This is a genomic window from Ferrimicrobium sp., from assembly GCA_022690815.1.
In the GTDB taxonomy this organism is placed as follows: Bacteria; Actinomycetota; Acidimicrobiia; order Acidimicrobiales; family Acidimicrobiaceae; genus Ferrimicrobium.
In genome coordinates, this window is record JALCZJ010000020.1 from 1 (window position 1) to 49143 (window position 49143).

Annotated in this window: 47 protein-coding genes; 12 read left to right on the top strand and 35 right to left on the bottom strand. The window is 58.5% G+C overall.

The window, feature by feature from the left end:
* Window positions 1-316: 316 nt before the first annotated feature.
* The 5 genes from MP439_07265 to MP439_07285 all read right to left on the bottom strand — a co-directional run bounded on the left by MP439_07265 (window position 317) and on the right by MP439_07285 (window position 4695).
* Complete coding sequence (locus MP439_07265) at window positions 317-1426, bottom strand: amidase (protein ID MCI2975861.1); 1110 nt, start codon at window positions 1424-1426, stop codon at window positions 317-319.
* A 23-nt stretch (window positions 1427-1449) separates the two neighbouring features.
* Window positions 1450-2553, bottom strand: coding sequence for an alpha/beta hydrolase (locus MP439_07270; protein ID MCI2975862.1), 1104 nt, complete (start codon window positions 2551-2553; stop codon window positions 1450-1452).
* A complete protein-coding gene (locus MP439_07275; protein MCI2975863.1) occupies window positions 2540-3028 on the bottom strand; it encodes an RpiB/LacA/LacB family sugar-phosphate isomerase in 489 nt (162 codons plus the stop codon). The genes MP439_07270 and MP439_07275 overlap by 14 nt, the downstream gene beginning before the upstream one ends.
* On the bottom strand, window positions 3025-3492 hold the full coding sequence (locus tag MP439_07280) for a bacterial proteasome activator family protein (GenBank protein MCI2975864.1): 468 nt from the start codon (window positions 3490-3492) through the stop codon (window positions 3025-3027). Before MP439_07280 ends, MP439_07275 begins: the two co-directional genes overlap by 4 nt.
* Window positions 3493-3555: 63 nt before the next feature.
* Complete coding sequence (locus tag MP439_07285; GenBank protein MCI2975865.1) at window positions 3556-4695, bottom strand: alkaline phosphatase family protein; 1140 nt, start codon at window positions 4693-4695, stop codon at window positions 3556-3558.
* 83 nt (window positions 4696-4778) lie between these two features.
* Between MP439_07285 and MP439_07290 the strand changes: the two genes are divergently transcribed.
* Both MP439_07290 and MP439_07295 read left to right on the top strand, forming a co-directional pair.
* Window positions 4779-5234, top strand: coding sequence for an Rrf2 family transcriptional regulator (locus tag MP439_07290; protein MCI2975866.1), 456 nt, complete (start codon window positions 4779-4781; stop codon window positions 5232-5234).
* Window positions 5234-7792 (top strand): GNAT family N-acetyltransferase, encoded by a 2559-nt coding sequence (locus MP439_07295; protein MCI2975867.1) that lies wholly within the window; start codon window positions 5234-5236, stop codon window positions 7790-7792. Before MP439_07290 ends, MP439_07295 begins: the two co-directional genes overlap by 1 nt.
* A gap of 220 nt (window positions 7793-8012) precedes the next feature.
* Here MP439_07295 and MP439_07300 read toward each other — a convergent pair whose 3' ends face one another.
* The 6 genes from MP439_07300 to MP439_07325 all read right to left on the bottom strand — a co-directional run bounded on the left by MP439_07300 (window position 8013) and on the right by MP439_07325 (window position 14018).
* Window positions 8013-8480 carry a glutathione peroxidase gene (locus MP439_07300; GenBank protein ID MCI2975868.1) on the bottom strand — a complete coding sequence of 156 codons (468 nt, stop codon included), beginning with the start codon at window positions 8478-8480 and terminating at the stop codon, window positions 8013-8015.
* A 388-nt stretch (window positions 8481-8868) separates the two neighbouring features.
* Window positions 8869-10338, bottom strand: coding sequence for an NAD-dependent succinate-semialdehyde dehydrogenase (locus MP439_07305; protein ID MCI2975869.1), 1470 nt, complete (start codon window positions 10336-10338; stop codon window positions 8869-8871).
* Between the two features lie 591 nt (window positions 10339-10929).
* Window positions 10930-11115 carry a hypothetical protein gene (locus tag MP439_07310; protein ID MCI2975870.1) on the bottom strand — a complete coding sequence of 62 codons (186 nt, stop codon included), beginning with the start codon at window positions 11113-11115 and terminating at the stop codon, window positions 10930-10932.
* 109 nt (window positions 11116-11224) lie between these two features.
* Window positions 11225-12028: an ABC transporter permease gene (locus MP439_07315; protein ID MCI2975871.1), complete on the bottom strand. Its 804-nt coding sequence runs from the start codon at window positions 12026-12028 to the stop codon at window positions 11225-11227.
* On the bottom strand, window positions 12018-12929 hold the full coding sequence (locus MP439_07320) for an ABC transporter ATP-binding protein (GenBank protein ID MCI2975872.1): 912 nt from the start codon (window positions 12927-12929) through the stop codon (window positions 12018-12020). Before MP439_07320 ends, MP439_07315 begins: the two co-directional genes overlap by 11 nt.
* A gap of 15 nt (window positions 12930-12944) precedes the next feature.
* Window positions 12945-14018, bottom strand: coding sequence for a hypothetical protein (locus MP439_07325; protein ID MCI2975873.1), 1074 nt, complete (start codon window positions 14016-14018; stop codon window positions 12945-12947).
* 793 nt (window positions 14019-14811) lie between these two features.
* Here MP439_07325 and MP439_07330 point away from each other — a divergent pair.
* Window positions 14812-15723, top strand: a complete 912-nt coding sequence (locus tag MP439_07330; GenBank protein MCI2975874.1) for a sigma-70 family RNA polymerase sigma factor — start codon at window positions 14812-14814, stop codon at window positions 15721-15723.
* A 474-nt stretch (window positions 15724-16197) separates the two neighbouring features.
* Here MP439_07330 and MP439_07335 read toward each other — a convergent pair whose 3' ends face one another.
* Genes MP439_07335 through MP439_07345 form a run of 3 tightly spaced genes read right to left on the bottom strand, consistent with a single transcriptional unit; the run spans window position 16198 to window position 18021 of the window.
* Window positions 16198-17121 carry an RluA family pseudouridine synthase gene (locus MP439_07335; protein MCI2975875.1) on the bottom strand — a complete coding sequence of 308 codons (924 nt, stop codon included), beginning with the start codon at window positions 17119-17121 and terminating at the stop codon, window positions 16198-16200.
* Window positions 17093-17566, bottom strand: a complete 474-nt coding sequence (gene lspA, locus MP439_07340) for a signal peptidase II (protein MCI2975876.1) — start codon at window positions 17564-17566, stop codon at window positions 17093-17095. Before lspA ends, MP439_07335 begins: the two co-directional genes overlap by 29 nt.
* On the bottom strand, window positions 17563-18021 hold the full coding sequence (locus MP439_07345; GenBank protein ID MCI2975877.1) for a TraR/DksA family transcriptional regulator: 459 nt from the start codon (window positions 18019-18021) through the stop codon (window positions 17563-17565). Before MP439_07345 ends, lspA begins: the two co-directional genes overlap by 4 nt.
* A 181-nt stretch (window positions 18022-18202) precedes the next feature.
* On the opposite strand from MP439_07345, the gene ileS reads away from it, so the two are divergent.
* The 3 genes from ileS to MP439_07360 all read left to right on the top strand — a co-directional run bounded on the left by ileS (window position 18203) and on the right by MP439_07360 (window position 24176).
* Window positions 18203-21403, top strand: coding sequence for an isoleucine--tRNA ligase (gene ileS, locus MP439_07350; GenBank protein MCI2975878.1), 3201 nt, complete (start codon window positions 18203-18205; stop codon window positions 21401-21403).
* Between the two features lie 170 nt (window positions 21404-21573).
* A complete protein-coding gene (locus MP439_07355; protein MCI2975879.1) occupies window positions 21574-23187 on the top strand; it encodes a Gfo/Idh/MocA family oxidoreductase in 1614 nt (537 codons plus the stop codon).
* Entirely contained in the window at window positions 23184-24176 is a 993-nt protein-coding gene (locus MP439_07360; protein MCI2975880.1) for a Gfo/Idh/MocA family oxidoreductase, read from the top strand. The genes MP439_07355 and MP439_07360 overlap by 4 nt, the downstream gene beginning before the upstream one ends.
* A gap of 107 nt (window positions 24177-24283) precedes the next feature.
* On the opposite strand, the gene MP439_07365 is transcribed toward MP439_07360, so the two are convergent.
* From MP439_07365 to MP439_07460, 20 genes are all read right to left on the bottom strand, one after another.
* Entirely contained in the window at window positions 24284-25228 is a 945-nt protein-coding gene (locus tag MP439_07365; GenBank protein MCI2975881.1) for a DivIVA domain-containing protein, read from the bottom strand.
* Between the two features lie 96 nt (window positions 25229-25324).
* Window positions 25325-25597: a YggT family protein gene (locus tag MP439_07370; GenBank protein MCI2975882.1), complete on the bottom strand. Its 273-nt coding sequence runs from the start codon at window positions 25595-25597 to the stop codon at window positions 25325-25327.
* Window positions 25587-26111, bottom strand: coding sequence for a cell division protein SepF (locus MP439_07375; protein MCI2975883.1), 525 nt, complete (start codon window positions 26109-26111; stop codon window positions 25587-25589). The genes MP439_07370 and MP439_07375 overlap by 11 nt, the downstream gene beginning before the upstream one ends.
* A gap of 44 nt (window positions 26112-26155) precedes the next feature.
* Window positions 26156-26809 carry an alanine racemase gene (locus MP439_07380; GenBank protein MCI2975884.1) on the bottom strand — a complete coding sequence of 218 codons (654 nt, stop codon included), beginning with the start codon at window positions 26807-26809 and terminating at the stop codon, window positions 26156-26158.
* Window positions 26809-27399, bottom strand: coding sequence for a polyphenol oxidase family protein (locus tag MP439_07385; protein MCI2975885.1), 591 nt, complete (start codon window positions 27397-27399; stop codon window positions 26809-26811). Before MP439_07385 ends, MP439_07380 begins: the two co-directional genes overlap by 1 nt.
* 29 nt (window positions 27400-27428) lie before the next feature.
* The gene (gene ftsZ, locus MP439_07390; protein MCI2975886.1) at window positions 27429-28529 is read right to left on the bottom strand and encodes a cell division protein FtsZ; all 1101 of its coding nucleotides are present in this window, start codon (window positions 28527-28529) and stop codon (window positions 27429-27431) included.
* A gap of 96 nt (window positions 28530-28625) precedes the next feature.
* The gene (locus tag MP439_07395; GenBank protein ID MCI2975887.1) at window positions 28626-29495 is read right to left on the bottom strand and encodes a hypothetical protein; all 870 of its coding nucleotides are present in this window, start codon (window positions 29493-29495) and stop codon (window positions 28626-28628) included.
* A gap of 12 nt (window positions 29496-29507) precedes the next feature.
* Window positions 29508-30443: a UDP-N-acetylmuramate dehydrogenase gene (murB, locus tag MP439_07400; protein ID MCI2975888.1), complete on the bottom strand. Its 936-nt coding sequence runs from the start codon at window positions 30441-30443 to the stop codon at window positions 29508-29510.
* On the bottom strand, window positions 30433-31791 hold the full coding sequence (gene murC, locus MP439_07405) for a UDP-N-acetylmuramate--L-alanine ligase (protein MCI2975889.1): 1359 nt from the start codon (window positions 31789-31791) through the stop codon (window positions 30433-30435). Before murC ends, murB begins: the two co-directional genes overlap by 11 nt.
* Entirely contained in the window at window positions 31788-32873 is a 1086-nt protein-coding gene (locus MP439_07410; protein ID MCI2975890.1) for a UDP-N-acetylglucosamine--N-acetylmuramyl-(pentapeptide) pyrophosphoryl-undecaprenol N-acetylglucosamine transferase, read from the bottom strand. Before MP439_07410 ends, murC begins: the two co-directional genes overlap by 4 nt.
* On the bottom strand, window positions 32870-33991 hold the full coding sequence (locus tag MP439_07415) for an FtsW/RodA/SpoVE family cell cycle protein (protein MCI2975891.1): 1122 nt from the start codon (window positions 33989-33991) through the stop codon (window positions 32870-32872). Before MP439_07415 ends, MP439_07410 begins: the two co-directional genes overlap by 4 nt.
* A 39-nt stretch (window positions 33992-34030) precedes the next feature.
* On the bottom strand, window positions 34031-35401 hold the full coding sequence (gene murD / locus MP439_07420) for a UDP-N-acetylmuramoyl-L-alanine--D-glutamate ligase (GenBank protein ID MCI2975892.1): 1371 nt from the start codon (window positions 35399-35401) through the stop codon (window positions 34031-34033).
* Window positions 35398-36435 (bottom strand): phospho-N-acetylmuramoyl-pentapeptide-transferase, encoded by a 1038-nt coding sequence (mraY, locus tag MP439_07425; GenBank protein MCI2975893.1) that lies wholly within the window; start codon window positions 36433-36435, stop codon window positions 35398-35400. The genes murD and mraY overlap by 4 nt, the downstream gene beginning before the upstream one ends.
* Window positions 36432-37835, bottom strand: a complete 1404-nt coding sequence (locus MP439_07430; protein MCI2975894.1) for a UDP-N-acetylmuramoyl-L-alanyl-D-glutamate--2,6-diaminopimelate ligase — start codon at window positions 37833-37835, stop codon at window positions 36432-36434. The genes mraY and MP439_07430 overlap by 4 nt, the downstream gene beginning before the upstream one ends.
* A gap of 101 nt (window positions 37836-37936) precedes the next feature.
* Window positions 37937-39733 (bottom strand): penicillin-binding protein 2, encoded by a 1797-nt coding sequence (locus MP439_07435; protein ID MCI2975895.1) that lies wholly within the window; start codon window positions 39731-39733, stop codon window positions 37937-37939.
* Window positions 39723-40172: a hypothetical protein gene (locus MP439_07440; GenBank protein MCI2975896.1), complete on the bottom strand. Its 450-nt coding sequence runs from the start codon at window positions 40170-40172 to the stop codon at window positions 39723-39725. The genes MP439_07435 and MP439_07440 overlap by 11 nt, the downstream gene beginning before the upstream one ends.
* Complete coding sequence (gene rsmH / locus MP439_07445) at window positions 40160-41293, bottom strand: 16S rRNA (cytosine(1402)-N(4))-methyltransferase RsmH (GenBank protein MCI2975897.1); 1134 nt, start codon at window positions 41291-41293, stop codon at window positions 40160-40162. Before rsmH ends, MP439_07440 begins: the two co-directional genes overlap by 13 nt.
* A complete protein-coding gene (locus MP439_07450) occupies window positions 41220-41663 on the bottom strand; it encodes a hypothetical protein (protein MCI2975898.1) in 444 nt (147 codons plus the stop codon). Before MP439_07450 ends, rsmH begins: the two co-directional genes overlap by 74 nt.
* Before the next feature lie 122 nt (window positions 41664-41785).
* Window positions 41786-42466, bottom strand: a complete 681-nt coding sequence (locus tag MP439_07455; GenBank protein ID MCI2975899.1) for a hypothetical protein — start codon at window positions 42464-42466, stop codon at window positions 41786-41788.
* Window positions 42463-42741, bottom strand: coding sequence for a DUF5522 domain-containing protein (locus MP439_07460; GenBank protein ID MCI2975900.1), 279 nt, complete (start codon window positions 42739-42741; stop codon window positions 42463-42465). The genes MP439_07455 and MP439_07460 overlap by 4 nt, the downstream gene beginning before the upstream one ends.
* A gap of 226 nt (window positions 42742-42967) precedes the next feature.
* On the opposite strand from MP439_07460, the gene MP439_07465 reads away from it, so the two are divergent.
* The gene (locus MP439_07465; GenBank protein ID MCI2975901.1) at window positions 42968-43231 is read left to right on the top strand and encodes an Lrp/AsnC family transcriptional regulator; all 264 of its coding nucleotides are present in this window, start codon (window positions 42968-42970) and stop codon (window positions 43229-43231) included.
* A gap of 513 nt (window positions 43232-43744) precedes the next feature.
* Here the strand turns inward: MP439_07465 and MP439_07470 are convergent.
* Window positions 43745-44377 carry a hypothetical protein gene (locus tag MP439_07470; GenBank protein MCI2975902.1) on the bottom strand — a complete coding sequence of 211 codons (633 nt, stop codon included), beginning with the start codon at window positions 44375-44377 and terminating at the stop codon, window positions 43745-43747.
* Window positions 44378-44657: 280 nt separating this feature from the next.
* Here MP439_07470 and MP439_07475 point away from each other — a divergent pair, with 280 nt between their 5' ends.
* The 5 genes from MP439_07475 (at window position 44658) to MP439_07495 (ending at window position 48887) form a co-directional block, all read left to right on the top strand.
* Window positions 44658-45350, top strand: coding sequence for a GNAT family N-acetyltransferase (locus tag MP439_07475; GenBank protein MCI2975903.1), 693 nt, complete (start codon window positions 44658-44660; stop codon window positions 45348-45350).
* Between the two features lie 119 nt (window positions 45351-45469).
* Window positions 45470-46213, top strand: coding sequence for an SDR family oxidoreductase (locus tag MP439_07480; GenBank protein MCI2975904.1), 744 nt, complete (start codon window positions 45470-45472; stop codon window positions 46211-46213).
* A gap of 425 nt (window positions 46214-46638) precedes the next feature.
* Complete coding sequence (locus MP439_07485) at window positions 46639-47277, top strand: phosphatase PAP2 family protein (protein ID MCI2975905.1); 639 nt, start codon at window positions 46639-46641, stop codon at window positions 47275-47277.
* 470 nt (window positions 47278-47747) lie between these two features.
* Window positions 47748-47972 (top strand): DUF2892 domain-containing protein, encoded by a 225-nt coding sequence (locus tag MP439_07490; GenBank protein ID MCI2975906.1) that lies wholly within the window; start codon window positions 47748-47750, stop codon window positions 47970-47972.
* A gap of 111 nt (window positions 47973-48083) precedes the next feature.
* Window positions 48084-48887 carry a sigma-70 family RNA polymerase sigma factor gene (locus tag MP439_07495; protein MCI2975907.1) on the top strand — a complete coding sequence of 268 codons (804 nt, stop codon included), beginning with the start codon at window positions 48084-48086 and terminating at the stop codon, window positions 48885-48887.
* The last annotated feature ends 256 nt before the right edge of the window (window positions 48888-49143 follow it).

Sequence of the window (49143 nt, forward strand, 5' to 3'; positions counted from 1 at the left end):
GCCGCTTGGGTTGCTTTGGATATCTGCTTGGCCACTGTCATTGCCTCTTGCCCCAAGAGAGTAGATGTACAATGGGTTCAACAAGGGCCAAATATTGAAAATTCCCGTTTCACAGCGACACTTTGATAAGGGACACTAGGCGACCCGCTCGGTTACGGTGACGTCAAACCCGAGAGCTTCAATCCGCTTGCCCAGTCGCTTTACCTGAACCGTTGGATCGTCGTGGCTCTCGAAGTAATTGGCGCCTGATTCTCCAGACGCACAAAGGATAGCACAAGCATGACCTGCATCTGCGGTGTACGCTCGTTCATCGCGACTAAGACCCAAGAACAGCGTCGATCTCAGCGGCTACCTGCAGGAGCTGGGCCTCGCGTCGATCCACAGCCACGAGCTGTAGCGCAAAAGGAACCTGGCCACCAGAACCTTGGCCCTGAAGGCCAGGTGGTCCAGCGTTAACTGGGATCGTCAAGGCAGGAAAGCCGAGGTAGTTAAACGGCAACGTCAGTCGATTCAAGGAACCGACATCGAAGGCACCTCGGCGTGGAACGCCACCGGCAATCGTCGGCAACGCAAGTATCCCCTCCCCCATATCCAAAAGCGCAAGCCATTCTTCGCGGGCCACCGCCCTGCGTTCACAGGAACCGCGATAGGAATCACCACTAATCTCACTGGCTGAGCGTAAACGAGTAACTCCGCGAGGATCGAGACGATGTGCCTCATCGAGGTAACCGCCCAGCTGCATCAAGGCCTCAAACAATAACACCGTTGTCCCGTCATGGAATAAACGGTCGATATCTGAGCAGGGCAGCGTCTCGACAGACAGCTCGATACGAGCCAAAATCTCGCCGACCACCGCATCAAAACGGGAATCTCCCGATGGCACCTGCGCGATCCAGGTTGCTTGCTGACCCTCGAGTACACCACCAATGCCTCGAAATCCAGCCTCGAGATCACCTAAATTGTTCGCGAGCACGCCGATCGTGTCGAGGCTCGGAGCAAGGGGGGCGCACCCTTGGTCGTCGATGACGCCATGCGTGGGCTTCAATCCAAAGACCCCACAACAGGCGGCAGGGATGCGTATCGAGCCTCCAGTATCGGTCCCGATACCGACCTCCGCCTCCCCCAACGCGACAGCGACCGCTGACCCTGAGGAGGAACCACCCGGGATTAAGTCGATCGAGCAGGGGTTCGTCGGCGTGCCAAACCAAGGATTGACGCCATGAGTTCCAAAGGCGAACTCGACCAGATTGGCCTTCCCGCGTACGTGTGCTCCACTGGCTCTAAGACGAGCGACAGCCGAGCTGTCGCGAAGCGCAGGCTGAGCTCGGTGTGCGACGAGGCGAGAACCACATGACGTCACCGAACCCTCGATATCGAGCAGATCCTTGATTACCACGTTGAGGGACCCAGGCTCATAGGTCGCCACCTCCCCTATCATCCACGGGTTGTTCACGATAGATCAGCCTGTTCAGTAGAGACCCCAGAAACGTTGCCCACCGATGCTACATGCGTCGCCGAGGCCGGCGATCCCTGCAAATAAGTGGCGAGGAAGGCCAGCGATGTTCGCAACACCGAGGTCTCGTAGGCGTTCGTCTGCGTGTACGCCTCAAGATGATCCGCCCCGAGCAGCTGGAGATAGATCTTTGGGCTAGGTGCCTGGTCGTAGATCGTGGTTGAGAGCTGGGGTGGGTTCACGGTGTCAGCGGTGCCCTGGACCACCATCAACGGCATCGGAGGCGAGGGGAAGTACTGGCCACCATAGGGGGAGAACTCGGCACCCGAGAGGACGATGGCTGCCTTCACGGCACTATCTCGACAACAGGTGTTGTCGGTGAAGGCGAGTGTGGTATCCCCTCCATCGCTTTGTCCTGCTGCCGCGATCTCATTCATATTGACCAGCGTTGAGATCGGAGTCGAGGGGTTACTATTGAGCAAACCCACATCAGCGATCGCAGCACGCATGTCACCAGGCTGATTCAACATGTCGGACTCAAACTCGTCGGAGAGCTCGGTATTGGCCAAGTTGACGCCGTAGTGGCTGATCGCCCAGGCTGACGAGAGTGGGAATCGAGGAGCGGCAACCACGTAGCCTTTGCGCACCCAACCGCTGATCAGCGGAAGATAGTTCGACGGATCCACGTCAAAACCAGCCGCAAACACGATCAGGGGATACGGAGCATCGGTGGTTGCTGGCGCACCGTTGAGCGCGGGTGTCCCCGAAGTGACGGCCGTTGACGGGTAGTAGACATGCAAGAGATAGCTACGGGTACTGCAGGCGCCAGTGGACGGTATGCAAAGGACTCGACCCTCCTCCGTCACGGTCGTGGAGTACTCGCCAACACCACGGATGGTGGAACCACGGGTTTGGGTCTCACTCGGAAACGGTGGCACAGTCTCGGAGGGTGATCCAGGCACTGTGGTCGCAGTTGGCACCGTCGATCGCGACGCTACCACGCTGTTGCCGTTCGCGATCAAGAGCGCAGCAACCAAAACAACGGCCGCGCCGATGCTAGCGACGACAACAGTAGGACGAGAGGGTCTAGGCAACGACATGAGGAATGAACGATACTCCCTTCTCCACCTGAGCGATCTGCGCAACGTGCCGGGCGTAGGCTCCGCCGTCAAAGCTCGCTCGCAAGAACGCATTAATGATACTTAGGCCCTCATCATCGTCGACGAGCAGGGCTCCAAGCACCGCCACATTGGCATCAAGGCGAGCACGCCCGATCCTAGCCGAGGCCTCATCAACACACAGTATGGCACGCACCCCCGGCACCTTGTTGGCCACAATCAGCCCACCATGTCCCGATTCATCGATCACCACCCCTACGTCCGCTGCCCCTCTGGCAACAGCTTGGGCGACAGGCTCACAAAACAACGGGTAGTCGACTGGATCGTGAGAGCCGGTCCCAAAATCCAGCACCACGGCACCTTGATCCGCCAGATCGTCACTGACTCGCCTCCTGAGTCCGTAACCCGCGTGATCACTGCCGATGGCGATGACGACCGCGTTGAGCGCTGTTGTCACAGATAGTTGCCCGGTTGCTGGGTGGCCTGCGGCAACCCACGGTTTCGAAGCTCCTGAAGTTGGGTCCGCGAGTCCATCTGTTGGGCCATCAGTGTCGCCTGGATGCCGTGGAAGAGACCCTCGAGCCAACCGACCAGCTGTGCCTGGGCAATCCGCAGCTCGGCCTCCGAGGGCACCTCTCCACCGTGGAAAGCTGGTGCGAATCCGCGTAGCTCTTCAGTTAAGTCCTCCGACATCACGCCACCTAACTCAGCGACGGAGGTGTCGTAGATTTCAGCAAGGCGAGTGCGCGAATTGACATCGAGAGGAGCTGACTTGACCTCCTCGAGGAGCGCACGAATCATGGAACCGATCCGTAGCACCTTGGCCGGCGACATCACCAGCTCGGAGCGTGTCTCCTGGTCATCTGCTTCGGCTCCACCATCGGAAGACAGCACTTGCGATCCGTCATGTACCTCTGACATCTGTATCCTTTCGATCTGGGGTGCCAGCATGCACGATAGTGGCACGCGACCTGTATTGACAGCCTACCTGACAAAGGTGAGGATTGGAATGATCATCTCAGCAGCGGTTAAACCGCCGTGTCGACAGACGAGTTGGAGCGCACCAGTGTCGTCAGGATCAAAGAAGCTGACTGGCTCGGTCGGGATCAGCGCCACATCCCCAACGCGCGCCTGGACCCCCCGAGTCGGCGTTCCCCCAAAGATCCCCTGCGCCAAGACCTCGGATCGCACCATGACCTTCGCGACATCGCAATAATAGGCCGACGCCATCTCAGCGACTCGTTCAGTCGCACCCGGGTGACAATGCAGCCATCGGAAACGGCCCTCACCCGACAACGACTTGACCAGCGCCATCACATTCTCATCGATCCGTAGAGGAGACGAAGGGATCTCTACCTGGCCGTGATCGGAGGTGATGATTAAAGCCGTCCCGGCAGGTAGCTCATCGAGCAACATTCCTACAAAGACATCAACCATCCGCAGCTCACGCTCGTACGGCTCACCGAGACCAAACTCGTGGGCAACCGTATCGATACCGTCATAGTAAGCAAAGATAAGCTTCTCTCCGTCAGCAATGCTCCCAAGCACCTTCGACACGAGGCTGGACATCGTATGCCAATATCTAAGTCGGCCACCGCGCAAATGCACCTGCGTAAAACCCGTCTTCGCGAACAGATACTTGGTCACCACCACCGGAGTCTCGCCACAGAAGGGAGGAACTGGTTGAAAATCCATCGGCAACGGTGGCGCAACATCATAGGCCGATGAACTCCATCGCAGGGTGTTTAAGATCGCATGGGTTCCAAGCCGGACTCGATACCCAAGCACGCCATGCTCGGCTGGTGTCGCCCCGGTGGTCAACGACGTTAGTGCGGTCGCCGTGGTGGTCGGTCCCACAGAGTAGCCACGCTGTACAACGCCACGTCGCAAGTTCCTCAACTCGCCAAGCCGTGGTTCAAGCTGGAAGAATCCCAAACCGTCGAGCGCAAGCACCACCACGCGGTCAACCCCGCCAAGACTTGCACCGAAGAACGCACTCGCGGCATCGTTCCTACCGCGCACGACATCGACCACCGTGGGCATCAGGGTGGCAAGACCAGGTGCAGTGTAGTCAGGTAGCACAAATGTGTCCGTTGGACTAATCGCATCCAGTGTTGTGCCCATGAATCCTCTCTCACGCACAAGGCTAACCTACTTTAGCATGGGGGCTGTCAGGTTATCGATTCCAGGAACCGGCTACGCTGACAATGGTGAAGGTGTCAACGCGCGGAGACTACGCATCGAGGGCGCTGCTCTCGCTTGCCCTACACCAAGGTTCTGACCGACCGACCTCGGTAGCCGAGCTCTCTCGACGCACCGGGTTACCACAGCCCTACTTGGAACAGATTCTCTTGACACTCAAGGGTGCGGGCCTGGTGCTATCGCGCCGAGGAGCGAGCGGCGGCTATGTCCTCTCACGAGATCCGTCACAGATCACCCTGGCCCAAATCGTCGCTGCGGTCGATGGTCCACTGACCATGGGAGACTTTGGAGCACCACACGAAAATGGTGCTTGCGACCACGAGGGCCAGTGCGTTCTCCGTGACGTCTGGGCCCAGGTTGGCAACCACATGCGCGAGCACCTGCGCTCGTACACCTTGGCCGATATGGTCGACCGTGCTCGCGGCATGACCCCGAATACGACCCAAGCGGTGGGGCGCTGATGCCAACAGACCGTTACCCTACCAACTGGGAATCGGACACGATCCTCTCTGACGGTCGCACCGTCCACCTCCGTCCGATTGCGCCAAGCGACGCTGACGGCATCCTTGAACTCCACGCACGGCTCTCGCCTGCCACGGTGTATTACCGCTTCTTCACACCAATGCCCCAACTCAGCGAAGCTATGCTCAAGCGCTTTGTCAACGTCGACTATCAAGATCGAATGGCGTTTGTGGCGGAGTATCGTGGCCACCTGATTGCTGTTGCACGATACGATCGCATCCCAGGGAACCCGGTCGCGGAGGTCGCATTCTTGGTCGACGACGCGCACCAAGGACGAGGGCTGGGCTCCATCATGCTCGAACAGCTGGCCGCCTTTGCGAAGACCAATGGTATCACGCGCTTTGTCGCCGACACCTTGGCGGACAATACCCGCATGCTCAAAGTGTTTCGTGATGCCGGCTACCAATTGATTCGCCACCAAGAGGAGGGGGTCGTGCAAGTTCGCTTCGACCTGACCCCAACCCAACAGTCGCGTGCAGCGATGGCCGCCCGTGAGCACCGTGCTACCGCACGATCGATCGAGGCCATCTTGCGGCCGTCGTCGGTGGCGCTTGTTGGTGCAAGTCGCGTTGCTGGCAGCGTCGGTGATCTCGTCTTCGCCAACCTCCTCGCCGGTAACTTTTCCGGCACCATCTATCCGGTCAACAGCGAGGCAGCCGCAATCCGCGGCGTCCGTGCCTACCCAACGCTATCGTCGTTGCCAGAGCCAGTCGACCTCGTCATCATCGCGGTAAACGCCTCCGAGGTCCCCAGCGTCTTAGAGGAGGCCATTACCATCAGCGCCAAGGGCGTCGTGATCATCTCCGCTGGCTTCTCGGATACCTCCCGAGAAGGCGCCGAGGCTGAGCGTCAACTGGTGGCACTAGCCCGTCGCAACGGTGTCAGAGTGATCGGCCCGAACTCGATGGGGCTTGCAACGCCTGCCCTCGGACTTCAGGCGACGCTTGCGCCGATCAACATCGGTCACGGCGGAGCCGGAGTGCACGCTCAATCCGGACCCTTGTCACTAGCAATTCTTGCCGAGCTTCAACGCGCCGAGATTGGAGTCTCTGGCTTCGTTAGCTCCGGCAACAAAGCAGACATCTCCGGCAATGACCTGCTTGCTTACTGGGAGGATGACGCGATCACCAAGGTCGTTCTCCTCTACATGGAGGGCTTTGGCAATCCACGAAGCTTCGCCCGCATCGCTCGACGTGTCTCGCGCAACAAGCCGGTTCTTGCCGTGAAGTCTCGCCGACGACGCGAAGCGAGTGGCCCCCTCGCATTCGGGGAGCTCGACGACGATCGCGCCGTCGAAGCGCTCATGCACCAAACCGGTGTTGTTCGCCTCGACACCTTGGAACAACTCATCCAGCTGGCTCGGGCAATCCTCGATCAACCGCTCCCTCTTGGCAACCGCGTTGCGATCTTGACAAACACGGGAGGCACCGGACCCTTAGTGGCTGACGCGCTCGGACCCGCCGGCCTCGAGCTGGCGACGCTAACAACCTCTGCAACGATGGCTGAGGGGACGAACCCCATCGAGCTACTTCCTTCGGCGCCACCCGAGCAGTGGGGGAACTGTCTTCGCGCGGTCCTTGACGATCCAGGGGTCGACGCCGTCATCGTCTGTTATATCCCGACGGTCGTCGGAAGCACGGAAGAACCACGAACCCTGGCGCCGCCAACCGCGCGCGGCCTCAGCGGGAGCCCCAACCCTGCTCTCGACGCCGCCGCACAAGTTGCCGATGCGATCGCTCAAGCTAGCGCCGAACAAACCAGCAAACCAGTGCTGGCCAATTTCCTTGCATTGCCTGGTGTTCCAGATGCCTTGTCTGGCTACGGACATCGCATCCCGTCCTACTCATTCCCTGAAAGCGCGGCGATGGTACTTGGACGAATGGCAGAATATGCACGATGGACAGCTCGCCCCATCGGAGATCCACTGACCCTTGATATACTCCCAATGCCGGACAGTCTCGCTGTCCACGAGGACACCGACCGTCATCTGATCGCGGGTGAAGAGGCAAAGGCGATGGTTGAAGAACTCGGCTTCCCAGTCACTCCGGCCCCAGGGGTTCGGCGCGAAGAGATCGAAGGACGCACGGCGCTCTTTCGGATCGAGCTCATCCACGACGGACGGTTTGGACCATTCCTACGCGGAAGTCTCTCCGGCGTAGCGTTCGATCTCTTTGGCGCTGCGACGGTGCATGCCCTGCCCCAGACTGACGATGATGTGCTTGACTTCATCGACGCGATACCCGGTATCACCATCACTGACGGATATGCAAAGCTACCACCCACCGACCGAACGCTCCTTATCTCACTGGTTACCAGACTGGTCGCGGTCGCCGAGCAGATGTATTCAATCCGTGCGCTCCTACTCGATCCAATATCGCTGACATCGAGGGGCATGTACGTTCGAGGTGCCCGGCTGCTCACACGAAACACACCGCTCGACCCGCAGATGGTCACCAGGAGCCTACGTACACCTGGCATGGTTCACCAGTCAGACTAAGTACCTTGTCGCGATCCGGAAACACCCCTCGTTGAGGGTCTAGCTCGTGACCTGCCAATAAACTGCGCCACGGAAGCGCGACCACCCCTTGGCCCAGAACCGACAGCACGGTGACCCGTTACAGAGACGCCACCATCGAACCTGTGAGGTCACACGCCCGGTCGCCTACGGGCCCTCGCCGAGAACCCTTACCTAGCGAAGCCCGTAGAGACCGGGCCAACTACTGAGAGAGCATGTCCTCGATGGCACCGACCAGCGCCGGATCCTCCGGGGTCACCAACGGTCGAAAGCGGGTGATCGTAGCGCCGTCACGAGATACGAGAAACTTCTCAAAGTTCCATTGAATATCTCCAGCCTCTCCTTCGCCATCGGAGACCTTCGTCAGCTCCTGATAGAGAGGATGGCGACCGTCTCCATTAACCTCGAGCTTTTCAAACAACGGGAAATCGACACCGTAGGTGGTAGAGCAGAAGGTGGCGATCTCTTCAGCCGACCCTGGTTCTTGCTCACCAAACTGGTTGCATGGGAAGCCAAGAACACTGAATCCTTGATCTTGATATTTGCGATGGAGCGCTACCAAGCCTTCATACTGTGGAGTAAGACCACACTTTGAGGCAACATTGACGAGAAGCAACACGTCACCTCGATGCTGACCCAAAGACTCCGGGGTACCATCAAGACGCTTCATCTCAAGATCGTATGGAAACACTATTACCTCCTCTATAGGACTAGTAGGAACAACTCGACTTGGCAACTGATTAGTCCCGAAGCTAGGCATTTTTCTCAGTTTCAGCCACCCTCACCCATGGCAGAACCGACAAACACGACACACCTGCGAGCAGTGCAACGCGTTCGAAGTACCTCCTCGATTGAAGCGTATCGCGCATCAGCCCCTTCGTGACATCGAAGGCTTCGTCGTGGCGACAGCTACCTGTTCGATCGGGCGCTACCAGCGCCCACAACACCAGGTTGGGGCTCCTGATGTCTGGCAGCGACTACCCTACACCAGCACCCCGATGCGCTATAGACGAACGCTCAGTCCAACTCTTCAACTTGGGATGTCCACTCGACCGAGACTAGCTCAAATTGAGCGCCGCATACTTGACGTCGAGATACTCGTTGATACCCTCAAAGCCACCTTCACGGCCAAATCCCGAGTGTTTGACCCCACCAAAGGGCGCCGCCGCGTTCGAGACAAGTCCCTGATTCACGCCGACCATACCAGACTGCAGGGCATCGATGGCCTGATGGACACGCTTAAACGACTCCGTGAAGATGTACGAGACCAGGCCATAGTTCGTATCGTTTGCTACGGCGTACGCCTCGTCATCATCATCAAACGCATAAATTGGCGCGACCGGACCAAAGATCTCCTCACGGAATATACGCGCATTCCGAGGGACCCCCGCGAGCACCGTCGGTGCATAGAAATACCCGTGATCGCCCACACGACTACCACCAGTCAACACCCTGCCACCGAGCGCCGTAGCATCATCAAGCAGGCCGGCCACCTTTACGAGGGCATCTTGGTCGATCAGTGGACCAACCTGGGCGCCTGGGGTTGTGCCACGAGCGACCTTCATCTTCGACAGCTCCTCAGCCAGACGCTCAGAGAATGCCTGGGCCAAATCCTTGTGGACGAGGATGCGGTTCGCGCTGGTACAGGCCTCGCCCCCGTTGCGCATCTTTGCGAAAATTGCACCCGGTATGGCCTTATCAAGGTCAGCGTCCGAGAAGACGATCAGCGGCGCATTGCCACCGAGCTCCATCGAAAGGCGAAGGAGGTTAGAAGACGCCTTTCGCATCAACATCTTGCCGACCTCAGTCGATCCAGTGAACGAGAGCTTACGCAGCCGATGATCGTCGATCAATCGGTCGGTCACCTCTCCTGGTTGGGAGGTATTGACGATGTTGAGCACCCCCGCAGGCAACCCTGCCTCAAGCAAGATCTGGCCAAGGGCGAGCGAGCACAATGGCGTCTGCTCGGCTGGCTTGAGAATCACGGTGCAGCCAGCCGCCAGCGCTGGACCAATCTTGCGGGTACCCATTGCCAGTGGAAAGTTCCACGGTGTGATCATGTAACTTGGCCCTACGGGTGATCGCGATGTCAACACCTTCGTTAGGCCGTCAGGAGACCGGTAGTACTCACCCTTCACCCGAACCGCTTCTTCTGAGAACCAGCGGAAAAACTCGGCCGCATAGGCCACCTCACCCTTGGACTCTGCCAACGGCTTACCCATCTCAAGCGTCATCAAAAGGGCAAGGTCATCCTGCTTGGCCATGATGGCCTCAAATGCGGAGCGAAGTATCTCTGCGCGATAACGTGGCGCTGTGGCCGCCCAGCTCGCCTGGGCATGCACCGCAGCATCAAGAGCGTCGAGCGCATCATCCGTACCGCCATCTGCAACACTGACGAGAACCTCTCCGGTGGCAGGATCCTCAACGTCGAGCTCCTTTCCAGATCGTGCGTGCCTCCATTCGCCACCAATCAAAAGTCCGGTAGCTACACCGGCTAGTACTCGCTGTTCCTCTGTACTGATCGCCATCTCTACTCCTTTATCAGGGCCGACCGCAGACTTAGATTAAGACCCCATGACTGCTTGACATATCATTGCATCGCCAGTACCGTCAAGGTGATCGTCTCGCTACCGTGATACTCTATACCCTACCGAGTCTGACAGCTCGCCAACAACATCACGGCCACTCCACCCCACCCCTTAAGGCCTCGCCAATGTCTGCCTCGATGGGCTAGAGGCCCCGAGCAATGCATTACTACCGGCGTACGCGTATCGGCGCTGAGGATTGATTCGTGTGTTGACTTTGGCAACGACAACAGACCAGGCGCCGGCCGTAGACCGAAAGCATGCGGCATAATAGCTGCGTCCTTTGCACCTCATTCTGCGCAACAACGCCTCGACGACAACACGCTGGGATTCGAGGCCGGGTCCCGAAGTGGCGGCTACCTGGCAAGTTGCTCCGAGCGCCGCTACCCAGCAGCCACACGCGTCAGCAACCCGAGAGCCTACCTGATCATGCCACGCCCAGCCATGACGACCGGACAACCCATGAACGAAAAACGACTATGGTCCGCGCCGCCTATCTGCGCTAGCGGGAAATGCTCGCTCTTGGGCGTGTCCTTAGGCGCTGGCGTCCTTCTTGTGCTTTGACCGCCCACGACGCACTAGGCCTACCACCACGGCAATGACGACCACCACGATCACGATGGTGGAGATCGTCGAGATCAACTTCAGGACAAAGGAGATCAAGGCAAATGCAATGATCACCCCTAGCACCCCTAGGACTACCTTGATGATGCTGCTCATAGCAACCTCCTCTCAATAGGACTATCCTAGCCCAATCGACGTCGGGACCCCAAGGCGACTACTTCGTCAATCGTTGGGTTTCGAGCTCGTCAATCGGCGGATCTGCTCCCTACGCGGTAATGTCACGCTGCGAAAAGTTAAAGACGGCCAAGAGATAGAACACTGCCATCCATCCGAGCTGCTCTAACAAGTCTTTATAGATCGGCCCAGCCAGGATCGGCGACCGAAAGATATTGATGAACGCCGACCAATAGTTCGATAGCAAGATCGGACGAATCTTGTCGAGTTGAGGTATGGCATCGAGAACTTCCGAGGCAATCGCGACGGTCACCGCAATCGATGTTGCCGCCAATGACGACGACGTAAAAGTTGATACCGCAATCCCAACCATGGTCACAGAAAATATCGATGCCCCAACGACCAGGGCGGCCAGCAGCGCCTCGAGCACGCCATGAACAAACGAGATCGTTAAGCCCGAGAGGGTAACCACCTGATGGTGGGGGAAGAGTATGGCACCTGCCACCAATCCCACGATGGCGATCACGAGGCCCAATGCCAACGTGTAGACAAGGGCCGCGACCATCTTTGCATGAATGATCCTGGATCGTGGAACTCGACGGACCAGCAAGTAACGCAACGAACCATTGGCCGCATCACCAGCGACCGAATCCCCCGCGATGATTGTGGCAGCAAGTGGAAGGATCAGGGTCTCCATCGAGGCAAGGGCTGCGAGCGGCAAGAACACGGCATTCTGGGTGATCTCAGCGAAAAATGCTGGACCGCCGCCTCGTGGACCACCATGGCTGGCAAACCTCACCACCACCCCAAGTAGGATCGGGACGAGTGCAATGAGGCCCAGAATGATAATGTTGCGAGGGCGACGAAAGACCCGCTTGAGCTCCTCAGCGAACATCAAAGCCCTCCCCAACTTCAGCAATGAAGATCTCCTCCAGACTCGGAGTCATCCAGGAGAACTCCATGACCTCAACGCCCTCGCCGACCAGCGACGCAAGGAGACGAGGCGCATCACTAGGGTCTAGATCGACCAGGACCGCGGATTTCGCAATCGTAGCAGACGAGCCAGCCAGAGAGACGATATGCTCAAGGGGCGTACCAACAATGCGTAATTGTTGGGGGTAATCGCTACGGAGCTCCCCCAGCGCACCAGCTTTGATTAGACGACCCTGTGACATGAACGCCACGTGCGAACAGATCTGCTCAGCCTCTGACAAGAGATGTGTCGAGATAAAAATCGTCTTACCCAGAGCTGCAAGCTCGCCAATAAGGCGACGAACCTCGCGCATCCCGCTAGGGTCAAGACCATTAGTCGGCTCATCAAGGATATAGAGATCACGATCGCCAAGCAGCGCCTGAGCCAGGCCAAGACGTTGACGCATCCCGAGAGAGTACTTCCCGACAGGCTTATCAACCACCATCTCAAGGCCCACGGCCTCAAGCGCATGGGCGATAAGGGGCCCCCGCTTCGCGTGGCGAACACCCTCGGCCGCCAGGAACCGATCGAGGTTTTGACGAGCACTCAAGTACGGCACGTATCCGGGGCCTTCGATGAAGGATCCGACACGAGGCAACACACGGTGCAGACGAGAAACCTTGCGTTCCCCAAGCAACGAGAAGGAACCCGAGTCTGGATAGATCAGTCCGAGAACCATGCGAATGGTGGTGGTCTTTCCGGCGCCATTGGGACCGAGAAAGCCGAAGACAGAGCCCTCCTCGACCGAAAAGGTTACGTCGTCGACGGCGACCTGGCCCCCAAAACGCTTCGTAAGGTCCTCGACCTCAATGACGTGGCTCACCGAGCAAAATCTGGGTTAGAGCCCAAGTGCATTCGCATCGGTCTCTAAGACAGCTGGCTCAACGGCTCCCACAAGGGTGGAACCATTCGGCAACACCAACAGATTCACCAGTTCGGTATGGATCAAGTTGGCCGTGTTGCCATTTGCAAGCGTGACCGGTGTCTCGAGCTCCGCCAAGGTCTTGGACCCAATGGACTTCGTCATCTGGGTGAATGTTTCCTTGGGCAATTCCACAACGCTCTGCCAGCCAGCACCGAACACGGTCGGCTTGGACAGACTACCTGCGTTCATTGGGTCAAACATCGTCTGAAGCTGGCTTTGTGTCACCGTCTTCACCGAGGCCCCAACCGGCGGGGTAAATGAGAAGTTCGCACTCGAAGGATCCGTAAAGCTAATCGACTGATAGCCCATGGCCAACACCGGCGCTGAGGAGTCGACCGAGTACACCGAGACGTTGAGAACGTGATAGTTCTTAGCATCAATAAAGACCCGAATCGAGGAGATGGAAGATCCTGATTGTCGAGGAGTCAGAGTCAGCGTGTAAGCGGCATGACCAGCGACGTAGGTGTTGGCACCGACGACCAGCTGCGACGTGGGTGCAAGCCGACCGACCAACGCGTCAGCGATCTCAGTCGGGTTGGTACTCTGCGCAAAGGCGCTGGAGGTGTTGCTCATGGGTTGGCTGAAGGTGACGTGGTCCGCGCTAGAGGTGGAGGAGTTCCACAACCACGCTCCATTACTCGTTACGTAGAGATCGCGCTCGGACTGTGCATCGACCATCTGTAGTCTCAGATCTGGTCCGGAGCCTCGATAGACAACGACCTGTGACGTCCCCTCCGGGAGGGCAACGCCCTGACCCACACTCGAGAGAAGCGACGCATCTGAACCAAGGATATTGGACGTGATCTGCAACTGCCCACTGTACTGGACCGGAGCAGCACCGATTACCGCGGCAACAAGCTGCGATGCCGACATCGGCTGCAGAAGTGGAGTCTGGGCATTCGTAAGTGCCGGCGTAAGCGAAGCCGCGCCGAGCGCGACCGCAGCACCAACCAAAGGAATTCCGAATCTGTACTTCCAACGAGCCATAACAATCTCCTTACCGTACGCCAACGTGGTCAGGCACAACCCAACCCAGCTCAACCCTGAGACCAGCCCGGCCACCGAATCGCTGACGAAGCCATTCCAATCGACGGCCACACCCAAACCGAACGGCCGATGGACTATCGATGAAAACCCAGCCTAACAAAGCCTAACCAATAGAGGCCCATTGCTCAAAGCCGAGTCAACAGCTACTAGACGATGGTAGCGCAGGTACCTTATGAATACCACAACGTGGGCTGAGAGCCCGATATTCCGTTGAAGGCATCGTGGCTCTTGTCGGTTCGACGTCTACGGGCATCGAAGAGTCGCCATTGCAGCACCTCAATCTTCAATCTTCCCAAGGTTCCCAGGCACCTGCCTCTCTCACACGTCGAAGCTGTTACGAAGTCAGCACCCACCAACAGCCCGTATCCTCACACGCAGCACACAGGACTCTTGCGACCATCACGAAGGACTTTGGCCCAACCAACCCCAGACAGGGCGAAACCTTACTGACGCGGTTGGAGCTCCACCCGACATCGAACCACGCGGCGGTTCAGTTATACCTCGCTATAATGTTGAGCAAGAATGTTCGATTCTCGCTCAACCGCAAGCATCTCCGATGCCGATGGTCGTTTGTGCCAATTTTTCTGTACAGCATTGACCAAAGGTTCAAATTTTGATACACTGGTTGCGTGAAGGGCACCGGGCGAGTTCGACGAACGTTGAGCGATTATCAACCCCCCTACAGTTCCTACAAGTTTTGAAAACGGCAACACATGAATGAGAAGAGATAACAATGGTTAACAAGCAAAGCGCAAACCCATCAACGGAAGCAAAGGGCCGCCGGCGCTCCGCTCAGGCTGAAGTCGACACGGCTCTCGCGGCTGCTGGTCTTGGAGCGGACTCGATTCGTCTGTTCCTAGACGATCTGGCTAAACATCCTCTTCCATCCTCAGCCGAACAGGTAGAGCTTGCCAAGCGTGTACGCGATGGCGATGAGGATGCCAAGGTCGAGATGGTTGCTGCCAACTTGCGGCTTGTTGTCCACTGGGCTCGTCGTTATCAAGATCGTGGGGTCGAGCTTTCTGACCTCATCCAAGAAGGTACCTTTGGGCTGATTCGCGCCGTCGAGAAGTTCGACTGGAGACGCGGGTTCAAATTTTCGACGTACGCCACCTGGTGGGTGCGTCAGTCGCTCCAGCGAGCCGTTCACAACCATGGCCAGTCCATTCGGCTGCCGATGGAGGCCGCCGAACGATCTCGCAGAGTCGACAACGTCTCGCGAGAACTGGCTGCCGATCTTGGTCGTCCTCCAACTGAGGACGAGATCGCCATCGCATCCAACCTCTCGCACTCCCAACTCGCCGACGTCCGCCACGCCGCGCGCGTCGTGGCGAGCCTCGATCAAGCGGTCGGCCCCGAGGGCGAGACGAGTCTTGGAGATCTCGTGGTTGGCCCGGACACCTCGTTCGAGGATGACATTGATGATTCAATCTCTCGTGAGATGCTGCGCAAAGCGGTGGCCGAGCTCGACGAGTTGGAACGCGACGTCGTCACCCTTCGCTTCGGCCTCAACGGCGATCGTCCTGCATCGCTCGAGGCGACAGCTCGTATGCTCGGCATCGGTCCACGCAGGGCACGTCGACTCGAGGCTTCAGCGCTGAGCAGATTAGCTGATCACCCAGCGCTCAAAACCTCAGCAGCTTAGACACAGAGCTGCCGACAATGCAGTGACGGCCTGGCTCGACAAGGCCACGCCCCTTGGAGCTAACCGCATCGAGGATAGCCAATGAACGTGGGTCGTGGGTGCGTCATGTACTTGGGTTGCGGGTACGCCCATGAACATGGGGGCGAAGCAAGACTTGCAGCCACACGACTGGATCGACCCTACGCCACCGGTGGGTAGCCGTGGTGGCTATGCGTTGGTGGACCCCAACATAGCGACGCACAAACCGTACCGCGCTGTCGCCGGCTGCCGTGCACACGACGCGTAATGCCTAGGTTAGTGGCGTTATCAACGCCGCAGGCAGACGCCATCGACCAAAACACCCAACGCCGTTGTGTCCGGACATCTTGCGCTCGATCATTAAACGTCGAGCATCCATCCCGGATCGCGACGTGGACTCGCTCTCTCAAGTCCTGTCAATCTCGCGCCAGACTGACTCGAATGTGAACCCACGCATCACACGCTCTTGGCAAGCGCCTCAAGTACAGCCACGAGTGCAGCCGGCAGTGGGGCTGCAACCTCAAGCGGTGCCCCAGTGCTTGGGTGAGTCAATCCTAAGACGTGAGAGTGCAAAAAGACTCGATCCCTGAGCAACGCACTGCGCCCTCCGTAGGCTTGATCGCCAACCAAAGGGTGGCCGATGGCACTCATATGGACCCGAATCTGATGGGTCCTGCCGGTCTCTAACGCCAGTTCGACGTAGGTGTAGGCACCGAACCGCTCGATCACCCGAAACCGGGTGAGCGCATGCCGGCCCTCAGCAATAATGGCCACTCGAGTTCGACTTCGATGATCACGCCCAAGCGGTGCGTCGATTACTCCTTCGTCCTCGTCTACCTCACCCTCCACCAGGGCTCGGTAGTGACGACGCATGGCGTGGCTACTCACCTGCTCCTTGAGTGAGCTAAATGCTTCGGGTGTACGTGCCACCCCCATAACGCCAGAGGTGGATTTGTCGAGTCGCTGATAAATGCCGGGCCTTAGCGAGGGCTCATCGCCAACGTTAGCGATTCGTGGATCAAGGGCGAGGACTGTGCTGACGAGCGTCGGGGCCGGGTCACTCAACGTGTTGGCGTGTACAAGGAGTCCTGCCGGCTTATCCACTAGAAACAGCGCTTCATCAAAGTACAGAATCGGAACGTCGATGGCTGGGGCAACTTCTCGTTGGGTAACAACGACCTCGATTACCAGCAGGTCGCCAGTGCTCAGGCGGAACGACTTCGAACGCTGTACCCGTCCGTTGACGGTGACACAGCCAGCGTCGATGGTGCGTCCAGCCACGACTCTGGACTGATCCGTGACAACCGACACCGCCCGATCGAGGCGTTCGCCAGCGAGTGTCTCGCCGATTTCAACGCTGAGAACGTTCATGTCGTCCATCCAGTACTCCTGCGATCAACAGAAGGATAACCCCGACCGTGATCGCAGAGTCGGCAAGGTTGAAGATTGGCCAGTGTGGAAAGCGAATAAAGTCGATGACGGCGCCATGGTTGTGTCGAAAGAGTCGATCCGCCAGGTTTCCGAGCGCACCGCCCACCACCAGTGATGCAGCAATACGCTTGAGGCGCGATGGCGTCAACAACGCATAGACGCCAACACCGACGGCGATCACGATCGCGGCGATCGTGATCAGCAAGGGGTGTCCTTGACCAATCGAAAACGAGAAGCCGGAGTTAAAGGTCAGCTGCAACTTGATCGGTCCGAGAATATCGATAGGGCCGCGTCGTAGCGCGTTCTCCGCCCACGTCTTGGTGACCTGGTCAGCCAGGATCACCAGCGCTACCACCACGACGACGGCGGTAGCCCGTGACCGAAAGCTCCTCATCGATTGCGCGGCAAACCGCCTTCTTTGCATCGCACACACAATCGTGCGAAGGGCAGTGCCCGTAGACGAGCACGCGGAATTGGTTGCTTGCAGCTCTCGCACAGACCGTAGACGCCTCGATCCATCTTGCGCAGCGCGAGGTCGACTTCTTCGATGGCAGCGAGCGCCGACCCTGCCAACGCGAGGTCGCGTTCACGATCGATCGCCGTCGTTCCACCTTCGCCAGACTCCTCATCGAATTGGACCTCGGCGGGCTCATTGTTTTGTACCATGCTGTCAGCTTCGGCGCGCAGCTGGGCTGCTTGCTCGCCATAGTGCTTACGCTCGGTCTCGAGCAGGAGACGCTGCTGGCTCACAAACTCCTCGTCTGAGAGTTCGTCAAGCACATCATCATCCATGTTAAGGTATTCCTCGACGGGATCGATCGGGTTTGATTCCTGGGTGATCTTGGCCATCTGTCTTCCAATCTACTTCGAAGCACGGCGGCCAGCCATGCTGCTCATTTGGATCGCTCTACTCTAGCCGACATCCGAGCACAAACTGCATGGTAGGCCAATCCCACGACGATCCCGCCATCAGACAAGCTCATCCTCACTCGCTACCAGGTCATTGCCTATGTCCGACTAGCGTAGCTACATGAGCGACCACGAAGAAAAGAGCCCATACCCTCATCAACCAGGCGCACTCAATCTCCCCGACCTCGAGCATGAGATCCTCGCCTTCTGGGACAACGACGACACCTTTCGAGCCTCGATTGCCAAGCGCCGAGACGCTGGGGGCGAAGCCTTCGTATTTTACGACGGCCCTCCCTTTGCCAATGGGTCACCCCACTACGGCCATCTCCTAACTGGCTTCGTCAAGGACGCCATTCCCCGGTACCAGACCATGCGAGGCAAGGTGGTCGAACGACGTTTTGGTTGGGATTGTCATGGATTGCCGGCCGAGATGGCTGCCGAGAAAGAGCTCGGCGTGAGCGGGCGCGACGGCATTGAGCAGCTCGGCATCGATCACTTTAACGACCACTGTCGGGCGCTAGTCCAGCGTACGACCGACGAGTGGTTTCGCTATGTCACACGACAAGCCCGGTGGGTGGACTTCATCGACTCCTACAAAACGATGGATACGAGCTTCATGGAGTCGGTCATCTGGGCCTTCAAGCGGCTCCACGACAAGGGCCTGGTCTACGAGTATTACCGGGTACTCCCCTACTGCTGGGAGTGTGAGACTCCACTCTCGAACTTCGAAACCCGTCAAGACGACTCCTATCGCCCACGGATCGATCCTGCCATTACGGTGGCCTTCCGGCTTCCACCTCGTGACGATGGCGATGACCCCATCGTGGACGGTGAGCTCCACCTGCTCGCGTGGACAACCACGCCGTGGACACTTCCCTCGAACCTGGCGGTCGCCGTCCGCCCCGACGTCGAATATTCGGTCTTTCGCGACGGCGACGACCCAAGGCTCTTTGTCATGGCGAGCGAGCGACTTGCTGCCTACCATGATCGGTTCCCCAATTTAGTGGTCGTCACCACCGTCACTGGAACCCAACTGCTCAACCGACCATTTGTACCAATCTTTCCTTTTTTTGCCGATGTTGACAACGCCTTTCGAGTCATCGCAGGGGATTTCGTCACGATCGACGAGGGAACCGGTATCGTGCAGATGGCTCCAGGTTTTGGCGAGGAGGACCAGCAGGCCTGTGAAGCCGCCTCCATCAAGGTTGTCTGCCCGGTCGATGAAAAGGGGCGTTACACCAGCGAGGTGAGCTGGTACGCCGGGACACAGGTGTTCGAGGCCAACGAAGCGATTAAGTCCTACCTACAAGAGCAGGGGCTCTTGATCGAAGCAAAGCCCTACGAGCACAGCTATCCGCACTGCTGGAGGACCGACACGCCACTCATCTACAAGGCGGTGAGTTCCTGGTTTGTCAACGTCACAGCACTTAAAGACCGACTTCTCGAACTCAACCAAGCGATCGAGTGGGTTCCAGAGCACGTCAAGAACGGGGCCTTCGGCAAGTGGCTTGAGGGAGCGCGTGATTGGTCGATCACCAGAAATCGATATTGGGGCTCACCAATCCCAGTGTGGAAGAGCGACGACCCATCCTATCCAAGAGTCGACGTCTATGGATCGCTCGATGAGCTTGAGGCCGACTTCGGCGTACGACCAAGTGACCTCCATCGACCGAGCATCGACGAACTCGTTCGGCCCAACCCGGACGATCCAACCGGTAAGGCGATGATGCGTCGCGTCCCTGACGTGCTCGACTGTTGGTTTGAGTCGGGCTCCATGCCCTTTGCTCAGCTTCACTACCCCTTTGAGCATCGCGAGAACTTTGAGGCGAACTTCCCGGCTGACTTCATCGTCGAGTTCATCGGCCAGACACGTGGCTGGTTTTATACGCTCCACGTCCTGTCCGTCGCCCTCTTTGATGCCCCGCCCTTTCAGCACTGCATGGCCCATGGGATTCTCCTTGGCAACGATGGACGAAAGCTGTCTAAACGCCTGAAGAACTTCCCCGATCCATGGGAGGTTTTCGAACAGATCGGTGCTGACGCCATGCGCTGGTTCCTGCTCTCGTCATCGGTGCTGCGGGGCCAAGAGATGATCCTCGAACGTCAGGCGATGTTTGACACCGTCAAGCGCGTGATCAACCCAATCTGGAATGCCTTCTCGTTTCTCGCGCTCTACGCCGAGGCCGACGGAACCCGCGGCTCCTTCGATCCCACCTCCACACATCTACTGGACCGCTACATCCTCGCCAAGAGTCGCCAGCTGACCGAGGAGGTCACGCAGTCACTCGATCACTTCGACCTCTCTCGGGCAACCGCCGGCATTGAGGACTTTCTTGATGTTCTCAACAACTGGTACATCCGCCGTAGCCGGGACCGATTCTGGGCAGCAAAGGGTAGTGCCCCTGAACTTGACCATTCAAAACAAGAGGCGTACAACACGCTACACACGGTGCTCGAGAATCTGACGACGCTCACCGCCCCACTCCTCCCTATGCTGAGCGAATACCTCTACCGGGCCTTGACCGATGCCCGTAGCGTCCACCTTGCTGACTGGCCATCTCCAGATCGCCTAGGGGCACCCGAGCCCGACCTCGTGCGTGACATGGACCTCGTGCGTGAAATCTGCTCACAAGTTCACAGCATCCGCAAGGCGACCGGCATGCGGGCACGCCTTCCCTTGCGATCAATCACCGTCGCAAGCCTCGCGCCACGTGATCTTGATGCATACGTCGACCTCATCAAGGCTGAAACGAACGTCAAAGCGGTACACGTCACCGGTGACTTTGATCGCTTCGCACACCAACGTCTCACTATCAATCCAGCGCTGCTCGGCCCTCGGCTTGGCCCAATGACCCAAAAGATCATTCAAGCCGTCCGCAACGGCCACTATAAGCTCGAGAATGACACACCAATCGTTGACGGCACTGTCCTTCAACCAGGTGAGTACGTCCTCGTCCTTGAGCCCACCGATAGCGTATCGATGCGCGTTCTAGGTGACCGAGCGACGGTTGTCGCACTGGACCTCACCACCGATGACGCACTCGAGCTTGAGGGGCTTGCGCGAGACGTCATTCGCGCCATCCAACAACACCGCAAGGACTCGGATTATGACGTCTCTGACCGGATCGATCTCACGATAGCGGTCGCTGATCCCTCGCATCGACTGGCCGAAGCCATCGGCCGCCATGCCGACGACATCACAACCCAGACCCTCGCCCTCACGCTCGAACTCACCCGTGCCCTAGACGATACGATATCTGCCACGATGGTGGAGATCGATGGATGTCAGCTAGGCATTGCCAGTGTGGTGGCAAGCGACTAGAACCCTACCACACAATGTATGGCTGTCACCGCGAACCCAACACCGGGAGCAATCTCGCGCCCTGGGAAGTCTTGGCCCTCCAGAGACGTTGAACAGGTCAGGGTGATCAACCCCACTGACGAACAATGATCCCGATCAAGGGTTTAGTGAATGAGTTGAGAGGAATTCATATGAGCACACGATCAGACCAAGCAGACCTGCGTTCACTCCTCGACAGGGTTCCATGGGGGAGGCGTGTGCTCTTGCTTGAGGATGACAAGGGCATTCCCAACGATGCCGAGGTCTCGATCATCACGGACACCGTTGATGAGCACCTGATCGAATCCGTGCGACAAGGGGCCAAGGTTATCATCGTCGCCACAAAGCCGGATACAACCCGAAGCATCGAGGCGCTCCTTGGCTACTCGGAGTTCAGCTACCGACAACGCAGCGAGTGGATACTAGCACCGAATCACCAACTGCCGTTCCTCGCGAGAACCCCGGACGAATTTGCAGCTCATAGCGCACTGGCGACCTTCACTGCACCCACCGAGGCGCACATCCTCTTCACCGTCAACATCGCTCTCACGAACTACACCGTCGCAAGTCGACAGTCACTTGGGCGCGGCACGTTAACGGTCTTGGGCATCGACATGGCGACCCTCACACAACCCGGCACTTGGCTGGATCAATGCATGGGATTGATGTTGGCTACACAACACACCGCCACCAAGCACGAATTCGGCATCGGCGTCATCGGCTACGGCCCCTACGGTGGCATGGGGCTTTACCATGGTACCGCCGCAAACCGCACTCCGGGGCTCCGGATCGCAAGCACCATGGATGCAAACCCAGAGCGAATCGCCCAAGCAGAGCTTGATTTTCCCGGCATCGTCGGCCACACGAGTGTCGACCACCTTCTCAGCGATAGCGCCACTGACATCGTGGTCATCGCGACACCACCCAACACCCACTTCACCCTAGCGTTACAGGCACTGGAGGCAGGCAAACACGTCGTGGTCGAGAAGCCACTCTGTCTCACCACCGACGAGGCTGACAAACTCATTGACACTGCCCAAGGCAATCATCGCGTGTTGACCGTTCACCAAAACCGCCGCTGGGATCAGGACTTTCGTACGCTTGCCGCGCTGCTAGACACCAACGTCATCGGCGAGGTCTTCAACATCGAAACGTCCGTCAGCTCCTTTGACCACCCGTGTCGTGCATGGCACTCGGACAACGACGTCTCGGGAGGGCTCGCCTACGACTGGGGAGCCCATCACATCGACTGGATCCACCAACTCTATGGAACCCCCCCGGAGCGTGTCTACGCCTTTGGTCAAAAACGTCGTTGGCACGAGATGACGAACCTCGACCAACTCCGCATTCATCTGCAGTTTTCCGACGGTCGCGAGGCCACGTTCTTTCAGAGCGAGCTCGACGGTTTCCGTCGTCCTAAGTTCTACGTCCAAGGGACCCAAGGAACCATCATCGGCAACTATAGGCCGCTCGAACAACACCGCGTTGAACCAGTCTTTGGCTATCAGGTCGATCGCTACCATTACGCCGAAGCACCAGTGATGCTTGAAGTTGCCCTCTACGAGGGTCCTGGTCGCCTGGCGCATTATCAACCGTCGCTGGTGGACCCCGATCCCTTCGGCTTCCACCGTAACCTAGCCGATCACCTCCTCGTGGGAGTTCCGCTCGCCGTTGCTCCAACCGACATCCGCGACGTCGTCGCCGTGCTCGAACTGGCACACCGGTCAACGGCGCTCGGCGATATTCAAGCCCTACAACCGCGTTGAGAGTTGCCGTCTGTGGCCTCGGAAGCTACGTTGCGAGGGTCGGTGTCATCCCCGCCCTTCGAAGCTCAACCTGGACGAAGTTTCTTGGTGGCTGCACATCCTCTGATGCGATCGCGGCGGACGTGCTCACCGACACCGAATACCGCTACCCCGACTACGAAGCCTTACTCTCCGACCCAGCCGTCGAAGCCGTCTATCTCCCGTTGCCAAATGACCTACACCTGGACTTTATCGAGCAAGCGGTGCACGCCGGTAAGCATGTCCTCTGTGAGAAGCCCTTGTTGCTTGACGAAGACGCCTACGATCGACTCAACCGCCTGCTAGAGGGATCATCCCAACTAGTTACCGAGGCCTTCATGAGCTCGTATCATCCCAGGCTACGTCAGGTGATCGCACGGGCGACCGAATTCGGGAAAATCGTCAGTGTCGCTACGAGCTTTACCGGCACCCTCAACCCCCTGGCTGGCTATCGACTCGACGCCACCCGAGGCGGAGGCTCTCTCTACGATGTCGGTATCTACGCGCTGTTCCCCATCGTGTCCCTCCTCGGCGCAGAGCCAGTAGCGATACACACCGAGACAACCACGACTGACGCATCCCATCCCGTAGATCTCACCCTACACTGCATGTTACGCTATGCCGATGGAGCAGTCGGAACCTTCGTAACCTCGTTTATCAGCGGAGAATCACAAAACCTACGCATCCTAACCACCGCCGCGAGCCTCGAAGTCAACAAGGCCTGCACGCCAGGGCCCAACGACATCGACTGGACGCTGACGAACTCCGACGGAACGCAGGACCACCAAGTTAGCCCGGGCATTGATCCCTACCTCGCGATGGTGAACGAGGTCTTTACCGCCTTTAGCGCAGGTCATGAACCCTCATGGACACTCGCACGCTCCCGGGAACTGGCACGCCTGCTCTATCGGATCGAACACTCGTGGCGCCAATCAGAAACCGCCACCAACGTCTTGGCTGACGGCCAGTGAGTCTGGTATCCTGGGCCAACGAGACACGAAGAGATCGCAAGAACCCGAGAGACAACAACGACTGCTCCGAAGCAGATCATCATCGAGACCGCGGCGTCACTGCCAGATCAGTCGTCCTGACGCCACAGCATGAAGGGCTCGTCCTCGTCAACCGTCTCTGAACTGATGTCATGTCCAAACACAAACTCTTGAATTGGTCTGGCCTCTCGGCCTTGGTCCCCAGCGTGTGCGGGGGTATGATCCTCTCCATCACCAACACGATCACCAGTTACGGTCTCGACGCGTGGCGTCTGGGGCACCACCAAAGACTCCGAAGACGTTGGCTGTTCCGGGCAAACGGTCCCACGTGGCTCCTTTGAAGGCACAGATCCTGAAGAGAGGTCAGCCACATCTGCGGATTCTTGTGCAAGTGCACTGGTGAGCCAACCTGGTTCGGCGCTCACCGCAATATCGTTGTCCCCATTCAATCCCGGCACACCTTGCGAACGAGCGGTGCCTTCGCCCTCCAGCATGGACCCATCACCAACTCGAACGAGCGACAGCAAGCTCCCAATCTCATCCGTGATTTTTTGACGCACCGCTCGATCACGGGCGACGATGTTTGCCAATTGCTCCTGACGCCGGGTGAACTCTCCTTCAAGCTGACCAAGCTCCTCAAGCAGATTCTTACGGCGCTCCTCCTCGATCAACTTCGAAGTACTGCGGGCTTCAGCGAGGATGCGCTCAGCCTGGCGCTGAGCCTCGGCTCGAATCTCCCTCGCCTCCTTCTCGGCGTCACCACGCAGCTGATCAGCAGCCTGTTGTGCGACAATAAGGGTGCGCTGAATCACGTCGTCACCGACCTTTGCAACGCCAGGGGTGACCGGTGCTGGTGGATTGGCTTTCAGTCGTGCCAACTCCTCTTGCGCCTGGGCTAGCTGGGTCTCAAGGACTTCGACACCCTTTGCAACCTGCTCGAGGAACTCGTCGACATCCTCCTGGTGGTACCCTCTCATGCGCTCGCGGAACTCCACTTCACGGATCCTTTGCGCATCGACTGCGTTTCCCTCCACGGTACTCCTCCCCTACGAGCCCAAAACCACATAGCTCGAATCTTGGATGTTACTACTATCGACCCAGACTGAGTCGACACTTAAACGACACCCTCGCTAAACCCGACTGAAGATGGGAATGAGAATTAACTCCACCACCAAGATGACGATCAGCGGGGCAAAATCAAATCTGATCGAGCTGCCCCCAACGGAGGGGATCAGCCGGCGGATTGGGTTGAGAACTGGCTCGGAGAGCCGAGTCAACAGGTAACGAAACCGGTCCATTGGGCCACCGGGATTCGTTACCGGGAACCACGTCATGACCACATAGAGCACAATTACGATGACATAAAGCTCTAAGAGATCAACGATGATTCCACTAAGACCCATGCAGTCCAACTCCCTTCGCTACCGTGCGCTGGCGCATCCGAAACATCTCTTCGTCGGCCACCTCGACGCGAGCCGGCGAGAGCAGATATACGCTCGTGCTTATCTCTTTCACTTTACCACCTAACGCGTAGGTAAGTCCTGAGGAGAAGTCAATAATACGGCGACGCAGATCCCGATCGACACCTTCAAGGTTGATAATCACCGGCTGGTCGGACTTCATACGATCACCAATTTCTTGGACATCGGCGTACTTTGTCGGCAAGACGAGGTGAATCTTTGCACGCTCAGGCTGAGGGTTAAACGGACGGACTACCGCACTGCGATACTGCTGCGGATCTTCGCGCTGTGGCTCCGCGGCGCTTTGGACGCCTCCAGAGACGACTTGCACCCGTGGGGATGGCTCACGCCGTTCATAGACGGGTGACTCAGGAGGCTCAAGATCAGTAACCTCCCCGTCCATCTCGTCTTCTTCAGTAATCCCTAGCCATGCAAGTGCACGCTTCAATCCCGCCATCGGTCCTCCTACCCCACTCGTTAACGCCTTATCGTAGCACGTGATTACTCACGTGCACCGAATAAAACACTACCTAACCGCACCATAGTAGCACCCTGAGCGACGCCTACCTGGTAATCGCCGGACATTCCTAAAGAATATTCCCGTAAATCCAAAGTTTGGCCCAACGAATACACGTGCCCGAAGTAGGCAGCGACCCGATCTGCACCTTCTGGTAGCGCCATCCCCATCAAACCAACGACCTTTAGGCCAAGCGCGCGACCTCTCGTCACCAACTCCACCACCTGATCGTCGTCAGCCCCGTTGCGTCCCTCTGGATGCCCGGTGGGTGCCACCTGAACAAGCAACTCGCCTTCAAACCCGATATCAGCTAACGCCTCGAGCTCAACCTCGCGCGAGACGGTCTCAATCATCGAAACATACGAACAGACTTGACGAAGGCGGCGGCGCTGGATGGCCCCGATATAGTGCCAACGGACGTTCAATCCCCGCTGACTGGCCTGTTCGGCCTTAGCGACGAGTTCATCGGCGTAATTCTCACCGAACTCATCGAGACCTACTTGGGTACCAGCGATGACAGCATCGAGTGGATGTCGCTTGGTGACGGCAACGACCCGAACCTCATCCGAGCCACCACACCGCCGAATCTCCGCCCTCACGCTAGCCAGACGAGCTCCGAGGTCGTCGTAGCCGACCATCAGCGGCCTCCTGCACCCACCAGCGTCAACTGGCGCATCGATGTTCTATCCCTGCGGTAGGAGTGATACCCGTCATCACAGAAGGTACACTGCTCGACGGCGATCATGGATCCAACCCGGTTCTGTTCAAGTACCTGCTGGACCCCGTGCTCCAACGAGAGGTTGTCACCGTCGAAACTCGCTGCACCGAATCGTTGTTCAACGATGTAGCGCTCCGGTCCAAGAAACTGGTAGCAACAGGATCGGATATGTGGCCCGATAACCGCCTCAAGACCATTGCCCCCAAGTCGCGATAGCCCAGCCTCGATGACGCCGCCAACAAGCCCTCTCCAACCAACATGCAACGCAACAGCGTCACCATTATGGTTAGCTAGTACCAGAGGCAAGCAATCGGCTGTCGCGATACCTGCCACCTCAGGCCGACCAGCAGCGAGATAGATGCCATCGGCTTCAACTCCTTCGCCATCGTCAGGGACGGAGATCACCCTGGTGCCGTGCACCTGACGTACCCGAACCAGGCTTTGACTGCCCCCGAGTACGCAACAGGCCTGTTCGACTGTGTCCGATCGATCAGTAAATGCAACCCTCACGCCACTACGACGGAGCGAGAGCGCAATCATCAGCGGAGAAAAAAGGGTACGTCACCATCGTCAGGATCCTCCGGATCCGGATCCGGAGGATCCTGTGACGGCGACTCAGTTGTCACGTTGGGAACACCAAAATCAGGCTCCTCAACCAGCGGAGGCGTCACGACCAGCTTGGGGGAGCCCTCACCCCACACGTCAAAGCCAGCGGCGATGACGGTGACCTTGACCTCATCCTCCATGGATTCATCAATCACGCTACCGACGATGATGAGTGCGTCGCTGGATGCCGCATTTTGAATGATATTCGCAGCCTCGTTCAGCTCAAAGATCCCGAGATCCGTGCCACCAGCGACGTTCAACAAAATACCTTGAGCACCATCGATCGAGGTTTCAAAGAGCGGGGAGGTGATCGCATTGCGCGCTGCCGTCGTGGCACGATTCTCACCACTGGCGATACCGATACCCATGATTGCCGTCCCTGCCGAGGCCATGATGGCCCGGACATCAGCAAAGTCGGTGTTGATCACGCCTGGGGTGGTGATGAGATCGGTGATCCCCTTGACGCCGGAGAGCAGGATGTCATCCGCCATACGAAAGGCCGCGATCATCGATGTCTTCTCATTTGCAATCGTTAAGAGTCGATCATTCGGGATCACGATGAGCGTGTCGACATGCTCGCGCAGTCGAGCGATACCCTCATCGGCCTGCGTTGCCCTGCGCTTGCCTTCAAAGCCGAAGGGGCGAGTGACGACACCGATGGTGAGCGCTCCAATCCCACGGGCGATCTCGGCCACCACCGGGGCCCCTCCGGTGCCGGTTCCACCACCTTCACCGGCGGTGATGAAGACCATATCAGCTCCGGTGAGCGCCTCTTGAATCTCATCCTTATGCTCTTGGGCAGCAGAACGACCGATGTCTGGGTTCGATCCTGCACCCAGGCCGCGGGTGAGTTGGCGACCGATATCGAGTCGGATGTCGGCGTCACTCATCAGCAAGGCCTGGGCATCGGTGTTGATAGCGATGAACTCGACGCCCTTGAGGCCCGCTTCGATCATCCGATTGACCGCGTTGCCACCGCCACCGCCGACACCAACGACTTTGATTACGGCGATGTAATTCTGCGCATCATTCATCTCGCATCCCACCCTCGCTGAACCACTACTAAGCCTCCACTCACCTCAAACCTGGGTGCTACTGGCCTAGCGCCAGCGAGCCACCTCCGAATTTGACTAGCCTACACGATCGTTGAGGAGAACCGCTGGACTATTTGGGTCAATCACGTCGAGAACCGCTCCGGGCGTAGAAAACTCGACACAAGCGCGCACCTCGGCCTGAGCTCGCTCAGCGGAACCCAATTCGCAGATAGCCGAGTTCGCCAAGCGAACGATGATGCCGAGGCCCTTAACCTGATCGACACTGGCTTGACCGACAGGGGCCGATCCTGTTCGCTTGGAGATGCCCTGATTGGCGAGTGCACCCGCAACCGCCACCAGCGCAGGGTTCACCCACGCGCCAGCGTGAGGCAACCAGTTGCAATGTGGGCTCGACGCGACATCGTTAGGGCAGATCTGCACGACTCGTCGCAAAGCGGGACCCACCGATGACCCTGCGGGGACAACTTCACCAGCATCAGTGAGGGCAAATCCCGCCTGGATCTGGCTGGCAGTGGGGATGGTACGGAGCTCCAGGACTAAAGTTGCGGGCCACTGCCTCGTCACAGCTTTCAGTTGGATGGCCCCTCGCAGACCTGGATCGTCTGCCAACGTCGCCGCTACCTGGGCTGGGGAGGCGGACCACAGGTACTCATGTCCCAACACGACCTCAACGCGGGCCCTTGCTTGTGCACGCTCAGGCGGCGTCGCTCCCAACACGACCACCGAACGTGTCCGAAGCAAGGGGCCAACCCCAATCACGAGGCCAACCACCACGACACCGAGAGCACCGGCCCCGATCAAGACCCCATGGCATACGGGCCGACTCGATCGCTTAGGAGTCCGATGCTCTGTTCTATGGGCGCTAGGGCTCGACAACCGTCGTGACCGAGGCGATGCACGTCGATCCACCGATGAATCCTTTCGGGCGCCCATGGTGCGTTTCATCGACATCCATCCTCAGGAGAAGCCAATGAGCACCACCTCCGATCTCAGCTCGATACCGGTTTGGCGCGCCACCTGATCGCGCACGATGGCCATCAGTTGGTAGACGTCACTTGACGTCCCCGTAGGCTCAGCTTGGATAAAATTCGCATGCTTACTCGACACCGACGCACTCCCATGGCGAAGTCCTTTGAGCCCACATGCCTCGATCAATTGTGCCGCTGGAACATCGACAGGATTGGCAAAAACCGAACCAGCATTCTGCCCCCCTGGCTGGTGGGCTCGCCGCCAGGCGACGATCTCGCTAATCTGTGACTCCAGGGCCTTTGGATCTCCAACCTCAAGCTGGAGCCGAGCCCCCACCACGACCTGATCAGGGGTCAGAGCTGAGGAGCGATAGGACAGCGCTAACTCGCTGGCCGGGTGCCAGCTCGCTCCGTTGGGGCCGGCAAGGTCGACGATCGAGGCAGCCTGGAGGCTCTCCTCTAGCATGTGTCCGTGCCCACCGGCGTTCATGCGAACGGCTCCACCAACGCTCCCTGGCACCCCAACAGCCCAGGTAAAACCTGCAAGCCCCAACTTCGCAAGCCGTCGCGCCATGACTGGCAGTGGAGAAGCACCACCGAGCTCGACGAGGGTTCCTTCCTGACGAAGCCAGGAGAACCCGGCGCCGAGTGTCACCACCAACCCTGGAAACCCAGCATCGGATACCAGGACGTTTGAACCTCTGCCCAACACAAAACACGGAGGTCGCTCCTCCTGCTCGGTGATGAGGCATCTCAGGCGTTCAAGCTCCTCAACCGAGGCGACCTCAACACAAGCGGCGGCCAAACCGCCAACACGATAGGTCGTTCGCGCACCGAATGGAGCATCAAGGAGGACAAGCATGCCTTCGGCGCGAAGCCTCTCAACCAGCGGTTTGAGTGCCTCGCTCGCGTTATCACCAGACATCAGCGAGCTCCGTATCGAGCATCGTGATGTCACCTGCTCCAAGGGTAAGGCAGACGTCGTCTGGCTCCAGCAAGTCACGCACCGTCCTGGCTAGATCGTGTCGTGAGGCACAGTAATAGGCACGATCACCAAGCACATGGCGAACTGCCGCAAAGACCAACTCACCGCTGACACCCGGGATCGGATCCTCACCAGCGGCATAGACGTCGGTGACCACCGCCAGGTCAGCACCCGATAGCGCTTCTCCGAGCTCTTGGGCGATCGCGCGTGTGCGCGAGTAACGATGGGGTTGAAAGACGGCGACCACTCGACGAGCACCCAACTGGCGTGCCGCAGCGATTGTGGAGACGAGCTCGCTCGGAAGGTGGGCATAGTCGTCGATGATTCTGACGGAGTCCAACACGCGCCGATGTTGGAATCTGCGAGCGACGCCGAGATAGCGACTGAGCGATGGTGCGATCTCGGCGAACGATACCCCGATCGAGCCTGCCGCCGCTACCGCCGCGGTCGCATTCAAAATATTGTGTAGACCCAACACCGACAACTCGACACTTCCGAGTCTTCGCTTGTGTTCGAAGAGTTCGAAGGCGGTCGACGTCGCCGACATCGAGACGTTTTTGATCTGGTAGACGGCACTCTCTGAAAAGCCATAGCTCATACACTCGCGCTCAAACGCCATACCTGCTAGGAACGGATCCTCGACGCAAAGGACCGGCGGTAGCCTGGAGTTGTCAACAAAGCGACGAAAAGCCTGTTTCAGGTGGTCAAAATCTCCGTAGAAGTCCAGATGATCAGGCTCAACGTTGGTCACGACAGCCAGCGTGGGGTCAAGCGCAAGGAACGTACCGTCACTCTCATCGGCCTCCACCACCATCACGTCCGAGGTTCCAAAATGGCCGGAGGCACCTGCCTCGTTGAGCTCCGCTCCGATCACATAGCTTGGGCTGTAACCAGCGAGGGTCATCGAAAGTCCGATCATGGAGGTAGTGGTTGTCTTGCCGTGCGTACCAGATACCGCAATCACACGGCGCCCCTCTGTGAGCCCAACGAGAAGCTCTGCGCGCGTCGACGTCGGGATGTTGGCACCACGGGCGGCAACAAGCTCAACGTTGGTTGGGGCAATCGCCGTGGAGTAGGCGACAAGGTCTGCCCCTTCGACATAGGAGGCAGCATGTCCGAGGTACACCTGGGCGCCCAGTAGGCGCAGCCGTTCCAGCACAGCAGACTCTTTGAGGTCAGAGCCACTGACCTGGCGACCCGCCTCCAACAGAAGCGATGCGAGTGCGCTCATGCCGGCGCCACCAATACCGATAATGTGAACCCGTTGGACTCGATCAAGAAGGCTCATGGTCGTCGCATCTCCTCCCAGATATGCCTCGCCGCATTGGGGTGTGCAAGCCGCCGTGCGGCCTCTCCCATCGCATGCCGCCTCGCCCCGTCGGCGACGAGCGCTTCAATGGCCGTGGCGAGGGCATCACCGGAGAGGGCATCGTCTTCGATGACCAGCGCCGCCCCTGCACGCCGAAAGACCTCAGCATTCTTGCGCTGATGGTCATTCGGGGAATGTGGCAGCGGAACCACAATCGATGCGACACCCGCGAGCGCGATCTCGGTCAGGGTGCTAGCTCCAGCCCTCGCCACCACCAAATCCGCCGCCAGAACCATGCGATAGAGCGTTGGCTCATAGCCCAAGACCTGATAGTGCGCCTGGGTGGTCACCATGGCCCCAGGTGAAGGGGCAAGAGCATTGGTGGAACCCATCGCGTGGATGATGCGCACGCCACGAGCGTCAGCAAGTAAACGCGCCGCCTCCTGGGTCGCGACGTTGACACTGCGAGCACCCAAGGAGCCAGACGTCACCACCACGACGAATTCTTCTGGGCGATAACCAAGCGATGCTCGAAGTGTCTCACGATCCGCTTCGGTGACAGCCGCCCTGCGAGGTGGATTACCAACCACCAACGTCCGGGGGAGCCAGGAGTGCGGGACCGCGACCGGCCAAGCCAAAAAGATGCGCCTCGACCAGCTCCCAACCAACCGATTCGCACGCGTTAGGGCGGCGTTTTGTTCCAAAAGGTAGGACTGAGCGCCATGGCTGCGGGCAACCAGGGAGACCAACGGTGTATGAAACCCGCCGAAGCTGATCACCTGCTCCGGACGAGGCAAGCGCGCAAGGGTCGCCAGATTGGCCCTCATGGCGCCCGCGTTGGCACCCACGGCCCCAACGAGACCACGAGCGCCCCTGGCGAGGCCGACACCTCGCATGCGCGCTATGCGCACATCAAGATCTTCGGTAACCTCGTGATCGACTCGTCGATCGGTGGTGATCAACACAGGAGTGACCTCATCATCGAATGCCTCCATGACCGAGACGGCCCCATGGATATGCCCAGCCGTGCCACCGGCCGCCAGCCACACGACACGACTCATGTGATCTTCCTCCTGCGAATGATACCATTGACGAGTCCCAGTGCTGCCAGGGTGACGACGGTAGAGGATCCTCCAGCGGAGATGAGCGGCAAAGGCACACCCGTCACCGGCAAGAGACCGATGACTGCTCCAATATTGAGTGTCATCTGCACCAGAAGCCACACGCCAATCAGGAACGTCAAGGTTCGCTCGGCAGGGTCACTCAATCGCTCTGACACACGAAAAATGACCACGACGAGCGCGACGAGCAGGAGGAGGATCACAACCGATCCAAGGAGACCAAAGTCCTGCCCCACGACCGCGAAGATGAAGTCGGTCTGGGCATTGGGCACATAGCCCCAGTTTGCCAATCCGTTGCCGAGGCCGGTGCCGAGAAGATGGCCAGAGGCGAAGGAATCCAGCGCTTGGACTTCTTGATAGGAGTAGCTCATCCGGTATTCCCACGGGTGCAAAAACGACAGTAGCCGCAACCGACGATAGGTGCTCGAGAAGGCACCAGCGATCCCAATCAACACCGACCCAACCGTGACAAAGGTCAGCGCACGACCACGTACTCCACCGATATAGAGCGCTGCCAACCCCAATGAGAAGACGATCATCGCCGTCCCCATATCAGGCTCAAGAAAAATCACCCCAGCCATGACCGCGGTCACTACGATCACCGGGCCAACCAACTGGCCCGGCCGTCGTTTCGCTACGAGCTGGGCCAAGAACAGCACCAGCGCGAGCTTGGCGAACTCGGAAGGTTGGACCTGAATCGGACCCAACTGGAACCACCGATCGGCGCCGCCTACGCTGCGACCGACACCTGGAAGCATGACCCCAAGCAGCATCACGCCGGCAAGCAGCAAGAGCAGGGGCGCCATCTTCAACCAAACCCTCAGGGGAACCGATCCCATCACCACAAAGGCCAGTCCTCCGATAACGAGCCAGAGCAGCTCGTGACCGACGAGGGAGACTACCGAGGCGTGCGCGGCGATCGTCGCCACGTAGGCCGCCGCCACCTCGAGGATCGCCCCGGCGGTGACAAGAATGGCGAGTAGCCAGTAGAAGCTCGACCGGAGGCGTACTTTCGCTAGCAAATTGCCCAATGTGCGGCTACGGACGGTGGTTGCCATCGCGAACTCCTCCCCCTTGATCTCCTCGATCCAAATGGCTCATTGATCCTCCAAACCGCGCAAGCGAGCAGGGGCTATCGTGCCCTGGTCATGGCTCGCCTCGATCAAACGTCTCACGGTGACCTTGAAGTCGTCACCGCGGTCCCGATAGCTGCGGTACCAGTCAAACGATGCCGCCCCTGGGGCGAGTAGCACCACATCACCAGCCATCGCCTCCCGCGACGCTAGCGTCACCGCCTCCGCCATCGATGAGGCCATCATGGCCGGACGGCCAAGTTCGCGGAAGAGCTCGACGATGGTGGGGCCGGCTTCACCAATACCGATGACGGCCCGAATGTGTGCAGCGACCGCGCTCAACGGGTCAAATGACAGCCCCTTGCCACGACCGCCAGCGATGAGGACCACGTGGGCAAACGAACTCACTCCAGCGGCGGCCGCCACCGGCGTCGTCGCCTTGGAATCGTTTACATAAAGCACACCACGCAGCTCACCGACACGCTCCTGTCGGTGTTCGAGACCACGAAATGCCGCCAGCGTCTCTTGGATCGCCGCCGTCTCGGCTCCAGCCGCCTCAGCCGTTGCCCACGACAAGAGCGCATTGGCAAGATCGATCGGACCCGACCGACCCAACGCTGAAACCGGCATCAAAACCTCACCCGTTGGTCCGATCAACTCACCGGCATAGACCCGGTAATCGGCTAACTGATCGTCGCCAACTTGTGGTGCAAGCGAGAAGGTTCGACGCGTCACACCCGCCGGCAAGGCCGTGTTGGCAACCACCGGATCGTCTGCGTTCAAAATGGCGACGCTCCCCTCTCCTAACTGGGTAAACAGCTTGGCCTTCGCACGTCGATAGTGCTCGAGATCACCATGCCAGTCCAGATGATCGGGGGTAAAATTGGTCCAGCTCGCGGTCGCAGGTGAGAACGTGGGAGCCCAGGTGAGCTGGAATGAGCTCGCCTCGACGACATAACGGCTCGCTCCCGTTCGCGCAACCGCCGCAAACGACACCCCTGCATTGCCACAAAGTATCGCTCCTGGCCCGAGCATCTGAGCGGTCAAGGTGGCGACGGTCGTCTTGCCGTTCGTCCCCGTGATCGCGCTCACCGGCGCATCGGCTAGGAGCCAACCGAGTTCGAGCTCGCCGATCACCCGACCGGCGAGTGGCGTCAGGCCCAACCGCTGGGGTGCGAGCCCTGGCGACACCACGATCAGATCCCACGGCTCTCGAACGAGGGCTTCGATCGTTCCTAGCGACTCGAAGATCCCGCGCTCAAAGGCGACCTCACGTCCCATCTCCCGATCCTCGGCCAAGCTCAGTCGTGCACCGCTATCGGCAAGCGCGTCGACAACCCCGAGTCCACTCACCCCAAGACCCACCACGAGCACCCGTTTGCCACCGAGGTTCATCGGCCAAAGCTCCCGATCGAGAGAAAGTCGGCGTAGAAGGCGCCGACAGCAATAGCGGTCATGACGGCTGCAAAGATCCAGAGCCTGATCAACACCGTCGTCTCCGGCCAGCCATTGAGTTCGAAGTGATGGTGGATGGGAGCCATCTTGAGAATACGTCGATGAAAGACCCGAAAGGAAAAGACCTGACCGATGACGCTGAGCGTCTCAATCACAAAGAGACCTCCGAGCAATAACAGGAGAAGATCGAGGCGAAGCACGAGCGCAAACGCCCCGAGACCACTTCCAATCGCTAGTGAGCCGACATCGCCCATGAAGATCTTGGCTGGTGGCGCGTTCCACCACAAAAAACCAATGATCGCGCCGACAAAACAGATCGCGAGTGCCGCCAGGTCAAGGGCGTCATGGACACCATAAGCCACGACATGGCGAAACATCCAATACGAGATCAGCGCCAGAGCCGCAAAGGCAAAGATGGCGGCCCCAGACGCGAGCCCATCGAGGCCGTCAGTGAGGTTGACGGCATTCGAGGTACCGACCACCACGAGGACGGCAAAAATACACCAACCAACGGTGCCGAGCCCGATGCTAAGACTTCCAAGCCGCACGAATGAGATCGCGGTAGGCACATGCGCCCAGTAGTGGGCCAACAACGCAAAGGCGACCGCGACCGCGACCTGGAAGGAGAACTTGGCCGACTTCGTGAGGCCGAGGCTACGTCGATTGCGCACTTTTAAGAGATCATCGACCAGTCCAATGGCTCCCGAAAGGACGGTAACACCGACGACCAGGATGCCTGATCGAGAGAACCCAACTCCGAGGTGGACATGCACCAGCAAATAGCTCAGCACGATCGCGATGATGATCGCGATGCCACCCATGGTGGGAGTACCGGCCTTGACGAGGTGGCGACTCGGTCCATCCTCACGAATTTGCTGACCAACCCCGCGGGACCGCTGTCGGTCAATCAGAACTGGTGTCAGAAAAATCGCGACAATCAACGCCAGTCCGCTGCCGGTGAGGATCGCAATCAACGTTCGTGCTCCCGGAGTTCGAGTACCGCTCGCAACGCCTCGTCGTAGTCGTCGAAGTCGTAGCTAGCAGAACCAATCCGTTGGCTCCTCTCATGTCCCTTACCGGCGATCACCAACACGTCATCATCACACAGCTCGTGCACCGCCGTACGGATCGCCTCTCGTCGGTCAAGCAAGACGCGTGGCCTCATCGCCTGGACGCAGCCAGCAATGACATCTTCGGCGATCGCACGTGGATCCTCGGAGCGAGGATTGTCGCTGGTGACGATGACGACATCTGCCAACCGTTCGGCCGTCGACCCCATCAACGGTCGCTTCCCATGATCTCGCTCGCCGCCAGCACCAAAGACCACAAACAGTCTCCCGTGATGCCCAAGCGAAAGCCTCGCCGCGATCAGCACCTGTTCGAGGGCACCGGGCGAGTGGGCATAGTCGATGAAAATAGATCCGTGCTCGCTCGGTACCCGTTCGAGTCGCCCGCGTGGGGCCTGCACCTCCCGCGCCACCTCGATAAGATCCTTGAGGTCAAAGCCGAGTGACTCCATCACGATGAGCGACGTGTGCAGGTTCACAAGGTTATGGTGTCCAATCAAGGGTGCGGCAAATCGATAGCCACGCAGATCGAAACTCAATCCATATGGTCCAAGCGTTACATTGGTCAGCGCGTCGTCAGAGACCCCCACGACCGGGATACTCGCCTCACCCATGAGCCTACGTCCCCACGGGTCATCGACATTGATGACGCCAAGGTGGGCGTAGCTCGGATCAAACAGCGAGGCCTTGGCTGCGAAATAAGCCTCCATCGACGGGTGAAAGTCCAGATGGTCTTGGGATAGGTTGGTAAACACGGCGACGTCAACGTCGAGATACTTGACCCGACTCATGGCAAGGGCAATCGAGGAGATCTCCATCGCCGCATAGCTCCGGCCATTCTCCACAAAGCCCGCCAAACGACGAGCGATCTCAGGAGCTTCAGGTGTGGTGAGCCGACCCCAGAGCGTACCCATGGTTCCGACCCCGTAACCAAGCAGGCCCAACATCTCGGCGACGAGCGATACGGTGGTCGTCTTGCCATTCGTTCCAGTCACCCCGACCACCTTGAGCCTCTTCGAGGGCTCTCCATAGACCAGCTGACTCGCGAGGGCGACCTGTTCACGCAGGCGCATGGGATCCACCACCAGCTGTGGAAGGCTAGTTGGAGACACCGGGTCGGCCACGAGTAGCGCGATCGCTCCTTGCCGAACGGCCTCCTCCACATAAATCGACGAATCCACATGGGATCCTGGAACAACCGCGAAGATATCACCCGCTCGCAGGAGACGGTGATCCATCGCCAGACCGGACGGCTCAAGGTCCTCGCCTATCGCCCCAACGATCTTGGCGTCTAATCGACGAGCCAAATCGGCCAACCTCACTGCGGCATGCCTCGTCTCTCCCACTCCCTCGCCCCAACCTGGACCACAACCATAACTATGGTATAGGGATACGGTGGCTGTGATAGTCACCCGTGGACCCTTCGGCGGGAAGGTTGCTTGATCCTCGGGAGGAGTGATGACTCAACCTTACCCGACGGGGTGATTCCATAGCGGGCCAACGCGTAGCGCATGATCTGGGAGAACACCGGGGCCGCCGTCATTCCACCGTAAATTGGGACCGGCTGATCGAGCATGACAATGGCACTGAGCACCGGGTGCTGCGCTGGCACCATGCCGACAAAGGTAGCCCAGTAGGCACCCATCTGGTACCCAGACTGGGTATGTAACGGCTTCTGGGATGTCCCAGTCTTGCCCGCCACGAGATAGCCAGGGATCGTCGCATCTGGAGCGGTGGCGTTAGCCCCAGTCACGCCGGAGAGCAGATGGACCATCTCTGCATCGATCGCTGGGGGCACGATGCGATGCGGTGATGGACTCTGCAACGGATGGAGTTGACCGTCACTTGCAACGGTCCCCAACACGAGCTTTGGTGGCACCATCACGCCACCGTTAGCGATCGCGTTGTAAGAATCGAGCACCTGCAGGGGTGTCACTAGCTGGTCTTGGCCAATTGGTGTCGAACCAATCGCCGTCGGCGACCACTGGTTGATCGGCTTCATGTACCCTTGTGTCTCCCCAGGGAATGCCAGGCCAGTGGGTTCGCCCCAGCCAAAACGTTCAAACGAGGCCAATAACCGTGCCGGCCCGAGTCGTCGGGCGATCTCGATGGTCCCAACGTTTGAGCTTTGGGCCAAAATCTGACCCATCGTGAGCACCTCCGTCGGGTGCGGTTCTGCGTCGTGAAAAATCGATCCGTCGATGTCGAGCTGTCCGGGAACGACCTCGGTCGAGGTTGGGGTGATCAGATGGTCCTGAAGCGCTGCAGTGAAGGTGGCGATCTTGGCGACCGACCCCGGTTCGTAGGCGTAGGCTACCGCCTGATTCGTCCAGCTCTCAGTCGGTAGCGCACGTTGGACATCGACCGGCTGGCCACCATTAGCGAGCGGTTTGGCACCGGGCAACGGAGGGGCAGTGAGCGAAACCATCGCCAAGATCTGACCCGTTGCGACGTCCATCACAACGGCGGTCCCACCAATTGCATTCGTCTTTTCGATCTCTCCAGCTACCGCCTGCTCGGCATAGGCCTGCAAGCTCGGGTCAATCGTCAACTCCAGATTTTTGCCCTGCACCGGCGCCTGGCGCTTGACGACGGCATTTGGCAACGGTAACGACCCGCTCGCGACACGCTCAATCTGGTAGCCATTCTTGCCAGCGAGCAAGTTCTGGTACTGATACTCAAGACCAAAGAGCCCATTGTCGTTCGCGCCGACCCGGCCAATGACCGGCTCCGCTAACGAACCCACCGGGTAGTAGCGCGCCTGACCCGGCTCAACATTGATGCCTGGGAGCTCTCCGTCGAGCGCCATGTTCTCGATTCGAGATCCAATCGACTGGGTAACCAACTGGGCAACCACCGAATATCCACCCGGCACCGTCAGGGCGTGTTGCACCTGTGCTACCGGCGAGTCGACCAGCGTTGCCAGGGTTTTCGCTTCAGTCGCTGGGCTCTTGATTTGGAGCGGATCGGCGATGATGGTGTCACGGAGCTCCGACGTCGCTAGAACCTCGCCGTTTCTTGCCAGGATGGATCCCCGCAACCCCGGAAGCGTAACCGTGGTCTCGACCTCTTGTTGAGCGAGGTTGGTGTAGGTCGGCATAGCTAAGACGGTGACCCGCAGTAACTGGACGATGAGTGCCAGGGTGACAATGCCACAAAGCAAAAAGGTCAGCCTCGTACGTCGGCTCCGTCGCTTAGTTGCCACTGGCGACCTCGCCTGCGGGAAGTGGCAGCGTCGGGCTCGACCCCTCGGACTGCGGTAGCGCAGTTGCGCCCTTGGCGCTGGAGCCTGCGACCACATCAACCGATCCCGGGAGAGTGAGATGGAGATGGGCGCTTGCGTAGTTCATGATTCGCTGCGGAGATGACAGCTCAGCGACCTGGAGTTTGAGGTTCGCCTGGGTGCGCTCGGCCTGAGTAATGGCAGAGCTTAGCTGAGCGACCCTCGACTCTTGGAGTTCGATACCGATACGAGCGACCACCACCATCGCCATGAGTCCAACAACGGTTACAAAGATCACGATGCTACGCAGGCGGCGCCAGCGAGAGACACGTGCTGGTGGCGTAATGAGCACCAGTTCAGGTCGTCGACGTTGAGGTCGTTCGCGCAGTGGAGTCTGGGGCAGCGCCACTACTCGTGCCATGTGGTCACCTGATGCCAATATCGATCAATTACATCGTTCACGTCTCGAGCGCTGCGCCGCAATGAGCGAAGGTGCGCACTCCTAGCTCTTGGATTCAATGTCGCCTCCGCCTCGGAGGGGTTGATAGCGTGTCGTTGGATTCGTTCACCCGCCGGTGTCGCACCGCACGTGCAGCCCAGCCGCGGAGAGCAGAGACATCCACCAGTCTCAACGTGGCGCATAAAGCGCTTAACGAGCCGGTCCTCGCCGGAGTGGTAGCTGATCACCTGCAGCACTCCCCCCACATCGAGTAGGGCGAACGCAGCAGGGAGGAATTGCATAAGCTCACCGATCTCGTCGTTGACACTGACACGCAAGGCCTGAAACACCTTTGTTGCTGGGTGGATGCGACCACCGCGAAGCTTTGCAGGGGTGGCTTCGACGATCACGGCGGCGAGCCCTCCGGTGGTTGTCACCGGCAGCGCATCTTTGATAGCTGTGGCATAACGCCTAGACAACGAACCAACACCATGTTGCCGGAAGAGGCCGATGAGGTCGTCAACCGTACTCGACTCGAGTAACTGCGCGACCGTCATCCCTTCGTTGGACTGATCCATTCGCATATCCAGTGTGGCATCGAACCGGAAGGAAAAACCGCGGGCAGGATCGTCAAGCTGCATGGAGGAAACACCAAGATCAGCGAGTACTCCGGCTACCGCCGTGACTGGTGATACCGTCTCGGTGAGGTTCGACATGGTTCCATGCACCAGTCGCACGCGTTGACCATAGCACCCCAGTCGAACTCGGGTCCGCTCCAAGGCTTGTCGATCCCGATCGAGGCCCACCACCTGGACCCAGTCAAAGGCATCGAGTAGCACTTGGGTGTGCCCACCGAGTCCAACAGTGGCATCCACAACGACCGCTGATGAGGATCGTCGATCCCGAAAACCATCCACGACCGCGACGGCGAGCACCGGCGTGTGTTGAAAGACCCGTTGGCCCCTTGGATCCAACTGATCCGAGATCAGAGTGTCATCGTTACCTGGCGTCAAGTTAGGGGGAGTATGGTCAGCCATCGTTTTGTTCCCGATAACGATTCCAGCGAACAGGATCCCATACTTCAATCGTTCCAAAGGCACCATTGACCAGAACCTCGCGCTCAAGATCGACGAGCGTGCGCAATGGCTGGGGAAGACCGATCCGTCCAAGGCGATCGATCTCAAGCTCGAACGCCTGCCGACCCCAGTCGCGCAGACGAAGTCGCTCGACGGACTCACCCCAGTTCTCTTGGGGGACGGCGTTGGCAAAAGTCAGAAAATCTTCGACTGTCCAGATCACGATGCACGGGTCACCATATTGCGACGGCGTCGCGTAACAGTGATCGGTGAAGTTAGAGCGAAAGCGCGCGGGCAAGGTGAGACGACCCTTCAGATCAAGGGTGTGGGTGTAACCACCAAAGAACTTCGCCTTCACCTCACCCGTTTGCCACACCGACCCGACAGTCCTCTCCACTCATAACCAATGGGCCCCACTTTACCCCACAATTCCCCACCGATACTCTAAATTTCGGTATGAAGGGAGCGAAACATGACATATTTCGGGTCCGGATTGGTATTAAACGAACAGTTGTTCTATTACCGGGTGGTAATCGCTTGGATGAGGCGATCTTGCAACCTCTGCCGCGAGAGTACGACTCTTGGTGCTATGCCCGCGACTCGAAGTGGCAGATTCGCGAGATCGGAATCTCGCAAGAATCGCGAGATCTCGCTCTGGCGCTCATTCCAGAGCAGCGAGAGTTGGAAGCAGGCCTGACCTCGAGAGCGGCGCTGCGCGAGGCCGAGCACCTTAGCTCCACCAATGGTGAGTTCACCAAAACCAAGGTCGGCAAAGCAAATCATCCGCCCAAGCTCGGTCCGCTCCTGTCGGTCGGTGACTACCCGGCCTTCGACACCAAGACCCTCAAGGAGATTCTGTACCGCCGTGCCCAGCCAGAGAAATGATGATCCCAGATCTCTCAGGACTAACGGGTCGTCAAGTCGAAGATACAGCATCAGCCAAATCTGGTCCCCAGGTTCAACGAGTACCGCACCTCCCCCGCTATGGCGTCTCACGACCGTGATGCCCTCGCGTCGGACTTGTTGGAGGTCAAAGCCCTCCTCCCCGGTCGAGGAGCCGAGCACCAGGGCGCGGTCGATGGGCTCAGCGACCCGACACAGGCGTTCACCTTCTGTGAGTCGGGGCCAGGCCTCATGCAGCGTCGCTGTCGTTAGCGATACCCTTTCAAGTCGCCAACGGGCTTGACCTGTCGAACTCATTGCGGCGCAATGTCTTCGATCGCGTGTCGCTGACCACCTGTAAAGGGGCAGTGCCGACATCCAAGGCTACAGCAAAAGCCATGATCCATCAGTGAGGCTGCGGTCAAGACGCTGTCGCCGGTCTCAGGATCGAGATAGCTATCAAGGCCAGCATCGAGGGCGCAACGGTGCAGTTGCAGACGCATCCGCGCCAGGGGGTGGTCGTAATCGAAACGACGCTCTGAGGGAAAGTAGAGCACGAGCTTGCGCCACTCCTCACCGGATCCAACTCGCATTCCACCGCCATCCAAACTCTTCGCTAGTCACACTCTGGGCTAGTCGATCTTTCCTTTTCGCGTGCATCCGGTCCCGCACAGACCAGCCCCACCATCGAAGCCCAATGTCCAATGGCAGTCGATCCCGTCCGACTGAGAAATGCCGAGGATCCAAAGTCTGGATCGATCGCTACGCGTCCCGACTACGGTAGTCTAGTCCAAGGGGTCCAAGCAGGCAAGGAGAGGTGTGGAGGCGTACGTTCTTATCCAAACAGAGATTGGCGCTGTGGGCAAGGTACTCCCCGCAGTCCGTTCGCTGCCGCTGGTTGACCGCGCCGATGATGTCACCGGCCCCTATGACATCATTGCGTTGCTCGATGCCGAGACGCTCCAAGAAATTGGTCGTCAAGTTGTCGAAGGAATCCAGGTCATTGAGGGTGTGACGAGGACGTTAACTTGTCCAGTCGGACATCTTACCCTTGACATGTTGCTCCCTACCCAGGAGAGCTAGACACCCTAGGTCACCACTTCGACCGTCCACATGAGTCATTCCCACCTCTGAACGAGATCGCGAGCAAAACTTCGATCAGCTGCTGGGCATGCGTAAGTGTTGGTCCGGCTAATCTTAGGTCGCCTAAGCTCGTTCAATCGACGATGCCGTTGGTACCAAGTCACCAACGCTGACTTACAGCGCCACCCGATCACACGCACAGCCATGCGATCAACGGTTTGTGCACCCACTGGTGTGTAAAAGCTCATCAGCCTCCAGCGGCCGCAAGGTGTCACTGCGAGCCGACATAAACTAGGCACCCAATGAGGGGAGCACTATCGAACAGAGATCGCTATCGGTCGACGATGTCGCAACGACCGAGTCGCGACTCGCGCTCAAGGGGTCTCCAGCCACAAGCAACCGGCCAGGCACCGTAGCAAACCATACAGTCAGGCAGAAACGGTTGTGACCCGAGGCAAGCTCGGTCGCCGACAGCTGGCAGATCGTTGTCGTCTACGTAGACCTTCGGGTGCGCTAAAGCTGGGCGATGACGAGCTTGGAGTCCTTGGTGGCCACGGTATGGTTCCCGTACAACGGATTTTGCAGGTAAAGCGTCGAGGGTGTAGCGATAACGGTTGCGAGCGTCACATTGCGACTAGCCCCAAGCAAGATCTTCGTCAACGAACCCGGCGGGTCATAGCGGCCAATCACCAAGCGATTAAAACCATCAGTGGTCTCACACGAGGCCGCAAGTATGCCGATGGCGCCACCATTTGTGGCCTCCAAAAATCCAACCTTGATGTGAGCTACGCTGCCAGTCCACGACTCGACGGTATTGCAAAGGTGGTTGGCGGCGGGCTTGATCCACGATCCAACCCCAAATTGGCGCGCAGCCAATCGTCCCTGGGGCCCATAGTCAACGATAGGTTCGGTCCCCAACTCGAGTTCATTGGCTCGCAGGATGACCTCCTTGGCCGCAAGCGCCCTCGCTGCGAAAAACTCGTGAAGTTCAAATGGTACCGACACCACCAGCAACGCGCCGAATGCGAGCATACCTCGCCTCACCCATTTGCCTCGATTCGCCTGGCGGCGCGCAAAGCGCTCGTCGCCGGAGCGTCTCCAATACGGAACCGACGCTCGTGCCGATGGTGGCTCTGCTTGGGTCATACTCTCGACCTCCATGCGGTAGAAACGTCCAACTGCAGCACTATCTGATCAATGTAGTCGTTCAAAACGCCAAAGATGAGGGCAGCACTTATGCGCAGCCCAAGTTCGGCAGGCTCGTATTTGAGCATAAACTCGTGGAGTGACAACAAGTGAGCACGATAGATGGCAACGATTACACGATCACCTTCGACATTGGCTCGGGAAATGGCCCCCAAGCGGCCCACTTGAGACCTACCCAACGACCCGCCGACGCAAACCAGGCTGGGATGGCTCCGTTCGTATGCTTGTGGGACTCTCATCCCCGGCAGACGGCGTACTACTTTCGATCGATCCGGCATTGACCCGACGTTTCATCGATGGTTATAACAGCGCTCCGACGCAAGGGGTCGTCACCAATACCCGCTTAGGTATGCGTTCGCAATCGCCTTCGCACAAGCCATGCACATCGACACCCCTACCCCCAGAAGCCGAAACGGTCATCGACGATGTCATCGCACTAAATGACGCCATCGCCTTCATCGAAACTCGACTTGGCCTCGGCGACCATGCGATTTTCTGTGGGTTCTTCCGGTTCGCGTTCAGCGTCCCAGATCTTGGAGAACCAGGTATCTGGGTTTCGGCGAGCGACCCGGGCATTCCCGCCTGGCTCCATTCCTTCGGCACCAAGGTTCTCGTCGCCTACGATGACGACCACAACGTGATCGCAGGTGTCGGCCTCAAACGACACGATTCCTTTGCCCGAGAACTTGCTGTCGTCACTGAGCCCCAAGCGCGTGGGCGCGGCCTTGCCAAAGCGCTGGTAGCCCAAGCCGCCCGACAGGTATTGCGCGACGGAATGATCCCGACGTACCTCCATGCGCCTGACAACCAAGCGTCAGCCAAGGTAGCCGAGGCAACCGGATTTATCGATCGAGGCTGGCGAATTCTCGGGCTCACCCAGGAGAGCCAAACACTCCTCGAACAGGAGCAATAGACTCATCAAGGCACCAAAACACCTCGCCAGATCAATGTTGGCGACTCAGCGTGCAGCTCTAACCGATCTTTGTGTCGGGTAGACTTGTCCTCTTGGAGTCACTTACTGGACGAACCGCAATGGTAACCGGCGCATCGGGCGGCATCGGTGCCGCCGTCGCCACTGCGCTTGCACAAGCGGGCGCAAGGGTGGCCGTCTGCGCTCGGCCCGGACCACGGCTCACCACCACCGTTCGCCATTTCGCATCAGCGGGCCACGATGTTCTCTCGGTGGAGGTTGACGTTCGCGACGCAGACCAGGTAAAGCGTGCCGTCGAGAAGGTCTACGACCACTTTGGAGACCTCGATGTTCTGGTTAACAACGCCGGCATCGGGATGCGAACGGTAAACCCGCGATTTTTCGAGCAACCAATGTCCTTCTGGGAGGTGCCGGCCGATGACTTCTCCCGAGTCATCGACACTAACCTCACGGGTTACTTTCTTGTAGCGCGAGAAGTAGCACCCCGAATGATAGCACGGGGTTCAGGCGCGATCATCATGGTATCCATGAACCATGAGACGATGGTACGGCGCGGATTCGTGCCCTATGGACCTTCCCGTGCTGGGTCAGAAGCTTTGGCAAGAATCATGGCCAAGGACCTCGCCGACACTCCTGTCAGGGTCAACATCGTGTTGCCTGGTGGCGTCACCGTAACCGGCATGGTTCCTGAAGATGCGCCCCAAGAACTACGCGATCATGCCCTGTCACCGGAGATCATGGGGCCTCCCGTTGTCTATCTTGCATCCGACGCGGCCAAAAATGTTCACGATGAGCGGATCATCGCTACCGAGTTCGATGCGTGGCTCCAGCGTCACCGCTCCTAGGCCCTAGACGGCTACCAACCTAACCACATCACCAGCACACCCTAGTTAACAGGACTTTCTACTGAAGTTTGCTCCTCCGAGCTCTGCGTCAAGACGTCGCCCGCGACAGGCGCCAACCTCGTTGCCTCAACCGGAACGTAGACGGTTGGCAACCAAGTTTTGACAGGCCCGAACCGCCCCGATTCATCGGTCGAGCTCCCTTGATCGCCATGCTGGTTGGGTTGACCATAGCAGCCGACTCTCGCCATGAGGAACTTTCAGGTCAGACCTTGCCAACAGGTGACATGCCTCGATGATGACGACCCGGTTTGGCTGCGACAGCTACCCGCTGGCATGTCCAACTGAGACCGGCTCAATGAACACGCGGTAAAGTTTGGGTAAACTTCTGTCTTATTCTCGATCTGTTTGCGAGAGGAGCCACACGAATGCCCGAAATCGTCAAGCTCAACCGAAGGCTCTATCTCGACGTTAACCACTTCGCTGTCAGGACCCCTTGGGCTCATGGCTTCATGGCAGGCTACTCACATTTAGCCGGTATCGGACTCTTGGCACTCTTGTTGCTCATCGCATGGTGGCGTGCCCGGTCGCAGTCATACCCACAACGACAGGTTGCGAGGGTTCTGTGGGCCGCCGGGGGTACTGCCCTTGCAGAGGGCATCTCCCACTACGTCCTTAAGCCACTTTTTGCAGAGCGTCGCCCCTACCTGACCCTCGCTCACGTCGAGGTCTTGCTCACACGCACGCATGGATACAGCTTCCCGAGCGGGCACGGGACGATCGCCGGCGCGGTAATCGTCGGACTCTGGCTCAGTCGGCAGCGGCTCCTGACAATCCTAGCAGCCATCATGGGCGTCTTTCTGGCCTTCGGCCGAGTCTACGTCGGTATGCACTACCCAGGAGATGTCGTCGCTGGCCTCATTTTTGGAGGGCTCTTTGTGCTCATCTTGAGCCCTTGGGCACTATGGCTCCTTGAGAAGTTCACCACATGGCTCAGCAATTGGAATGCCTTGGGCAAGTGGCTGGTACAAAGCCATCGAAGCATGGGCGCCCATCAGCGCAGCTGAGCTCTAGCAACGCCACATTTGGCCTCGGTGGAAGATTCTTGAACGATTGGCTGCCTGGCAAAGTAGCTTCCAACCGAGATGGAGGTTGCGAGCACCACAATGCAAACCGGCGTTGGTGACCTTGTACGAACCATGAGGGGCCAATGTTCTGCTGCGGTTAGGTCAGGCGATCGGATCAACCCAACATCGCGACAGGCCACCCGGTCGTCACCCGTTCGACGATCAACTGGTGGCTCCCTTGGGTCAGGCGTGATCGCAAGGATGGCGTCGATATGGTGCGGTTGCTGATAAGCGCTAGCGCACGACAGATCCGACGGGGCTGAAGGGACATCGGCTTTGTTGTCAGTGACATCGGGCCACCACGATGTGACCTGCTATCAACCGTCCTGTTAGCGCAGGCAGAAGCGATTTGTATCCTTTTCGGCTCCTCATCCGTCTAGGACATGAAAACTTCAACAAGGAGAAGAACAATGAAGAAGAATGTTGGCACAACAGATCGTATCGTCCGTTCAGTGGTCGCAATAGCTGCGATTATTCTCGCATTCGTCGTCGGCGCGACCACCGCATGGGGGATCGTTCTCTTCGTAGTCGCTGCCATCATGGTCATCACCGCAGCATCACAATATTGCCCGATCTATACCTTGACAAAGGTGAACACGCTGGCATCGACAAAGCACGTTACCACGAAGCGATAGACTCACCTCGACCGATGAGTCGGCTGGACGGCTCGGGATCATGCCCTGAGGCACTCCCTGAGATATAGGAAAGCAGGGGATGATAGATGCCCGGATCGATAGGACGCCATGGTGAATGAACCTGAGGCTCTCGATAATTCTTTCGAGAGCCTCGTCGCCCGTGAGATTCATGGACTCTACCGATATGCATACTCCCTTGTCGGATCCTCGGCTGAGGCTGAAGATCTTGTAGGAGAGACCATCGTGCGAGCCTTGGAGCGTCAAACGCAATTTCGTGGTGGTGATGGGTTGCGCAGTTGGCTCCACCGAATGTTACGCAACATCGCTATCGATCGCACGCGACACCATTCTCCCGAACACCTTGCCGAAGACGTCGAAGTCCTATGGAGCGATGAGTCTTACCATGTCGACGCACAAGCCCTGATCGAGCGCATGGAAGTCCGTAGCGAGCTTCAGGAAGCGCTGTTCCATCTACCCGTGATCTACCGGGAGGTCGTGGTGCTCCACGATGCAGAGGGTTGGTCAACTCCAGAGGTAGCTGCATTGCTAGGGGAAAAGCTACCGACGATTAAGCAGCGCCTCAGACGTGGGCGCATGATGCTGGTAACGAGTCTTGCCAAAGGAGATGCGCGTAAGATGGCCAACAAAGGCGTGGTGTTGAGCTGTGCACAAGCGAGAGCTCAGGTCTGTGACTATGTCGATCACGAACTCCCCCCCAGACAGGCGCAGCTCCTAGAGCAGCACCTTGCACACTGCGCGACCTGTCCGAGCCTCTATCGTTCCCTCGTGGGCGTGACCGAAAAACTCGGTAATCTTCATGATCCCGACAGCGTCATACCCAAAGATATTGCCGAAAGAATCAGACACAGTATCCGCCAGCAGCAGCCCCAAACCCGATCATCTCACCAGGAATAGTTGTATCGACACCATCGCAGTCCCTACGCCACAACAAGACTTGGCTTGGGCTTGGGGCACGCTACTGGTACGGCTAAGTTGATCACTCTTCGGTAAAATTAACTACCATGTCTCTATGGCAAGGTTAGTCTGAACTCACCCCCACCATCCCAACTCACCCCTACCGCTAGCTGGGGTTTTGGTCTATCCTGGGGTCAGTTTTACTGTCACACGCTCAACTTGGCCCCAATCAGGTCAAAGGCTCGTCGCTGCAAGG

Bases quoted from the DNA above. Each gene is read 5' to 3' on its own strand.
- MP439_07270 (MCI2975862.1), bottom strand. From the start codon at position 2,553: ATGTCGTTGCCTAGACCCTCTCGTCCTACTGTTGTCGTCGCTAGCATC.
- MP439_07280 (MCI2975864.1), bottom strand. From the start codon at position 3,492: ATGTCAGAGGTACATGACGGATCGCAAGTGCTGTCTTCCGATGGTGGA.
- MP439_07285 (MCI2975865.1), bottom strand. From the start codon at position 4,695: ATGGGCACAACACTGGATGCGATTAGTCCAACGGACACATTTGTGCTA.
- MP439_07290 (MCI2975866.1), top strand. From the start codon at position 4,779: ATGGTGAAGGTGTCAACGCGCGGAGACTACGCATCGAGGGCGCTGCTC.
- MP439_07295 (MCI2975867.1), top strand. From the start codon at position 5,234: ATGCCAACAGACCGTTACCCTACCAACTGGGAATCGGACACGATCCTC.
- MP439_07300 (MCI2975868.1), bottom strand. From the start codon at position 8,480: ATGAAGCGTCTTGATGGTACCCCGGAGTCTTTGGGTCAGCATCGAGGT.
- MP439_07305 (MCI2975869.1), bottom strand. From the start codon at position 10,338: ATGGCGATCAGTACAGAGGAACAGCGAGTACTAGCCGGTGTAGCTACC.
- MP439_07310 (MCI2975870.1), bottom strand. From the start codon at position 11,115: ATGAGCAGCATCATCAAGGTAGTCCTAGGGGTGCTAGGGGTGATCATT.
- MP439_07315 (MCI2975871.1), bottom strand. From the start codon at position 12,028: ATGTTCGCTGAGGAGCTCAAGCGGGTCTTTCGTCGCCCTCGCAACATT.
- MP439_07325 (MCI2975873.1), bottom strand. From the start codon at position 14,018: ATGGCTCGTTGGAAGTACAGATTCGGAATTCCTTTGGTTGGTGCTGCG.
- MP439_07330 (MCI2975874.1), top strand. From the start codon at position 14,812: ATGGTTAACAAGCAAAGCGCAAACCCATCAACGGAAGCAAAGGGCCGC.
- MP439_07335 (MCI2975875.1), bottom strand. From the start codon at position 17,121: ATGGACGACATGAACGTTCTCAGCGTTGAAATCGGCGAGACACTCGCT.
- lspA (MCI2975876.1), bottom strand. From the start codon at position 17,566: ATGAGGAGCTTTCGGTCACGGGCTACCGCCGTCGTCGTGGTGGTAGCG.
- MP439_07345 (MCI2975877.1), bottom strand. From the start codon at position 18,021: ATGGCCAAGATCACCCAGGAATCAAACCCGATCGATCCCGTCGAGGAA.
- ileS (MCI2975878.1), top strand. From the start codon at position 18,203: ATGAGCGACCACGAAGAAAAGAGCCCATACCCTCATCAACCAGGCGCA.
- MP439_07355 (MCI2975879.1), top strand. From the start codon at position 21,574: ATGAGCACACGATCAGACCAAGCAGACCTGCGTTCACTCCTCGACAGG.
- MP439_07370 (MCI2975882.1), bottom strand. From the start codon at position 25,597: ATGGGTCTTAGTGGAATCATCGTTGATCTCTTAGAGCTTTATGTCATC.
- MP439_07375 (MCI2975883.1), bottom strand. From the start codon at position 26,111: ATGGCGGGATTGAAGCGTGCACTTGCATGGCTAGGGATTACTGAAGAA.
- MP439_07380 (MCI2975884.1), bottom strand. From the start codon at position 26,809: ATGGTCGGCTACGACGACCTCGGAGCTCGTCTGGCTAGCGTGAGGGCG.
- ftsZ (MCI2975886.1), bottom strand. From the start codon at position 28,529: ATGAATGATGCGCAGAATTACATCGCCGTAATCAAAGTCGTTGGTGTC.
- MP439_07395 (MCI2975887.1), bottom strand. From the start codon at position 29,495: ATGAAACGCACCATGGGCGCCCGAAAGGATTCATCGGTGGATCGACGT.
- murB (MCI2975888.1), bottom strand. From the start codon at position 30,443: ATGTCTGGTGATAACGCGAGCGAGGCACTCAAACCGCTGGTTGAGAGG.
- murC (MCI2975889.1), bottom strand. From the start codon at position 31,791: ATGAGCCTTCTTGATCGAGTCCAACGGGTTCACATTATCGGTATTGGT.
- MP439_07410 (MCI2975890.1), bottom strand. From the start codon at position 32,873: ATGAGTCGTGTCGTGTGGCTGGCGGCCGGTGGCACGGCTGGGCATATC.
- MP439_07415 (MCI2975891.1), bottom strand. From the start codon at position 33,991: ATGGCAACCACCGTCCGTAGCCGCACATTGGGCAATTTGCTAGCGAAA.
- murD (MCI2975892.1), bottom strand. From the start codon at position 35,401: ATGAACCTCGGTGGCAAACGGGTGCTCGTGGTGGGTCTTGGGGTGAGT.
- MP439_07440 (MCI2975896.1), bottom strand. From the start codon at position 40,172: ATGGCACGAGTAGTGGCGCTGCCCCAGACTCCACTGCGCGAACGACCT.
- rsmH (MCI2975897.1), bottom strand. From the start codon at position 41,293: ATGGTGCCTTTGGAACGATTGAAGTATGGGATCCTGTTCGCTGGAATC.
- MP439_07455 (MCI2975899.1), bottom strand. From the start codon at position 42,466: ATGAGTTCGACAGGTCAAGCCCGTTGGCGACTTGAAAGGGTATCGCTA.
- MP439_07460 (MCI2975900.1), bottom strand. From the start codon at position 42,741: ATGCGAGTTGGATCCGGTGAGGAGTGGCGCAAGCTCGTGCTCTACTTT.
- MP439_07470 (MCI2975902.1), bottom strand. From the start codon at position 44,377: ATGACCCAAGCAGAGCCACCATCGGCACGAGCGTCGGTTCCGTATTGG.
- MP439_07475 (MCI2975903.1), top strand. From the start codon at position 44,658: ATGCTTGTGGGACTCTCATCCCCGGCAGACGGCGTACTACTTTCGATC.
- MP439_07480 (MCI2975904.1), top strand. From the start codon at position 45,470: ATGGTAACCGGCGCATCGGGCGGCATCGGTGCCGCCGTCGCCACTGCG.
- MP439_07485 (MCI2975905.1), top strand. From the start codon at position 46,639: ATGCCCGAAATCGTCAAGCTCAACCGAAGGCTCTATCTCGACGTTAAC.
- MP439_07490 (MCI2975906.1), top strand. From the start codon at position 47,748: ATGAAGAAGAATGTTGGCACAACAGATCGTATCGTCCGTTCAGTGGTC.